This window comes from Salinifilum aidingensis (assembly GCF_054782015.1).
Map to the genome: position 1 here is coordinate 57341 of NZ_BAAGTH010000017.1, position 57671 is coordinate 115011.

The window sequence follows — 57671 nt, forward strand, 5'->3', positions numbered from 1 at the left end:
GCGTCACCGCCTCGCCGTTCGCGCGGACGCGGGCCAGGCGCCACCCGGCCCGCCGGTGAGCCGCCGAGCAGGGCATCGACGTCGAACCGCGGTTGCAGCGCGTGGGGCGTTCCCGGGAACCGGGGCTGAGGCCGACGTCGGTCGCGGTCACATCACCGTGCCGATGTGCCAGGGGACGAACTCCTCCTCGCCGTAGCCGAGCTCCTCGCTCTTGGTCCGCTCGCCGGAGGCCACGCGCAGCACGTGCTGGAACAGCTCCTCGCCGACCTCGTCGACGGTGGCCGCGCCGTCGGTGATCCGCCCGCAGTTGACGTCCATGTCCTCGTGCATGTGCTCGTAGAGCGGGGTGTTCGTGGCCAGCTTCAGGCTCGGCACCGGCGCGCAGCCGAACGCCGAGCCGCGGCCGGTGGTGAAGCAGACGAGGTTGGCGCCGCCGGCGACCATGCCGGTCACCGACACCGGGTCGTAGCCCGGGGTGTCCATGAACACGAAACCCCGCTCGGTGACGGGTTCGCCGTACTCGACGACGTCGCGCATGGTGGTCGTGCCGGCCTTCGCCGCCGCACCCAGCGACTTCTCCAGGATCGTGGTCAGCCCGCCCGCCTTGTTGCCGGGGGAGGGGTTGTTGTCCATCGACCCGCCGTTCTTCGCGGTGTAGTCCTGCCACCAGGCGATGCGGTCGACGAGTTTCTGCGCCACGGCGGAGGAGGCGGCGCGACGCAGCAGCATGTGCTCGGCGCCGTAGATCTCCGGTGTTTCCCCGACGATGCCGGTGCCGCCCTGCTCGACGATCCGGTCGACCGCCGAGCCGAGGGCCGGGTTGGCGGTGATGCCCGAATACGCGTCGGAGCCGCCGCACTCGGCGCCGAGGACGAGTTCCGAGGCGGGCACGGTCTCCCGGCGGGCCTTGTCCGCTTCCGGCAGCATCTCGGTCATCCGGGCCACGCCTTCGCGCACCGTTTTCGTGGTACCGCCGAGCTCCTGGATCGTGCTGGTCACCACGGGCACGTCGTTGCGCATCGGCACGTCCTCGGTGAGCTTGACGATCTGGTTGTCCTCGCAGCCCAGCCCGAGCACGAGGAACCCGGCGAAGTTCGGGTGCGTGAGGTAGCCGCGCATGACGCGGCGCAGCACCTCGATGCCCTCGCCGTCCGGAGCCATGCCGCAGCCGGTCCCGTGGGTGAGGGCCACGATGCCGTCGACGTTGTCGAAGTCGTCGAGCGCGCCGGAGAAGCGCATGCGCTGGGCGATGTTCTTGGCCGCGGTGGCGGAGCAGTTCACGCTGGTGAGCACGCCGAGGAAGTTGCGCGTGCCGACCGTGCCGTCGCTGCGGCGGTAGCCCTGGAAGGTGGCGCGCTGCGCCTCGGGCAGCAGCTGCTCCGGCTGCGCTTCGACGGCGAACTCGTAGTCGCGGCGGAACTCCCGGTATTCGAGGTTGTGCTCGTGGACGTGCTCGCCGCTGGCGATGTCGGTGCTGGCGAATCCGATGATCTGCCCGTAGCGGCGGACCGGGTCGCCGGCCCGCAGGTCCCGGACGGCGATCTTGTGGCCGCGGCCGACCTCGCCGCGCGCGGTGAGGACGTCCTGGCCGACAGCGGCGGGCGCGCCGGGGGAGAGGTCCTCGGCCGCGATGGCGACGTCGTCGACGTCCCGGAGGTGGATGAGGCTGGGCGTGCTCGCGGCGGTCGACATGGCGCTCCCGTGGGATGTGCTGGTCACTGCGGGCCGGGTGCTGCGCGATGCCACGCGGTCCGACAGCGGGCTCCCGGTGCCTGCACAGGCACCGGCACCGGTGCTCGTGCGGGCACCCGCGGGTGTCCGAAATATCGGACGATTGTTGGCATCGTGAGCACGGTAGGTCCGGGCCGAGGCCGTGTCAACGCGGTGTCGTCGCGCGGTCACCGAGCGCCGGCGGGGCGCGGTGGAAGCGGATGCGCGCGAGTCCGATGGGAGGAAGGGGGCGGCGAGGGCCCTGCTGCGCTGGGAGGAAACATTTCTCGCTCAATGTTCAAACCACCCGAAGGGGGGAGGACGCGTCAGGACGGGGCGACGTCGCGGTAGGCCGCGACGAGCTGGTCCTCGGCGAGGTCGAAGTAGTCCTCCAGGGCCCGGGTCGCCTCGGCGGGGCGCCCGGCCAGCAGCAGATCGGCGATGACGCGGTTGCGCTCCAGGAAGGGCTCGTGGAACTCCCGCGGCCTGGACATCACGTGGAAGGCCAGACGCAGTTCCGCCAGCAGCTGCCGCATCGTCTCGTCCACGCGCTCGCTGCCGGCGAGCGCGGCGACAGCTTGGTGGAACCGCATGTTCGCCGTGCCCACGTCCCACCAGCGCTGCTCGGACGCGGCGCGCTGCCCTTCGGAGACCGCCGCGTCCACCGCGGCCGCCCCCTCGGCCGCGGGGTCGGCCGCGCGCAGGGCGCTCGTCTCCAGCATGCGCCGCATCCGGTAGAGGTCGATGACGTCGGCGGCGCTGAGCACGCGGACGAACACCCCGCGGTGGAACTCGTGCACGAGCAGCCGTTCGTGCACCAGCAGTCGGAACGCCTCGCGCAGCGTGTTGCGGGAGACGGCCAGCGCCCGCCCGGCGGTCTCCTCGGACAGGCGCGTGCCGGGGGCGAGCGCCCCTTCGATGATCCGCTGCCGCAGGACGTCGGCCACGCGCTCGGCGGTGCTCGTCCGATCGAGCAGGGCGCGATCGGCGGCGAGCACCTCGCCCCAGTCTCGGGTCTCGTCTCGGGTCTCGCTCCCGGTCATGGCCGACCCCCGTGTCGCTCCGCGATCTTCGTCCCGTGCAGTCTATCCACTGCGACCTATTGCAGGATTGTTGAACAATCCATTAGGTTGCCGCCCAACGTCGCACTGGGTGACGCCATCGAACCTCCTCACCACCGCAGGTGGGGACCGTGTGATCGGAGCGGCATGGGCCAGAACCTCTCCACGCGCACAGCCCGGCGGGCAGGCGGCCGCGGGGCGATGCTCGGCGCGGTCTTCCTCATGGCCACCAGCGCCATCGGCCCCGGATTCCTGACGCAGACGACCGAGTTCACCGTGCAGCTCGGCGCGGCGTTCGCCTTCGCCGTCCTCGTGTCCATCCTCGTCGACATCGCGGTGCAGCTGAACGTCTGGCGCGTCATCGGCGTCTCGGGACTGCGCGCGCAGGACCTCGGCAACCGGGTGCTGCCGGGGCTGGGTTACGCGATGGCCGCGCTCGTCGTCTTCGGCGGCCTCGTGTTCAACATCGGCAACGTCTCCGGCACCGCCCTCGGGCTCGACGCGCTGTTCGGCCTCAACGTCAAGATCGGCGGTGCGGTCTCCGCGCTGATCGCCATCGGCATCTTCCTCAGCCGCCGCGCCGGGGTGGCCATGGACCGCATCGTCGTGGCCCTCGGCGGCGCGATGATCCTGCTGACCCTGTACGTCACCGCCTCCTCCGCCCCGCCGGTCGGCGAGGCGCTGCACCAGTCGGTGCTGCCCGAGCAGGTCGACTTCCTCGCCATCACCACGCTCATCGGTGGCACCGTCGGCGGTTACATCACCTACGCCGGCGCGCACCGCATCGTCGACGCCGGTCTGACCGGCCCCGACCGGGTCACCGAGGTCAGCCGCAGCTCCGTGGTGTCGCTGCTGGTCACCGGCGTGATGCGGATCGTGCTGTTCCTCGCCATCCTCGGCGTCGTCGCCGGCGGGGCCACGCTGACCGGCGGAAACCCCACCGCCGCGGCCTTCGGGCACGCTGCGGGCGAGGCCGGCGCGCGGCTGTTCGGCGTCATCCTCTGGGCCGCCAGCCTCACCTCCGTCGTCGGCGCCTCCTACACCTCCGTGTCGTTCCTCGTGACGTTCTCGCCGAAGCTCTCCGCCGCGCGGAACTGGCTCATCGGCGCGTTCATCGCCGTGTCCGCGGCGGTGTTCCTGCTGCTCGACCAGGCCCCGAAAACGCTGCTCGTGCTGGCCGGGGCGGTCAACGGCCTCATCCTGCCCGTCGGGTTCGGCGTGCTCATGTGGATCGCGCTGCGGCGCACCGACCTGCTCGGCGGTTACCGCTACCCGCGGTGGCTGCTCGTGATCGGCGTGCTGGCCTGGCTGCTGACGGTGTACCTGGGGGCGAACTCGTTGTCCGGAATCGCGGAGCTGTGGAGCTGACATGGACCTCAACGCCGATCTCGCCGAAGGCTTCGGCCGCTGGGAACTGGGCGATGACGACGCCCTGCTGGGCATCGTCACCAGCGCCAACGTGGCCTGCGGCTTCCACGCCGGGGACCCGTCGGTCATCCGCCGCGCGGTCGAGCGCGCCGCCGCCGGGGGCGTCGCCGTCGGCGCGCAGGTCAGCTACCGCGACCTCGCCGGCTTCGGCCGCCGCTTCATCGACATGCCCCCGGCCGAGCTCACCGACGACGTGCTCTACCAGCTCGGCGCGGTCGCCGGCTTCGCCCGCGTGGCCGGAACCGAGCTGCGCTACGTCAAACCGCACGGGGCGCTGTACAACGCGATCGTGCGGCACGCCGAGCAGGCCGCCGCGCTCGTCGACGCCGTGCGCGCGTTCGACCCCGGCCTGGCGGTGCTCGGCCTGCCCGGGTCCGAATGGCTCGACCAGGCCGAACGCGCGGGCCTGCGGGTGCACCGCGAGGCCTTCGCCGACCGCGCCTACACCCCCGAAGGCGCGCTGGTGCCCCGGCGCGAGGAGGGGGCGGTGCTGCACGACCCCGGACGCATCGCCGACCGGTGCGTCCGCCTCGCCCGCGGCGAGCCCATCGAAGCCGTCGACGGCACGGAGATCACCGCGCAGCCCGACTCGATCTGCGTGCACGGCGACAGCCCCGACGCGGTGGCCATCGCCCGCGCGGTGCGGGACCGCCTCGCCGCGGCGGGGGTGCCGCTGCGCCCGTTCGCACCGGAATCCCGGTGAGGCCGCCGATGCGTTTCCTGCCCTGCGCCGACTCCGGGCTGCTCGTGGAGCTCGACGACCTCGACCAGGTGCACGCGCTCTACACCGCGCTCGCAGCCGACCCGCCCGCCGGAGTGACCGACCTGGTGCCCGCCGCGCGCACGCTGCTGCTGCACCTCGACCCGCGCACCGCGGACGCGGCCGCCGTCGAGCGCGCCGTGCGCGCCACCCGGCCCGCAGGCGGGTGGCGGCGCACCGCGGACGTGCTGCAGGTGCCCGTGGTCTACGACGGCGCGGACCTCGCCGAAGTCGCCCGGCTGACCGGGCTGGCCGAGCGCGACGTCGTCGACCGGCACACCGCCACCGAGTGGACCGTCGCCTTCGGCGGCTTCGCCCCCGGGTTCGGCTACCTCGCCGGGCAGGACTGGCGGCTGGCGGTGCCGCGCCGCACCGAGTCCCGCACCCGCGTGCCCGCGGGCGCGGTCGGCCTCGCCGGGGAGTTCAGCGGCATCTACCCGCGCGAATCCCCCGGCGGCTGGCAGCTCATCGGCCGCACCGACCTCCAGGTCTGGTGCGTCGACCGGGACCCGCCCGCGCTGCTGCGGCCGGGCGTGCGCGTGCGGTTCCAGGAGGTCCGATGAGCGAGCTGGAAGTGCTCTCGACCGGTCCGCTGGCCACGGTGCAGGACCTCGGACGGCCCGGGCTGGGCCACATCGGCGTCGGCACCTCCGGCGCCGCCGACCGCGGTGCGTTGCGCCTGGCCAACCGGCTGCTGGCGAACCCGGAGGGCGCGGCGGCCGTCGAGGTCACCCTCGGCGGTTTGGAACTGCTGGCCCGCGGCCCGGTCACGGTGGCGCTGACCGGTGCGCCCTGCCCGCTCAGCGTCGACGGGCGCGGCGCCGCGATGCACGCGGTGCTGCGGCTCGACGCCGGCAGCACCCTGCGGCTCGGCCGGCCCGAGCGCGGCCTGCGCACCTACCTGGCCGTGCGCGGCGGGATCGCGGTCGAGCCGGTGCTCGGCTCGCGCTCCACCGACGTGCTCGCCGGGCTCGGGCCGGAACGGCTCGCCGCGGGCGCGCTGCTGCCGGTCGGGCCGGCCCCGGCCGCGTTCCCGTGCGTGGAGCAGGCGCCGGTGCCCGGACCCGCGGACGGGGTGCTCGAGCTGCGCGCGGTGCCCGGCCCGCGAGCCGACTGGTTCACCGCGGACGCGCTGCGCGTGCTGTTCGGCGCGGAGTACGCGGTCACCGCCGACAGCGACCGGATCGGCATGCGGTTGTCCGGGCCGCAGCTGACCCGCAGCTGCGGCGGGGAGCTGCCCAGCGAAGGCATGGTCGCCGGTGCGCTGCAGGTGCCGCCGTCCGGCACGCCCACGCTGTTCCTGGCCGACCACCCGGTCACGGGCGGATACCCGGTCATCGCCGTCGTGCCCGCGGCCGACGTCGACCGGGCGGCGCAGGCCCGGCCGGGCCAGGCGGTGCGGTTCCGCCGCGCCGGTGGAGGAGCACCGGGGCCGGCCCCGGTGGGGAAGGAGGAGCGATGACGGCGCCGGAGGCGATGACACCGCGGGAGGCGCGGGAAGCGTTCCGCGCGGGCCTGCGCGCGCCCACGGCCGGCTACAGCGCCGGCCGGGCGCAGGCGAACCTGCTGGCCGTGCCGCGCGAGCACGCCTACGACTTCCTGCTGTTCGGGCAGCGCAACCCGCGGTCGTGCCCGATCATCGACGTCACCGAACCGGGCGCGGTCCGGGCGGAGTCCTTCGCCGGGGACCTGCGCACGGACCTGCCCGCCTACCGCGTGTACTCCGACGGGCAGCTGGTCGAGGAGCGCGGCGAGGTCGTCGAGCTGTGGCGGGACGACCTCGTCGCCTTCCTCGTCGGGTGCAGCTTCACCTTCGAGTCCGCGCTGCTCGCCGCCGGCGTCGAGGTGCGGCACCTGCGGGCCGGGTGCAACGTGCCGATGTACCGCACGAACCGCCGCTGCCGGCCCGCCGGCGGCCTCGCCGGGCCCGTGGTGATGTCGATGCGGCCGGTCCCGGCCGAGCAGGTGGCCACCGCGGTGCGGGTCACGGCCCGCTACCCGGCGGTGCACGGCGCCCCGCTGCACGTCGGCGACCCGGAGCAGCTGGGCATCACCGACCTGGACCGGCCCGACTTCGGTGATCCGGTGGAGGTGCGCCCGGGCGAGATCCCGGTGTTCTGGGGCTGCGGCGTCACCCCGCAGGCGGCGGTGATGGACTCGCGGCCGTCCTTCGCGATCGCGCACGCGCCCGGGCACATGGCGATCACCGACGAGGCCGACAGCGCGTTCCTCGTGCCCTGAGCCCGCGCGTGCCCGTGATCGGGTGAATCGCCCGATCTGTGGTGTGCGTGCCCGCTCCGTCCCGTGTTGACTGCCCCGAGATCAGCACGAGGGGTGGCGGAGGTGCGCGTGAGCACGCGAGCGGAGCGGTGGCGCCGGGCGGTGGCCGCGGCGAGCGCGGTACTGGTGGGCACGACGCTGGCGACGGCCTCGGCCGGCGCCCGGGAGGGTCCCGCACCGCAGCCCGGCGCGGTGCCCGAGGTGCAGTGGGGCACCTGCGCCCCGGAGGAGCTGGAACCGGTGCCGCCGGGCGAGCGCGACCGGTACGAGTGCGCGCGGTACCCGGTGCCGCTGGACCACAACGCCCCGGAGCGCGGCAGCGTCGACCTCGCGCTCATGCGGCGGAAGGCCGCCGACCCCGAGCGCCGGATCGGTTCGCTGTTCGTCAACCCCGGAGGACCGGGCGGTTCCGGCTACACGATGCCCACCCAGGCGGGGAAGTGGCTCGACGACCGGGTGCTCGAACGCTTCGACGTCGTCGGCTTCGACCCGCGCGGCATCGACCGCAGCACCCGGCTGCGCTGCTTCACCTCGGCCGAGCAGGCGCACGAGGTCGCCGAGCGCATCACGCCGGTGCCGGTCTCGGACGAGCGCATCGCCGAAACGCTCGGGGCCTACCGCGACCAGGGGCGGCACTGCGAGCGCAACGCGGGCGCGCTGCTGGACCACATGAGCACCGCCGACGTGGCGCGCGACCTCGACCTGCTGCGGGCCGCGGTGGGGGACCGGAAGCTGACCTACGTCGGCTTCTCCTACGGAACGCTGCTCGGCGCGACCTACCTGTCGCTGTTCGGCGAGCGCAGCCGCGCGGTCGTGCTCGACGGCAACGTGGACCCGCAGCTGCGCACCACCAACGGCGTGGAGTACGACCGGCAGCGGGCGCGCGGGTTCGAGATCGCGCTGCAGGCCTTCCTGCGCGAGTGCGACAGCTCCGGGCGGGGCTGCGCCTTCTCCGCGGGTGATCCGCGGGCGAAGTTCGACGCCATCCGCGAGGAGCTGCGGTCCGGCCCGGTCACCCTGCCGAACGGGGTGACGCTCACGCTGAGCACGTTCACGGCGGGCGTCGGCAGCGCGCTGTACGACATCGGCGACCTGGCGCCGCTGGCCGCGGACCTGCAGCTGGTGCACGAGCACCTCACCGGCGCCGCGGTCGGCCAGGCGCAGCAGCTGCGGGTGCTCGACCGCACACCGCACCGGGCGCCGTACGACGGCGGGCCCGCCGTCCCGCAGCGGGAGGAGGACTACGTCGACGACGCCTACTTCGGGGTGAACTGCACGGACAAACCGATCCCGCGGATCCCCGAGCTCGTGCCCGGCATCGCCGCGGCGTGGGAGCACGAGTCGCCGACGTTCGGCCGCTACCAGGCGTTCAGCGACGTGGCCGCCTGCTCGAACTGGCCGCGCACCGCCGACGACGCCCACCGGGGGCCGTGGCACAACAGCGCGGAGAACCCGGCGCTGGTGTTCGGCAACCGCTACGACCCCGCCACGCAGCACGCGTTCGCCGAGCGCATGGCCCACCAGCTCGGGCACGCCGACCTGGTCACCGTGAACAGCTTCGGGCACTGCATCCTCGGGCGGAGCGCGTGCGCCGACCGGATCGCCGCCGACTACCTGATCGAGCTGCGGCGGCCTGCTCCGGGGCAGACGTGCTCCTCCGACGAGCAGCCCTTCGGCGCGGCGTGAGCGGTGCGGGAGGCCCGCCGGGGCGAGGAGCGCGGACGGCGTGAGGAGCCGGAACCGGACGGGGCGAGGAGCGGGGCGGGTGCCCGCTGGCGCGGGGCTCCGGGGCACGTCTCGTCGGACCGCGGCTTCGCTCGCCGTCGCCGCGCCCGGTCGCCGGCATGCTGGGCCGCCGGAGTGCTCGGACACCGGAGTGCTCGGACACCGGCAGTGCCGGGGGAGGTGGGTGAACCCGCACGCGGTCCCCTGCCCGAGGAGAAAGAGCGGGGGACCGCGTCACGTGGGAAGGACCGGTGCGCCGGTCGCCTCTCGGCGTTGTGGCGCGACGCGGCTCCAGCCGAACGGTATTCCGCGAAGGCGATGGGTGAGGCCCGGGGGACACGGGCGCACCGGCCAGTCAGTGCAACACGGAGCCGGCGGACGCGGCATCCCGGTGCGCACGTGACACCGCCCACGTTCGGCGGTGCTCCGGGCGAACGCCTCCGTCCGGTTCCGCGAGCCCCTCGCCGCCCGAGGGGTGGACCGGGGTGCCGCTCCGGTTCGGCGGGCGGGTTTGCGGCGGGAGGGCGCCCCTGCCGGTGAGCCGCCGCGGTGCGGGCGCGGCACCCGGGGCGGCCGGCCCGCCGAAATCCTTCCCGGAGCTCTTCCGAAAATGCTGTTCCGGCCGCGGCGCAGCGTTTTTCTCGGCGGGCCGAAAGAAATGTTTTGCCGCCTCCGGAAAGCATTTTCTCCGGGTGCTGCCGTGCGATGTTTTGCATTCCTCGCAATTGCCTGTACGGTTCGTTCGCGAAAGGATTCGCGTTGCGCTCGCCGTTCGGGAAACGTGCTGCGCCGCAGGTGGTTCGGATTTCCGCGACGCAGCTGCGAGCGGCGGCGGAGGATCGGGGGCGGGTGCGAACGCGGATTCCACCCGCGGTTCGGACGAGGGGGAAACGGGCGATGTTGGCCAGCTTCGCGCTCAGCGCCGGCGCGATTTTCGTCGCAGAACTCGGCGACAAGTCGCAGTTGATGGCGATGACGTTCGCGACCCGCTACCGCGTGTGGCACGTGCTGCTCGGGATCACGCTGGCCACCGCGGTGGTGCACGCGCTGTCGGTGGTGCTCGGGTTCGGCGTCGGTCAGCTCGTGCCGGGGGACTGGGTGACGGTGCTGGCCGGGGTGGCGTTCCTCGGTTTCGCGCTGTGGACGCTGCGGGGGGATCACCTCACCGCGGAGGACCAGCGCCGCGCCCACCGCCCCGCGGTGTCGGCGCTGCTGCTGGTGACCACCGTGTTCCTGCTGGCCGAGCTGGGCGACAAGACGATGCTGGCCACGGTCACGCTGGCCACGCAGCACGACTGGTTCGGCACGTGGCTCGGCTCGACCGCGGGCATGGTGGTCGCCGACGCGCTGGCGGTCGGCGTCGGTCTCGTGCTCGGCAGGAAGCTGCCGGAGCGCGCCGTGCGCTACGGCGCCGCCGCGCTGTTCGTCCTCGCCGGGGCGTGGTTGCTGGTCAGCGGCATCACCGGCCTGGCCGCCGCCTGAGCCTCGCCCACCTGCCCCCGGGGAACATTTCCCGAGAGATGTTCCCCGGGCGCACCGCGGGATCTGCAACATCTGCAACGAGTATGTTTATGTTGCACGAGCGGTCGTTCGCGGTGAGGGGCACGATGTCGAAAACCGTCGACAAAGCGGTGCGCGCGCTGGAGGTCCTGGCCGGAGGGCCGAAGAAGATCTCCGAGCTCGCTCGCGAACTGGACGTGCACAGCTCCACCGCGCTGCGCATGCTGCAGCCCCTCGTCGACTCCGGGATGCTCGCCCGCGGGGCCGACGGCCGCTACCGGCTGGGGCTGCGCCTGGCCGACCTGGGCCAGCAGGTGCTCGAGGACATGGACCTGCGCGCGACCGCCCGGCCGCGGCTCGTGGCCCTCGCCGAGGACGTGCGCGCCACGGTGCACCTGGCGCAGCTCATCGACGAGCAGATCGTCTACGTGGACAAGATCGAGAGCTCCGCGTCGATCCGCACCTGGTCGCGCATCGGCCGGCCGGTGCCGCTGCACACCGCCGCGGCCAGCAAGGCCATCCTGGCGCGCCTGCCGGAGCGGCGCCGGGAGGAGCTGCTCGCCGCGCACAGCTTCACCCGCCACACCGAGAACACCCTCGCCGACGCCGCGGCGCTGCGCGGACACCTGCGCGGGGTCGTGGAACGCGGCTACGCCACCGACGACGCCGAGTTCGAACCGCTGGTGCACTGCGTCGGCGTGGCGGTGCCCGCCAACTCGGGTCAGGTGGCCGCTGCCGTGTCCGTGACCACCGTGCGCGCCCGCCCGGACCCCGCCGAGCAGCACGCGCTGGTCACCAAGCTGCGCGAGACCGCGGCGGCGCTCGGCGCCGAGCTCGGCACGTCCCCGCGCTAGGGGAACCCGCCCCTCCGGGCACGACGGCCGCCGGAACCGAGGAGGAGACCGTGAAGATCACCCAGCTGCGCACGTACCAGGTGCCGCCGCGTTGGCTGTTCCTGCGCATCGACACGGACGAGGGGATCGTCGGATGGGGCGAGCCTGTCGTGGAGGGCCGGGCCGGGACGGTCCGGGCGGCCGTCGACGAGCTGTCCGACTACCTCGTCGGCGCCGACCCGGGACGCGTCGAGGACCACTGGCAGGTGCTGACCAAGGGCGGTTTCTACCGCGGCGGTCCGGTGCTGTCCAGCGCGGTCGCCGGGATCGACCAGGCGTTGTGGGACATCAAGGGCAAGGCGCTCGGCGTGCCCGTGCACGAGCTGCTGGGCGGTCCGGTGCGCGACCGGATGCGCGTGTACTCCTGGGTCGCGGGCGACGAGCCCTCCGCGGCGGTCGAACACGCCGCGCAGCGCGTGGCCGAGGGCTTCTCCGCGGTGAAGATGAACGTCGCCGGGCGGATGCGGCAGCTGGAGACGACGGCGGAGATCCGCGCGGCCGTGGAACGCGCCCGCGCCGTCAAGGACGAGCTCGGCCCGCACGGCGACGTGGCCATCGACTTCCACGGCCGCGTCTCACCGCCGTTGGCGCGGCGGCTGTGCCGCGAGCTTGAACCGGTGCAGCCGCTGTTCGTCGAGGAGCCCGTGCTGCCCGAGCTGTCCGGCGAACTGCCCCGCGTCGTCGACAGCACCACCGTGCCGATCGCCACCGGCGAGCGGCTCTACTCCCGGTGGGACTTCGCCGACGTGCTGCGTTCCGGCATCGCCGTGGCGCAGCCGGACCTGTCGCACGCCGGCGGCGTCTCCGAGTGCCGCCGCATCGCCGCGCAGGCCGAGGTCCACGGCGTCGGCCTCGCCCCGCACTGCCCGCTCGGCCCGATCGCCCTGGCCGCCAGCCTGCAGGTGGACTTCGCCAGCCCGAACGCGCTGATCCAGGAGACGAGCCTGGGCATCCACTACAACCAGGGTTCGGACGTGCTCGACTACCTGGTGGCCACCGCGGTGTTCGACTACTCCGCGGGACACGTCGCGCGCCCGACCGGGCCGGGACTGGGCATCGAGGTCGACGAGGAGGCCGTGGCCGAGGCGGAGAAGCGCGCGCCGCGCTGGCGCAACCCCGTGTGGCGCCACGAGGACGGCTCGTTCGCCGAGTGGTGAGCAGGTGCGGCACCGGCCGCGGAGCGCGGCGTGCCGCGGCCGCGTAACGGCACCGCTCGCCGCTCGTTGCCGACCCGGAGGTGGCCATGACGTGGATGCTGTACGGCGTGACCGGCTACACCGGCCGGCTCGTGCTCGAGGCGGCGCTCGCCCGCGGGCACCGGCCCGTGCTGGCGGGGCGGGACGCGGCCGCGGTCGCCGCGCTGGCCGCGCCGCGCGGCCTCGACTACCGGGTGTTCGACCTGCGCGACCCCGACGCGATCGCCGCGCAGCTGTCCGGTGTGGACGCGGTCGCCCACTGCGCGGGTCCGTTCTCGGCCACCGCCGAGCCGATGGTGCGGGGGTGCCTGCGGGCGGGCGCGCACTACCTGGACATCACCGGTGAGATCGACGTGTTCGAAGCGGTCTACGCCCGCGACGAGGAGGCGCGGCGCGCCGGGGTGGTGCTGCTGCCCGGTGCGGGCATGGACGTGGTGCCCACCGACTGCCTCGGCGCGCTCGTGGCCGAGCAGGTGCCCGGGGCGCGCCGGCTGGACCTGGCCATCCGCACGAGCGGCAGGCTCAGCCCCGGCACGCTGAAGAGCGCGTGGGAGGGCGTGGCCCTCGGCGGCCGCGCCCGACTCGGCGGCGAGCTGCGCACCGTGCCGGTGGGCTGGCGGCGGCGCGACGTGGACTTCCCCTCCGGGAGGGTGCGCGTGGCCTCGCTGCCCTGGGGCGATGTCAGCTCCGCCTACCGCAGCACGGGCATCGGCGAGATCACCACCTACACGCGCTTGCCCGGTGCCGGCGGGCGCGGTGCGGCCCTGCTGCAGCGGCTGGCGGCCACCGGCCCGGTGCAGCGGCTCGGCCGCGCGGCCCTCGGCGCGCTGGTGCGCGGCCCGGACGCCGCGGCCCGGGCCCGCAGCCACCTCGAGGTCTACGCGGAGGCCAGCGCCGCGGACGGAACGGCGGTGGCCGCCACCCTGCGCGGGCCCGATCCGTACGACTTCACCGCGGACTCGCTGGTGCGGCTGCTGCAACGGCTGCTGGCCGGCGCGGCGCCCGCCGGGGCGCACACCCCGGCCACGGCGTTCGGGCACGGCTTCGTCCGCGAGCTGGACGGGGTCACCGTCTCCGACCCCGCGCCCGTGCCCGCGCCGCGCACCTGAGCTCCCGGTCCCGGCTCCGCGCGGCGCCGATGCCCCGGCCGCTCCGGCGCCGCACCGCGCCCGGCACCCGCCGGGATTCGCGAGCCGGGCAGTTGTGATCTCCGTCGCGGCCGGACCGCGCCGCTCCGCGGGCAGGTACCCTCCCCGCGGGTGATGCGCGGCGACGCGCGCGCCGACCCCGCAGCGGTGGAGCAGGCAACCGGCAGTTCGGACACGGAGGACGGTGTGAAACCGAAGAAGGTCGCAGGAATCGTGGTGCTCGTGCTGGTGGGCTACGCGGTGTTCACCAACCCCGTCGGGTCCGCGGACATGGTCGGCGGCGTCGGCGGGTGGCTGCAGGGCTCGGCCGAGTCCGTGATCACGTTCATGCAGAACCTCGCCGGCTGATCTGCTACTCCAGCCCGGTGCGCAGGTCCTCCAGCAGCTCCGGCAGCACCGCCTCCTCCGCCGCGGTGCGCCCCGCGGTGCCCAGCAGCTCGGACAGCTGCGGATCCCACGGGGTCGCCACCGGCTGCCCGGACAGCACGCCGAGGTCGCGGCGCTCGGCCGCGGCCCGGTCGAGCGCGGCGCGGTAGTCGGCGGACCCGAGCCGCCACGGCTGCGCCCCCTCGGCGTGCAGCGCGGCGGCGACGCGCAGGCCGGCCCAGTCGAAGTCGGCGTGCACCCGCACCCGGGCGCCCGCGGTGAACAGGCGGCGCAGCAGCTCCTGCGCGGCGGGCGAGCTGCCGTCGTCCACGGCCACGAGCGGGTGGTGCACCCCGGCGGCGAGCGCGGCTTCGAGCACCCGCGGGTTCTCGCACACCGCCACCGGCGTCCCGGGGGCCACGAGCGGGTCCGGCGCGGCCCGCAGGTCCGCCAGCGTCACGTGCGACGGCGCGCCTGCGCGGGCGCGCGGCGCCGCCATCTCGGCGGACTCCCACGGCAGCGCCCAGCACAGCACCGTGTCGCTCACCCCGTCGGAGGCGACGCGGGCGTGCCCCCAGACCGCCCGGCGCTCCCGCTCGCTCGACGGTGCCGCCAACCCGTGGGCCTCGGCCAGGCCGCGCAGCACCACGCGGCTCAGCGCGGTTCCCTCGTCGAGCAGGTCGGCCGCCCCGGCGCGCGCGGCGAGCTCGGCGCGCCAGGTCCAGCCCCGCCGCGCCGGATCGCCCGCGGTCTCGGCGAGCACCGCGGCGGCCTGCCGGGCCACGGCCTCCTGGTCGTCCTCGGCGACGCGGCCGAACTGGCACACCCAGGTGCACCAGGTCGCGGCCCATGCGGTGTGCTCGAGCCCGTGCGCGGCCAGGGCCCGGCGGAACGCCTCGTACTGGGCGGCGTGGCGCTGCTCGGCCAGGGCCTCGGCGGAGTCGGCCCGCTGCACCGGCGAGTCGTGCAGGATCTCCACGACCTCGCGCAGTCCCAGGCCGAACCTGCTCGCCCGCACCGCTGCGTCCAACTTGGACACGTTGATGCGGGTGCCGTGCCCCCACAGCGGGCGGCCGTAGAGCTCGCCCACCGCTCGGCGCGTCTCGTCGTCCGGCAGCTCCAGCCGGAACGTCGGTGGTGCGGAGGGTGATTCCAGCGCCTCGCGGGCGCGCTGCCACAACCCGCGCAGCGGTGCGATGTCCCATTCGGCCCGCAGGTCCTGCTCGATGCCCATCGCCCCCAGGGTACGGGCCCGCCTCACCAGTCGGAGCGCTCGATCGCCCGCCCGTGCTCCCGGTCTGCGCGGGACGGGCTCGCCCTCTGCCCCGGGAGGAGCCGTTCACCACTCGGAGCGCTCGATCGCCCGCCCGTCCCACGTGGTGTGCGTGCAGGCGATGCCGTGCCCGCTGCGCGGGCGCAGCACGTCGTAGATGTGCATCCGCGGGATCTTCGGCGACACGCCCCAGCCGCTCGGCCAGGTGATCAGCCAGTCCATGTCCAGGTCCACGAGCAGTTCCAGCATCCGCGCCACGGTCGGCTCGTCGAGCCGCTCGAAGGCCTCGTCCAGCAGCACCAGCCGCAGCGGCCGCAGGTCCGCCGCCGAGACGCTCACCGCGTCGTAGAACGCGGCCGCCGCGGCGAACAGCGTCACGTAGGAGATCAGCCGCGTCTCCCCGGAGGACAGCTGCCGCAGCCGCCGCACCCGGGCCGAGCCGTCCGGGGCGGTGTCGCGCACCCGCACGGTGAAGGTGAACCACGACCGGTAGTCCAGCGCCCGCCCCAGGACCTCCGCGTAGCCGCCCGCGGCACTGTCCCGTTCGGACTCGATGAGCTTGGTGAACACGCGGCGCAGCAGGGCGTCCTCGTCCTGCCCGCGCTCCGCGGCCGGGGTGCGGACCGCGTCGATGGCCCGGCGGAGATCGTCGTCCAGCGCCGTCGACGGGCGCCAGTCCAGCTGCACGTGCACGCCCTGGCTGGAGCGGGCGCCCTCCAGGACCTCGTTCATCCGGTGGCACAGCCGCTCCGCCGTGGAGATCTGGCCGCGCAGCCGGTCGGCGAGATCGCGGATGAGGTAGTCGGCGAAGATCGACTGGTAGCGCTCGTTGAGGTAACCGCGCTGCTCGGCGAGGCGCTCGGCGATGCGCAGCGCCGCCTCCGCCACCGGCTGCGGCCCCTCGTCGCCGGTGATCGTCACCGTGAGCACCCCGCCCCGCTCACCGGCGGCGATGTCGTAGCCCCCGCTCAGCGACTGCTGCAGCGCCTGCACCCGGTTGAGCACCGTCGCCTCGGAGGCCGAGCGCCGCGAGGCCGCCAGCAGCGCCTCGACGGCCTGCTCCGGCTCCGGTGCGGCCTGCGGCTCGGCGGTCCCCGCCTCGTCCTGCGGGGTGAACGCCGCCGTCCACAGCCCCGGGGTGCGCAGGGCGGCGCGCAACGACTCGAGCGCCTCCTCCGCCGCCGCCTCGCGGCCCTCGAGCTGGGAGTGCTTGTGCTGCAACTCGGTCTCCCAGCGCGCCGCCGACTCGCGCAGCGCGCTGACCTTCTCCCGCTGCTCGGGCAGGCGCCGCCGCAGCTCGCCGCGCTCGGCCTCCAGCTCGGCGAGCTTGCCGCCGATGTCCTGCGTCTCGTCGGCCAGCGCGGTGGTGAGCTCGGCCAGCCCGGACTCCTGCTCGGCGTGCTCGGCGCAGCGCTGCTCGGCCTGGGTCTCGGCCTCCATCCGGTCGGCCACCGCGGCGTCGTGCCGCAGCAGCAGGTCGTGCAGCTCGGACGCGGTGTGCAGGCAGCGCGAATCGACCGTGGTGCGCAGCGACTCGATCACGGACACCGCTTCGGTGGCCGCGCGGTGCGCCTGCTCCAGCGCGCCCGTCTCGGAGGGCAGGTCCGCCTGCGAGGCCTCCTGCACCAGCTCGGCGTGCTCGGCCTGCCACCGCCGCTCGGCCTGCTCGTGCTCCTGGCGCAGATCGGTCGCCGCCGTCCCGGTCGACTCCACCGCCTCCCGCGCTCCGTCCAGCTTGGCGTGCGCCGTCAGCAGCTCGTCGTCGTCCGGGAAGGACTCGACGTGCTGCTCTAGGCGGGTCACGTGCTCGCTGACCTCGCGGTGCTGCCGCTCCGCCGCGCCGATGTCCTCGCGCAGCCGGGCCAGGTCCTCCTCGAGCTGCGCGATGCGCCGCGTGCGCGCGTCCTGCCGGGCGCCGGCACCGACGAACTCCGCCGCCCCCTTCGGGCAGGCGCCGGAGAGCACCCCGGCGCGCCAACTGCCGTCGGTGCCGAGCACGAGGCCCGCCGCGGCGTCCCCGGCCGAGGAGGCCACGCCCACGCGGGCGAGCAGCTCCGCGACCCGCTCCGCCGGCACGGGACCGTCCCCTCCGGACACCGGTGCGAGCGCGGTGTCCAGCCCCGTCCAGCTGCGCTCGCCCCGCTCGGTGGCGACCAGGTCCGGCCCGCCGTGCAGCGCGCCGTCCGCGGTCACCCACGCGGTCAGCAGCCCGCTGCCGGTCAGCGCGCCCTCCAACCCGGCGCGGGCCGCCGCGTCGAGGTCCGCGCGGAACTCGACCAGCTCGTAGAAGGCCCGGCCCGCGCGCGGGTCCCGCTCGGCCGTGGCCCACCGCGGGCGCTCCGGCGCGCGCTCGGAGCCGGAGCGCAGGTCGGCCAGCTCGTCCTCCCACGTGCGGGCCTGCACGTACAGCTCGGCGATGTGCTGCTCCAACCCCGACACGTGCTGCCGCTGCCGGTTCACCCGCGGGCGGGACCACTCGCGGGCGCGGTCGCGCGCCTGCCGCGCCACCGCGCGGTCGCCCAGCACGTCGTCCACCGCGGGCGGTTCCGGCGCGTCCTCGGCCCCGCCGTCGGGCCACTCGGCGATCCACTTGCGGACCTGCTCGACCCACACGGCCGCCGCCGTGGCCAGGTCCTGCTCGACCTGGTTGCGCCGCCCCACCGCGTCCGTCGCGGTCAGCTGCGCCTGCCGGGCCCGCCGCTGCAGCTCGACGACCCCGTCCCGCTCGCCGTCCAACCGCCGGGCGCGCTCGTGCAGGCTCAGCGCCAGCGCGGCGCGCTCCCGCGCGGCCTCGGCGGCCTGCTGCGTGCCACCGGTGACGGTGCGGAAGGAGGTGGCCAGCGCGTCCGCGTCCGGCCGCGGCGGGTGGAGCCGGTCCACCTCCAGCAGTTCGCCCTCGGCCTCGACCGCGGTGCGCGCAGTCACGCGTTCGGTCTCCGCCTCCGCTGCGGCCACCGCCGGCGGACGCGGTACCAGCTCACCGCCCAGCCCGGCCGCCCGCAGGCAGTGCGCGGCGTGCTCGGCGCGCTCGCCCGCGGCCTCGGCGTCGGTGGCCAGCCGCCGCAGCATGCCCACCACCGACTCGGCCGACCGGTTCTCCTGCGCGCGGTGCTTGCTCGCCGTGTCCAGCGCGGTGATCGCCGCCGCCCGCGCGCTGCCGACGAGGCGCTCCCGGTCGCGGACGCCCTGCAGTTCCCGGTAGGCCGGGTGCGCCTGCAGCGCGTCGATGCTCGACTCCAGCTCGCCGTCGCGCTGCTCGAGCTCGGCGACGGTCCCCTCGGCCGCGGTCCGCTCGCGGCGCTGCTCGGCGCACGTCCGCTCCAGCTCGGCGATCTCGCCGCGCAGCCTGCGCAGCTTCTCCCGGGTGTCGCGCACCCCCTGCGCGCGGTCCTGCAGCACGCCGAGGGCGTAGGAGGAGTAGGTCGTCAGGAACGCGCGCAGCGCCCGGTCCGACTCGGTCAGACCGAGGATGTTCTCCCGGATCGACTCGAGGTCGTCGAACGAGGTGGCCAGCCGCTCCACCAGCGCCGGGTCCAGCGGCGGCAGGGCGTCGGAGAGGATGTTCTCCAGCTGGCCCTCCAGCACCTTCAGCCCCACGTCCGGGTTGCGCAGCGTGCGCTGCAGGTGCAGCAGGTCGCCGTAGCGGGCGGCGGGCATGCCGTAGACGGCGGCCGCCACGCGGGCGCGGAACGCCTGCTCGTCGAGCACGCAGTCCGCGCCGATCACCTCGCGCAGCTGGGCCGCGCTCAACGGCACCCGGTCGGCGGTGACCAGTTGCAGGTCGGATCCCACGCGGAGGGGCGTGATGAACCGCCACGAATCGCTGACCGCCTGCGAGGTCTTCGAGGCCTTCACCCCGACGCCGCAGGTGAGGAACTCCTCCGCGCCGGTCTCGGTGACGCGGCGCAGCTCGACCCAGGCGTAGCCGACCCGGTTCGGACCGCCGGGGTACTCGTCGAGCATGAGCCGCCGCACGCTCACCGTGTCGAAGCCCTTCGACCCGAGCTGGCGCAGGTCCCCGTCGAGGCACAGCGGCAGCAGCAGCTCGAGCGTGCGCGACTTGCCCGAGCCGTTCGTGCCCTGGAAGACCCCGCGGCCGCCGGAGAGGTCGAACGTCGTCTCGGCGTACTGCCAGATGTTCACGATCCCGCCCCGGTGCAGGCGCCACCGGTCCGCCCGGAGGTCCCCGGCGGCCGGTGCCCCCGCGTCGGGGCGCTCGTGGGCGATCGACACCGGATCTGGGCTCACCGTGCCTCCAATCGGTGGAAGCCCCGGCGTTCACGCCGGGGAGGAGTCGATCCCGAGTGGTTCCGGGCGGCCATGCACCCGTACTTACTCAAGATCGCCAGTCGCGCAAAATGATCAGTGTGCGGACGGCGTACAAGTGCCGGGCCTATCCGGACTCCGACCAAGCGGCCCAGTTGGGCCGCACGTTCGGCTGCGTGCGCCTGGTGTGGAACACGACCCTCGAGGCGCGGCACCGCCGCTACCACGTCGAAGGCCGGTCCACCTCGTACAAGGAAACGGACGCGAACCTCGCCGCGTGGAAGAAGACCGAGGACCTGGGGTTCCTGTCCGAGGTCTCCTCGGTGCCGCTGCAGCAGACGCTGCGGCACCAGCACACCGCGTTCGCGCATTTCTTCGCCGGCCGCGCGAAGTACCCGCGGTTCAAGTCCCGCACCGGCAAGCAGTCGGCGCACTACACCCGCAGCGCGTTCACGCTGCGCGGCGGGACGTTGAGGCTGGCGAAGCAGACGGCGCCGTTGCGGTTCGTGTGGTCCTGGCCGGACATCGATCCGGCCGCGTTGGACCCGACGATGGTGGTGGTCTCCCGCGAGCCGGACGGGCGCTGGTACGTGACCTTCGCCGTGGACACCGACGAGCCCGAACCCGCCCCGCGCACGGGCGAGGCGATCGGCGTGGACCTCGGAGTGACGGACTTCGCCACCCTGTCCACCGGCGAGACCATCGCCAACCCGAAGCACCTGGACCGCAAAGCCCGCAACCTCGCCCGCTACCAGCGGATGATGGCCCGCAAACGACGCGGGTCGAACAACCGGCGCAAAGCCAAGAAGAAGGTGGCGCGGGCGCACCGCAAGGTCCGCCACGCCCGCGCGGACTTCCTGCACCGCACCACCACGAACCTGGTGCGCCGCGCCGATGTGATCGCCATCGAGGATCTGAACGTTCAGGGTATGATCGCCTCGGCGAAAGGCACCGTGGAGGCCCCTGGCCGCCACGTGGCCGCGAAGGCGGGGTTGAACCGCAGCGTGTCGGATGCCGCGTTCGCCGAGTTCCGCCGCCAGCTGGAATACAAGGCCGAACGGGCCGGCAAGACCGTGCTCGCGGTGAACCGGTTCTACCCCAGCTCGAAAACGTGCTCCGCGTGTGGGCACCTGCTGAACCAGCTGAAGTTGTCGGTGCGGCACTGGACGTGCCCCGACTGCGGCACCCGGCACGACCGGGATGTCAACGCCGCGAAGAACATCCTGGCCGCTGGTCGAGCGGTAGCCGGGCAGCACCCCGGCCAAGCCTGTGGAGCTGATGCGAGTCCGCAAGGGTCCTCCCTTCGGCAGCCGGCGATGAAGCAGGAACCCTCGGGCGCGAGCCCGAGGGGAATCCCCACCCCTTGAGGGCGAGGAGGAAGTCAACGTTGCGCGTCCTCTTTCCCCGCGGCCAGTTCCGCGGCGTCGAACAAGGGCAGATCGGCCGGTTCCGGCTCGGGCGGTGGTTCGGCCTCGCGCCCGGTCGGCGAGGCGTCCGCCCGCGGCAGCCACCGGTGCGCGGCGGGGCTCAACAACCAGTCCTGCCCGCTCGCGGTGATCAGGCCGAGGCGCCGCAGCAGGGACAGCACGCTGTCGACCAGCCGCTCGTGGTCCTCCGTCGCCTGCCGCGACCACGCCGACGGGTGCTCCTCGACGAGTTCGCGGCAGGTCTCGGACAGCTCCCGCCGGGTGACCGGGTGGCGGCCGTCCCCGCGGGGCTCGCCGGACAGCAGCCGCGGCAGCGCCAGCAGCGCGATGCGGGCGACCGTGCTCGGGCCGGGGAAGACGACGTCGGTGAGGTAGTCCTCCGGGTCGGTGACCACGACGCCTTCCCAGCGGGACTCGGCGACGAGCCCGAAGAACCGCTCCAGCAGGTGCGACTCCCGGCCCAACCGGTTGCGCAGCCACCGCGCCTGCTCGGCGGGCAGGTCGGAGTAGAGCACCGCGGGATCCTCCACCAACCGCCGGCGCACCGCGTGCTCCGGGGAGTCCGCCGGCGGCGCGGCCGCGGTCTCGATCAGCTCCTCCGGCGAGGAGGCCGCGCCGATCGGGCCGACCGCGATCTGGCCCAGCAGGTCCGTGTCGATCGTGATGAGCGCTTCCGAGGAGGACTCGGCCGAGACCGTCCCCTCGGTCTCGGTGATCACGCCCAGCGCGACGAGGTGGCGCAGCGCCGCGGTGAGCACCCGGCGGTCGGCCTGGTCGTCGGTGATCGGCACGCCCGCCTCGGCCGCCGCCGCGCGGATGTCGCTGACCAGCCGCGAGAGCAGCACCTGGCGGCCGATGCCGGTCAGCGCGGCCAGGGCCAGGGCGACGTAGGCGTAGCCGCGCGGGGTCAGCGACGGATCGCCGCGGGTGCCGTCGGCGCCCGCGCCCGCCTTGACCAGCCGCGCGAACCGGCGCTCCACCACCAGCCGGTAGCCGAGCAGCGCGCCGAAGAGCTCCTGCAGCACCGACCGGTGGTGGTACATCAGCGGCAGCAGCTCGCCGTCCGCTCCGCCCGAGCGCACCAGCGGGCGGCGCAGCAGCACGCGCGCGCAGCGCACCACGTTCGCCGCGTCGATGTCGGACAGCTCGGCGAAGCCGGGCACCGGGTCGGTCTCGCCCGCGCTCATGACACCGCCTCCTGCTGCCCCCCGGTTTCGCCGCCCGCAGGGGTCCCGCCGAGCACGTCCAGTTCCGTGTCCGCCAGCGTCAGCGTGCCCGCCCCGCTGCGGACCCGCGTCCGCGCCCCGGGCCGCGGCCGCACCACCACGCGCAGCCGGTGCACCGGGTCGACGGCGGTGCCCGTCTCCTCCGGCGTCTCCCGCTGGGCCATGGCCAGGGTGAGCAGCTCGCACAGCATGCCCAGCGCCTCGGACGACAGCGCGTGCGCCTGCAGGTCCTGCCCCGCCGCGGCCAGCTCCGCCGCCGCGGCACCGCGCCGCTGGTCGGCCTCGCGCGCTTCGGCCAGCAGGGTGTGCTCGGTCATCGGGTCGTCCACCACCCGCGAGGTGCGCCCCCGCGCACCCCGGTCGCCGCGGCCGCGCACGCTGACCGTCACGTCCAGCACCGGGCCGTCCCGCCACGGCACCGACTCGTTGTCGCTGTCGTAGTCCGGCGCGGGCAGCAGGTGCCGCGCCGAGTGCAGGCCGAACGCCGCGGAGGCCAGCTGGTGCGCCTGCTCGGTGCCGGAGTCGGCGAACCACCGCGCCAGGGTGAGCAGCTCCGCGCGCCGCCCCGGCACGATCCCGCCGCCGGAGGTGGCGCGCTTGACCGTCGCCAGCAGCGATCCGATGGCCCGGGCGGTCGCCTCCCGCAGCGCGGCGACCTGGCTGGGCCGTCCGGGCGCGTCGACGAACCAGTCGGTCAGCTCCTGCCAGTCGGCCGCGGTGCGCCCGCGCGCCCGCTCGGTGTCGGCGCCGAACCCCTCCGCCGGGCCCAGCAGCCGCAGCAGCTCGCCGCGCCGGTCCGCCAGCGCGGTCAGCGCCCCGGCGATCGTCTCGGTGTGCCGCAGCACGTCCTCCACCACGCGGTGGATGTAGTCCACGAGCAGGTTGCGGAACCCGGAGATCTCCTCGGGGGCGAGCTGGTGCCGGGTGACCACCTGCCCGAGGTAGGCGTAGAAGTCGCGGACGGTCGCGGCCAGCTCCGCGTGCTGCAGGAACACCGTGGTGACCTGCTCGGCCAGCCGCTCGGTGGCCTGCTCCGCGTCCGCCGGCCCGCGCTGCTCGGCGTCCAGCGCCTCGTCCAGCGTCGCGCGGATCGCGCCCAGCCCGCGGTCGATCGCGGGCAGCAGCTCGCGGGAGATCTCGCGGGCGCCCTCGGGCACGCGCAGCAGCGCGTCCACGTCGCGCTGCACCCGCACGGCCAGCTTGCTCACCTGGTAGCGCACGCTGCCGTGCTGGAACTCGGAGATGCTCGACGCGATCGTCTCGCGGCGCCCCACGACGAGATTGCCCCAGCGCACGAGCTGCCGCAGGCGGTCGAGCACCGTGTCGGTGCCCGATTCACCGGGGGCGATGCGCCCCTCCCGCTCGGCCGCCGCCAGCGCCGCGGCCACTTCGCCGGCCGAGAGGTCCGCCAGCAGCGTCGAGGTGAACAGCCGCATGATCGCCAGGTACGTGCGGTGCTCCGGGGCCTGCAGGTAGGCGAACAGGTGCAGCCGACGCGCGCCGTCGGCGTCCTGTTCCGGGGCGTGCGCGGTGGAGGCGCCGAAGGTGTCCGGTGCGGTCGTGCCCGCCACGCCCGCGCGGAGCACGTCCGCTTCGTGATCCGGGACCGTCACGGTCCGCCACGATAACGGGTGCCGGGTGCACCGCTGCGCACCTGCCCAGGCGTGCGCACGAGCGATCCCCCGGCCGGGTAGCGTGGGCGGCCGGTCGCCGCGCCCGGTGGCCGGCGATCCCACCGACGGAAGGACAGCACGGTGAGCACGGCACGTGCCGTCGGGCTGCTGCTGGGGGCAGCGGCCGACGCCGCCTTCGGGGATCCGCGGCGGGGGCACCCGGTCGCGCTGTTCGGACGCGCGGCGCACGCGCTGGAGCGGCGCGTCCACCGCGACCACCGGGCGGTCGGAGCCGGGTACGTCGCCGTGCTCGCCGGCGGCGGTGCCGCAGCCGGCGCCGCGGCGCAGCACTGGGTCCGCCGGCGGCCGGTGGCGGAGACCGCGCTGACCGCCGCGACCACCTGGGCCGTGCTCGGCGGTTCCTCGCTGGCCGGTGAGGGAGCGGCGATGGCGCGCCTGCTCACCGCCGGGGACGTCCCCGGCGCGCGGGAGCGGCTGGCGCACCTGTGCGGACGCGACGCGGCCCTGCTCGACGAGGAGGGCCTGGCGCGGGCCACGGTCGAATCGCTCGCGGAGAACACCGGCGACGCGGTCGTCTCCCCGCTGCTGTGGGGCGCGGTCGCCGGCGTGCCCGGGCTGATCGGCTACCGGGCGGTGAACACGCTGGACGCGATGGTGGGGCACGTCTCACCGCACTACCGCAACTTCGGCTGGGCCGCTGCGCGCCTGGACGACGCGGTGAACGCGGTGCCCTCCCGGGCCGGCGCGGTGCTCACCGCGGCCTGCGCCCCGCTCGTCGGTGGGTCGGCGGCGGAGGCGCGGCGGACGCGGCGCCGCGACGCGGCCGCGCACCCGAGCCCGAACGCGGGGCAGCTGGAGTCCTCGTTCGCCGGGGCGCTCGGTGTGCGCCTCGGCGGGCGCACCGTCTACCGCAACGCCCCGGCCGGAGGGCCGGCTGCCGACGGCGGGGTTGCCGGCGGTGCTGCTACCGGTGGTGCTGCGGAAGCGGCCGGCAAAGCCTCCGGCGAAGCGGCCGAGCGGGCCGAGCAGCGGCCGGTCATGGGGCAGGGGCGCGCCGCGGGCGCCGCGGACGTCCCCCGCGCGGTGCGGCTCTCCCGCGCCGTCGGCGCGGCCTCGGCGGCGCTGGCCGCAGGGGTGGCGCTGGCGGCAGGAGCACACCGCCGCGGGCGCTGACGGGAGCGCGCCGACGCGGCACGTGCTGACCGCGGGGGTCACCGCAGAGGGGTGCGGGTCACGCTGGTGTGTGCTCGTGCCCGGGCGCGTCCAGACCTCGCTGACGGGCCCAGTCCTGCAGTGCCGCGGTGCGCTCGCGGCTCTGGTCCGGGGTTTGCTTCGCCAGTTGCGACACGCGCTGCGGGGACAGCTCGAGGATCGCGGCGATGTCAGCGCCCGACAAGCCACTGGCCTTCATGTCGGCGACCACCTTGCGGTACGGGTACCTCCGAGCGGCTTCCGCTTGGGCCAGTTCGGCTTCGTAGGTGGCTTCGCGGGCTTGCTGCACCTCTTGCTCGAGCGCGCCGCCCACCTCGAAGGTCACGGTCACGTCGACATCGGTGAGCGGCACGTCGAGCACGGTCGCGGCCAAGTCCCGGGCCATCGTGCGCGCCTCCGCAACGCTGCGTCCCTGGGTCGTCCCCAGCTCGCCGACCTGCACGATCCACCACTCGCCTTCGCGCGTGGCGGTGGCCGCGTACTGGTGTGCACTCACTTGATCCACCCCTTCGGTAGGCACGCGAGTTGCTTCTCGATGCTGTTCACCTGGGCCGAACTCCTCGGCGAACAGACCGCCGTGTGCTTCAGCGCCTTGTTCTGGTCCAACATCGACCCTGCGGACGCTTCCACCTGAACATGGACGCCCAGCTCGACCTCACGACCACCAGCTGGAACGACCTGCAGGCCGTCTCGGCAGGGCTCGCCCGGAGCAACACCTCGTGTCTGCATTGCTGGCAGGAGGTGATGGTGGTGGCGGCGATCAGCGTGCGCGACCTCGATGAGGAGGTGGCTGCCCGCCTGAAGGTGCGAGCCGCCCGCCACGGACGGTCGGTGGAGGCCGAAGTTCGAACGATCCTGACCGGCACCCTCGCTGGTGACGAGGATGACCGGTCCAACCTGGCCCAGCGTTCCGAGAGCGCTTCGCCGACATCGGCGGTGTCGAGCTGGAGATCCCTCCCCGGCGGGACATGCCCCGCGCGGCCGATCTGCCGGAGTAGTCGTGATCGTTGCCGGCCGCGAGAGCGCCGGCCGACCGATCGCCACCGCCGATGCGCAGATCGCGGCGATCTGCGCATCGCGAGAGGCGACGCTCGCCACCCGCAATACCGAGGGCTCCGAAGCCACCGGCATCAGCCTGCTCAACCCGTGGAACCGCTGACCGCGCTGCCCAACGCCAGACACACCGGCCACGACGGCTTCTCGATCAAGACGTTTCAGTAGTCCATCGGTCACTGACACATGATCAGTGCCGTGCTGTGGCCCCTGGAACCTCGGCGCCGCCGATTCCGAAGATCGCTGACGGCCTACGCGAGCTGAGGTTCTGGCCAGTTCACGGTTGTGGTGCGGTCGCAGTAGCTTCGATGGAGTGCTTCGATGAACTGGTCTCGGGCGACTGCTCCGTCGAAGCCGGAGCGCCTCGCGCAGCACCTCTTCGGCGTGCGGCCATTGCTCGGCCTCGCCGAGAAAGGCCGGGCTGGCGTCTCGCCGTGACAGGCGCACGTAGTCGACCGGGAGCTCGATGAGAACTGCACGATGCGGCGATGAGTTTTCCCGGCCCGGCCGGTCTACCGTTCGTCAAGTGATCAGAAAGCGCGAAGCAGGAGGAGCGACATGAGCCAGTTGCTGCGGGTCCAGAACTTCACCGTTTCGAGTGACGGATTCGGAGCCGGCGAGGGCCAGAGCCTTGAGAAGCCGTTCGGCCATGCTGATCCGGGGAACCTGCTCGCCTGGGCCTTTGCCACCGACCACCCACCCATCAACCGCTCCGAACCCGGCAGCCGAGGTCTGGAGGACTACTTCACGCGGGACTACGCTCGCAACATCGGTGCCGAGATCATGGGCCGCAACAAGTTCGGGCCGCAGCGCGGGCCCTGGCAGGACCACGAGTGGCAGGGATGGTGGGGTGACGAGCCCCCGTTCCACACGCCGGTGTTCGTCATGACGCACCACAAGCGCCCGTCGTTCACGCTCTCCGACACCACGTTCCACTTCGTCGACGGCGACCCGGCCGCGGTGCTCGCCCAGGCAAAGGAGGCAGCGCAGGGCCAGGACGTCCGGCTTGGCGGTGGGGCCACGATCATCCGGCAGTTCCTCGAGGCCGACCTCGTCGACACCTTGCATGTGGCGGTCGCGCCGATGAGGCTTGGCTCCGGGGCCCGGCTGTGGGAGTCCCCCGATGAGCTGCTCGACCGGTTCCACCAGGACGTCGTGCCCAGCCCGAGGAGCGGCGTGACGCACCACCTGTTCTGGCGGAAGTGAGGCCGGACCAGCCAGCCGGCGTGGGATCTGTCACCGGCGCCCGCGGCATGCAGGTACGACGTCTTGGTGGTCGTGGCTCATGAAGGTCTCCTCGGTCGTGTGTCCCAGAGTCGTGCACCGAGATATGACAAAACCCCGAAGCACAGCTCCGGGGCACGATGTCTATGTCAATGCGACTCGTCAGCGCCGGAGTGGATCCGGCGTCGCCGTCTGCTGAACGAATCGCATACAGTCAGTCTGCAACATGGCCTGCATGCTGCTGGCGCCACTGTGGCCGAGACGCGCGGGTGTACTCAGGGAACCCCCACCCGGCCGGGGTGGGCGGGACCTGCGACTGTGTGCTGGAACAGCGCTGACCAGGGCTGTCTCGCATGCCTAATGCGATGAAAATCTCAGTGAGGGGTGGCTGACCGGTACCCGGCGATCCCGACCCCGCCTCGACCAAGCCCTGGCCGCCTTCGCCCGTCACCGCTCGGCGCGGTCGGCGCTCACCCCTCCGCCACCGCGCTCGGCTTCGGCTCTCTCGGCTTCGGCCCGCTCCTCCTCGGCGATGGCCTGGGCCACGGCGCGCTTCTTGCTGCGCCGGCGGTTGCTGCCGCTCGCGCGGGGGGCTGGCGCACCGCGCGCGCCGGAAGTGCCGCCGCGGGAACCGCCCGCGCCCGAGCCGCTCCGCTCGCCACCGCGCGCGCTGGATCCGAACGCCCCGGTCGGACCGGCGCGCGATTCGGTGTAGACGAGGTAGCCGATGGCGATGACCGCCATGGCGCCGAAGGCGATCCACTGCAGCGCGTAGGAGAAGAACGGCCCGGACTCCAGGCGCGGCAGCGGCAGCGGCGACAGCACGCCCGGCTGCCCCTCGCCGAGCACGAAGTAGCCCGGCCGCAGGGGCAGGCCGGTGTCCGCGGCCACCGTGCCGGAGTTGATCGCGTACACCCAGCGCTGCCCGTCGTGCTCGAACGCGGGCCGGTTCTCGCTGTCGTGCTCGTTCGCGCGGACCCGCGCGGTCAGCGCGACCTCGCCCCGCGGGGGTGCGGCGTAGTCCGGCGCGCGCGTGCCGTTGACGGGGCGCACGAAGCCGCGGTCGATCAGCAGCACCGTTCCGCCGGTGGTGCGGAAGGGGGTGAGCACTTCGAACGCCGGCTCGCCGTGGACGGTGCGCTGCCAGCCGAGGTGCTCGTGCTCCGGCAGGTACCGGCCGCGGACGGTGACCTGCTGCCACTCGGTCCGCGCGCTCGGCCGCTCGCCGGGGGCGAGGACCTCGCGCAGCGGCTCCGGCGGGGAGTGGAACGACTCGGAGATCGCGTCGTTGCGCTGCTGCCGCTCGTCGTTGCGGCTGAACTGCCAGGGGGCGAGGACCGTGAAGCACAGCGTCGCGAACACCACGACCAGCGCGATCGTGCCGAGCCACCCCGGCCGCAGCAGAAACTTCAGGCGCACGTCCCCACAGTACGGTCGGCGGCCGCGCACCCGGGCGAAGGGGGATCGTTCAGCTGCGCAGCGCCGACCGCGCGGCGGCGACGGTCTGCCGGCCGAAGCCGGCGCCGAAGAGGACCGTGTGCACCAGCAACGGGAACAGCTGGTGCAGGCCGATGCGCTCGCGCCAGCCGTCGGCGAGCGGGCTCACCTGCTCGTAGCCGGCGATGATCCGCTCCAGGTGTGGGCAACCGAACAGGTGCAGCATCGCCAGGTCCGTCTCGCGGTGCCCGCCGTGCGCGGCCGGGTCGATGATCCAGGCCTGCCGCGACCAGTGCACGTTGCCGCTCCACAGGTCGCCGTGCAGCCGGGACGGCGGTTCGGGCGGTCCGGCCAGCTCCGGCAGCTGCGCGCACACCCGCTCGACCGTCTCGCCGTCGGAGCGGCTGAGCGCACCCGTGTCCACCGCGCGACGCAGGTAGGGCTCGACGCGGAACTGGGCGTAGAAGGTGGGCCAGTCGGCGCACGGTTCGTTGCGCATCGGCGCCAGCCCGATCCACGCGTCGGCGGGCCCGCCCGCGGGCGGAGCCCCGTGCGCCGGCGCTCCGGCGGCGTGCAGCCGGGCGAGCCCCCGGCCGAGCTCCTCGGCGGCCTCCGGCGAGGCGGATTCGGCGGGGACGTGCTCGAGCACGAGCCACTCGTCGTCCGCACCGAGCACCCCGGGCACCGGCACCGCGCCGGGCTCGGCGAGCCAGCGCAGCGAGGCGGCCTCGGCCGCGGCCGCGTTCGGCATCGACTGCGGCACGTGCTTGGCGAAGACGGTCCGCCCGTCGTCGAGCTCGGCGGTGAACGCCGCGGCCGTGTCCCCGCCGCCGACCGGGCGCGCCGAGCGCGCGGGGACGCCGGTGAGTTCGGCGATCGTCTCCTCGGGCCGCATGCTCCCCCTTCCGCGCCGCAGGTGACCGCGGGTCCGCGAGCGCTGCCGCGCCTCAGGCGCGGACCCGGTCGAGCAGGCCGGGCATGGCCGTCTCCACCATCTTCAGCACGTCGTCGAAACCGCGCGGGCCACCGTAGTAGGGGTCGGGCACCTCGGCGTCCTCCCCGGCGTCCGGGTCGAACGAGCGCAGCAGGTGCACCCGGGAGGGGTCGCCGACCGCGCGCCGCACCGCGCGCAGGTGGCCGTGGTCCATGGCCAGCAGCAGGTCCGCCGACAGGTGCCGCTCGTCCATCTGCGCGGCCGTGTGCTCCACCGGGTAACCGTGCTCGGCGAGCACCTCCTCCGCGCGCGGGTCGGCGGGTTCGCCCGCGTGCCAGGGTCCGACGCCCGCGCTGGTCACCTCGACGAGGCCGTCCAGGCCCGCCTCGCGCAGGTGCTGGCGGAACACCGCGGCGGCCATCGGGGAGCGGCAGATGTTGCCCGAGCAGATGAACGAGATGTGCACGGCGCCGAGGATACGCAGCCGCCCCGCGCGCTCCGCGCTGTGCCGCCGGAGGGGCCGGTGGTCCCGCGCGGCCGGTAGACTGCCGTGGATGACCAGCGGAGACGACTTGGACCTGTTGCGGCACCACGGCGACGTCGACGCCGCGGCGGGACTCGTCGACTTCGCGGTGAACGTGCGCGTGCCGCAGCCGCCCGAGTGGCTGCGCACCCGGCTCGCCGCGGCGATCGGCCGGCTGGGCGAGTACCCCTCCGCCGCCGCGGACCGCGCGGCGCGCGAGGCCCTGGCGCACCGGCACGGCCGGGACCCGGACGAGGCGCTCGTGCTGGCCGGTGCGGCCGAGGGGTTCACCCTGCTGGCGGCGCTGCGGCCGCGGCTGGCCGCGGTGGTCCACCCCTCGTTCACCGAGCCCGAGGTGGCGCTGCGCACCGCGGGCGTGCCGGTCACCCGCGCGGTGCTGGACGCCGCCGACGGCTACCGGCTGCGCGCCGAGCACGTGCCGGAGGAGGCCGACCTCGTCGTCCTCGGCAACCCCACCAACCCCACCTCGGTGCTGCACCCCGCCGAGGAGGTCCGCCGCCTGCTGCGGCCGGGGCGGACCGTGGTGGTCGACGAGGCGTTCGCCGACACCGTGCCGGGCGAACCGGAGTCGGTGGCGGGCTGCGCGGACTCCGGTCTGCTCGTGCTGCGCAGCCTCACCAAGATGTGGGGCATCCCGGGGTTGCGCGCCGGCTACGCGCTGGGCGCACCGGAGGTGCTCGCCCGCATGCACACCGCCCGTCCACATTGGCCGGTCAGCACGCTCGTGCTCGAGGCGGTGCAGGCCTGCTGCACCGGCGGGGCGGTCGCCGAGGCCGACCGGGCCGCGCGGGAGATCGCCGGCGCGCGGGAGCAGCTGCGGGCCGAACTCGCCGGCATCGCGGGTGTCTCCGTGGTCGGACCGGCCACCTCGTCGTTCCTGCTGGTCCGGGCGGAGAATGGTGCCAAGGTGCGGGCGGCGCTGCGCGAGCGCGGCATCGCCGTGCGGCGCGCCGACACCTTCCCCGGCCTGGACGAGGACCACTTCCGGGTCGCGGTGCGCGGCGCGGCGGACAACGCGTTGTTGACCTCCGCGCTGCGGGACATCCTCGGTCAGTGAAAGGACATCGGATGGCGGTACGGATGCGGGACGTGGTGGCGGCGCTGGAGACCGCCTACCCGCCGCGCCTGGCGGAGGACTGGGACGCCGTGGGCCTGGTGTGCGGCGATCCCGACGCGCCGGTGCGGCGCGTGCTGTTCTGCGTGGACCCGGTCGAGGCCACGGTGGCCGAAGCGGTCGAGTCCGGCGCCGATCTGCTCGTGGCGCACCACCCGCTGCTGCTGCGCGGGGTGCACGGCGTGCCCGCCGACGACCACAAGGGGCGCCTCGTCCACCGGCTGATCCGCCAGGGCGCGGGTCTGTACTGCGCGCACACCAACGCCGACACGGCGCGCCGCGGCGTGTCGGACGCGCTGGCCGAGGCGCTCGGGGTCGTGCCGAGCGCGCCGCTGGCGCCGCACGCCGAGGACTCCGGGACGGGGCTCGGCCGCATCGGACATCTGCCCGAACCGGAACCGTTCGCCGCGTTCGTCGAGCGGGTCGCCGAGCGCCTGCCGGCGACCGCGTGGGGCGTGCGCGGGGGCGGTGACCCCGAGCGCGTCATCAGCACCGTGGCCGTCTGCGGGGGATCGGGCGATGCGCACCTGGCCGCGGCCCACCGCGCGGGCGTGGACGCGTACGTGACCGCGGACCTGCGGCACCACCCCGCCGCCGAGCACCTGGCGCAGGCCGAGCTCCCGGGCACCGAGGTGCCCGCCCTGGTGGACGTGGCCCACTGGGCCAGCGAGTGGCCCTGGTGCGGCCGGGCCGCCGACGACCTGCGCGCGGCCCTGGCCGATAGTGTCGAGGTCCGGGTTTCCGCTCGCCGCACCGATCCGTGGACGGTGCACGCCGGTGCGGTCGCCGCCGATACAGCGAGTACAGGAAGGACGTCCGCGTGAAAGCCGATCCCGCCGTTCAGCGCCGGCTGCTCGACCTCGCCGGGGTGGACGCCGAACTCAACCGGATCACCCATCGGCGCCGAACACTTCCCGAGCTCGAGGAGATCGGCGAAGCAGAAGGGGACCTGCGCGCCAAGCGCGACGACCTCGTCGTGGCGCAGACCTCGCACGGAGACATCGACCGCGAGGTCAAGCGGTTGGAGAGCGAGGTGGAGCAGGTCCGCTCCCGGGAGAGCCGGGACCGCCAGGTCCTGGAGTCCAGCACGTCGGCCAAGCAGGCCGAGGACCTGGAGAGCGAACTGCAGTCGCTCGCGCGGCGGCAGGGCGTGCTCGAGGACGAGCTGCTCGAGGTGATGGAGCGCCGCGAGGCGCTGGAGACCAACGTGTCCAAAGCGGACGAAGCGGTGCGGGCCGCCGAGGAGCGCCTGGCGGACGCCCAGCGGCGCCGCGACGAGGAAGTGGCCGATTTGGACAGCGCGGAGGCCAAGCGCACCGCGGAGCGTCAGTCGATCGTCCAGCAGGTGCCCGAGCAGCTGCTCAACCTCTACGAGCGGATCCGCGGCCAGCGCGGTGTCGGAGTGGGCCGGCTGGAGGGCAGCCGCTGCGGCGCCTGCCGGCTGGAGCTCGACCGCGCCGCCCTCTCCGAGGTGCGCGAGGCCGCGGCCGACGACGTGGTGCGGCACGAGGACTGCGGCGCCATCCTGGTGCGGGCCAAGGGGGACTGATGGGGCGGCGGCTGATCGTCGAGGCCGACGGCGGTTCGCGCGGCAACCCGGGGCTGGCCGGCTGCGGGGCCGTGGTGCGCGACGCCGACACCGGTGAGGTGCTCGCCGAGCGCGCGGAGCAGCTCGGCGTGGCCACGAACAACGTGGCCGAGTACCAGGGGCTCATCGAGGGCCTGCGCGCGGCCCGCGACTGCGATCCGGAGTCGTTGACCGTGCGCATGGACTCCAAGCTCGTCGTCGAGCAGATGGCGGGCCGCTGGCGGGTCAAGCACGAGAACCTGCAGCCGCTGGCCGCCCAGGCCAAGCAGCTCGTCGCCGAGCTGCCGGGGCCGGAGTTCGTCTGGGTGCCGCGGGAGCAGAACAAGCACGCCGACCGGCTGGCCAACGCCGCCATGGACGGCGAGGACATCACCGAGCGGGAGGCGGTGCTCCCGGAGGTGCCCGCGGCACCGGCCACCGCTGCGCCCGCCTCCGAGGGCGCGGCGGCCCGGTCCGCCCCGGAGCAGCGGGCGGGCGACTGGCTCGGGGCCGTCGGTGCGCCGACCCGGTTGCTGCTGCTGCGGCACGGGCAGACGTCGATGTCGGTGGACAAGCGCTACTCGGGGCGCGGGGACGTCGAGCTGACGGAGCTGGGGCGGAGCCAGGCGCGGGCCGCGGCCGAGCGGCTGGCGAAGATGACCGGGGTGGCCGGGCCGGACGGGGACCCCGCGCCGATCGTGGCCTCGCCGCTGGTGCGCACGCGGCAGACCGCCGACGAGGTGGCAGCCGCGACGGGCGGCACCTGCGAGCTCCGCGACGGGTTGGTCGAGACCGACTTCGGCGAGTGGGAAGGCCTCACCTTCGCCGAGACGAGCGAGCGCTACCCCGAGCTGCACGGCCGGTGGCTCGGCGACCCGACGGTGGCCCCGCCGGGCGGGGAGAGCCTGGAGCACGTCGCGGAGCGGGTCTCGGCCGCCTGCGACGACCTGCTGCAGCGCTACGCGGGCCGCACGGTCGTCGTGGTCAGCCACGTCACGCCGATCAAGGCCCTGCTGCGCCGGGCGCTGGACGTCGGTCCCGGCGTGTTCTACCGGCTGCACCTGGACCTGGCCTCGCTGTCGGTCGTGGAGCACTACCCGGACGGCAACGCGTCGGTGCGGTTGGTCAACGACATCTCGCACTGGTCCTGAGCGGGGCCCGCCCCGGCCCGCGGCGCGGGCCGGGGCGGGCGGGCTAGACTGGGCGGACGGGATGAGCCGGCCGGGTGGCCGCGTCGGGCCGCGTCCGCGGACGCGGACCCGTCGAGGAAAGTCCGGACTCCGCAGGGCAGGGTGGTCGCCAACAGCGACCCGGGGCGACCCGCGGGAAAGTGCCACAGAAAACAGACCGCCCGGTCGTGGACCGGGTAAGGGTGAAACGGTGGTGTAAGAGACCACCAGCACCCCGGGTGACCGGGGTGGCTCGGTAAACCCCACCCGGAGCAAGGCCAAGAGGGTGCCGCAGGCACCTGCGCGGACGCTCGAGGGCTGCCCGCCCGATGTCCGCGGGTAGGCCGCTGGAGCCTGCCGGCAACGGCAGGCCGAGATGGATGGCCACCGCCCGGTGCTCGCGCGCGGCGCGGACCGGGCACAGAATCCGGCTTACAGGCCGACTCATCCCGTTCCCCCACCGCCGGTGCGCTCCGCGGCCGGGCCCGTTCTCCCGGGCCGCCGCTCCGGCGCGTCGGTGCCCGTCCCCGACCCCGCTCGGTGCGGTCGGTGTTCCTCCCCCGGACCCCCGGTGCGTCGGGTGGTGCACGCCGAGCTCCCGGCGGAATGGTGTTGGTCTCGCACGAATGACGCAGCGGGAATGTGAAAACGGTTCCGAACCGGGGCGCCGAGCGTGCGATGTCGGGAACGATGCGTCGTTTCGGGCGAAAATCCCCGTTCGCTCGCGGCAGATCGGGTCACATCGCCCCGCGCCCCTCTGGGTGGGAGGCCGCGGCGAACGCTACTCTTGGATCAGTGTCAAGATCACCGGGATCACCCGACATCCGGAACTGCAGACCACTATTTCCGATCACGATGTCATGTTCTACTCGTGTCGCCGCCGGATCACCTCCGGCCGGTGGAGGAGGTCCGATGACGTCGTGCGCACGCAGGGGTAACCGATGACCGCCATGTCGCTCGCCGCACAACTGGACATAGTCGCCCAGCAGACGCAGCTCGACACGGGTGGGTTGCGCAGCTGGATCCTGGACAACCTGCTTCCCCTGCTGCTGCTGGCCGTGGCGCTGCTGCTGCTGTGGCTCGGCGGCGGCAAGGGCGACAACGCGGGCGTCATGCGGCGCGTCGGCGGTGTTTTCGTCGCCCTGGCGATCATCGGGTTGGCGGTCACCGGCGCCGGCGTGGACCTCGGCACGTTCATCGCCGGGCTGTTCAGCACGAGCGGGTGACCGGCAGTGCGGGTGCGCACCGACGACGAGATCTACCGCGTCGACGCCGTCTGGCTCGGCCCGCCGAAGGCCACGTTCCCCTGGCGGGCCCGGTACGTGGCCTGGGGCGTGGGCATCGTCATCTTTCTGCTGGTGCTCGCCATCGAGCGCCGGATGAACATCGGGTTCGGTTTCTTCTCCACCGCCTGGGCGGTGGTCATCACCATCCTGCTCACGCGGGTGATCTGCTCGCGGATCAGCCACGAGCGCCCGCTCGGCGCGGTGATGACGATGTGGCTGCGCGAGCTCACCGCCCCCAGGGAGAAGACGTCGGGCCAGGGAGGAGCGGCCAGTGCTGCACGCATCCGGGTGAACTCGCACCGCCCCCAGTCCAAACAGTCCTCGCGGAGGCGTTCCCGCGCTGCGCGTGCCCAGCGGCAGCAGGTCCAGCGCCAATCGGCCCAGCGCGCGCAGCGCAGGCAGCCGGCCGAGCGGGCGCAGCAGAGCGGGCGCGCGCAGCGCGCCCGGCGGCAGCCCGCCTCGCCGCGCACCCGGAACGCCACCCGCAGCAGACGCGCGCGTAGCAAGGAGGTTCGCGGTGTTCGGTCGGCGAGACCGTGAGCGCGCCGCGCAACAGGCCCCCGGGCAGGCCCCGGGGGCGCAGCGTGGTCCATCCGCCCGCAAGCCCAAGAGCAAGCGCCGGCGGGGCGGGAGCGGTGGGGGCGAGCAGTCCGTCCCGACCTACACGCCCTCGATCGCCGCGCGCTCCATCGACGGGCACATCCTGCGCACCAACCAGGACGTCTTCGCCTGGTACCGGCTCTCGCCGCAGCGGTGGTCGTTCCGCTCCGACGGGCAGCGCCAGGACCTCATCGCCGCGATCGCGGGGCAGTACGCCGAGCTGCAGGGGCGGTGGATGCACCTGCGCGTGACCACCCGGCCGTACCCCATCCGGATGTGGGCCGAGGCGCACGTGCACAACGCGCGCAACGCGCCGCCGGACGTGTCCGGCGCGCTCTCCTTCGACGACTACATGGTCGGCGAGCAGCAGCAGCTCATGGGCCGGTCCATGGCCGAGAAGGAGGTCTACCTCGGCGTGCAGGTGCAGACCCGCAACGTGGTCGACCGCGCGGTGGAGCGCGCGGCGCCGCTGGTGCGCAGGGTCTTCCCCGAGGCCGTCGACGCCGAGCTCGTCGCGCTCGACAGCGAGATCGAGCACCTCGACCAGGTCATCGGCTCGGCCGGCCTGGACGGGCGGCCGGTCACCGCGGAGGAGATCTCCTGGCTGATGCACCGGTCCTGCTCGCTCGGCCTGCCCGCGCCGCGGAACCTCCCGGCCGTGCCCGGCGCTCCGTGGGAGCCGGAGGACCTCGCGTCGTTCACCGACGCCTCCGACATGCACCAGGAGCCGTACGCGCCGACGGTGACCGTGCGCGGCCGGACCGGCTCCAACGCCGGGGTCTCCCGCAACGTCGCCGTGCTCACCCTCGGCCAGTCGCACGGGCTGCAGATCCCGGAGATCGACGACCCGTGGATGCAGCACTCCGACCGGTTGTCCGCCCCGGTCGAGTGGTCCGCGCGGATCTACGTGCGCCGCCCCGAGGACGTCTCCGGCGAGCTGCAGCGGCAGATGAACAAGGTCCGCTCCCAGGTGCGGCACTACACCGAGGAACACGGGCTGGAGCCGCCGACCTCGCTGGCCCGCCAGGCCAGCCGCGTGCTCGAGATCGACGACGAGATGACCTCCGGGTTCACCGCGCTGGCCACGCGGGTGAAGTCGTGGTGGCGCATGGCCGTGTCCGGCCCGACCGAGCGCGACGCGCTGCGCCTGGCCCAGCAGCTGCTCGACCTGTACAAGCCGAAGATCGCCATCGAGCACCCGGAGGCGCAGTACTCGATGGCCCGGGAGTTCGTCCCCGGCGAGCCGCTGGCCAACGGCGCCTACCTGCGGCGCGGCTCGGTCGTGTGGGCGGCCTCGGCCGTTCCGCAGGCCACCGCCGAGGTCGGTGACCGGCGCGGCGTCCTGCTCGGCGAGACGTGCACCGCTACCCGGCGCCCCGTCGCCTGGGACCCGTGGATGTCCCAGGAGGTCCGCGACGCCTCCGGCCTGACGGCCATGGTGGCCGGTTTGGGCGGGGGCAAAAGTTTCCTCGGCGGCGGCCTGGTGTACAAGACGCTGCGGGCGGGGGCGCACTGGACGCTGCTCGACCCGTCGGGGCCGCTGGCCGAGCTGTGCACGCTGCCCGAGCTGCGCCCCTACGCCCGGCCGATCCACCTGCTCAACGCCCAGCCCGGCATCCTCAACCCGTACCGGGTGGTGGCCGAACCGGAGCTGGAGCACTTCGTCGACGAGGAGGACCCGGAGCGCAGCTGGCGGCGCGAGCGGGCGCTGGCGGCGGCGACCCGGCGCCGGCTGGTGCTCGACGTGCTCACCGGGCTGCTGCCGTACGAGGTCGCACGCCTGCCGCAGACGCGGATCGTGCTGCTGCGCGCGGTGCGCGCGGTGGGCGGGCACGCGGACGCCCACCCGGGCATGGTGTTCGAGGCGCTGCGGCGCGACGCCAGCGAGCACCACGAGCACGCGGTCGTCGTGGCCGACTTCCTCGACGAGATGCGCGAGCGGATGTCGCTGCTCATCCCCGAGTCGGACGCGGACCCGTACTCGGAGGGGCGCGACGACCGGCTCACCGTGCTCACCATGGCGGGGCTGACCCTGCCCAAGGACGGCACCGGACGCGACCAGTGGACCGACGCCGAGGCGCTCGGCGTGCAGCTGCTCAACCTCGCCGCCTGGTTGACCCAGCGCACCCTCTACGAACGCCCGAAGAACGAGCGCAAGGGCGTGTGGATCGACGAGGCGTTCTTCCTGTCGGAGGTGCCCACCGGCCGGGTGCTGATGAACCGCTTCGCCCGCGACTCGCGCAAGTGGAACGTCCGGGTGCTGCTGTCCAGCCAGATCCCGGCGGACTTCCTGCGCATCCAGGGTTTCGCCGCGCTGCTGGACTCGGTGTTCATCGGACGCCTCGACGACGAGCAGGCGCAGTCCGACGCCCTGCGGTTGCTGAAGGTGCCGGTCGAGTCCGGCTACGAGCAGGTGGTCTCGGCGCTGGGACGCCGTCCCGGACCGGCGCGCAACAGCACCGAGCGGGACCGCTCGCCGCGGCAGTTCATCTTCGGTGACGGCGCCGGCGGGGTGGAGAAGATCCGCATCGACTTCTCCGGTGAGCACCTGGAGCACATGCGCGACGCGCTGGACACCACACCGGCCGCCGACGACGCGCCGCAGGAGCGGAGCTCACCCGCCCGGGCCGACGGGGCCAACTCCGATCTCGCCGACACCGGCGGGGGCGAGCCCGCGGCCGGGCTCGCCCCCGTGCCGGAGGAGGAGGCGGAGGAGGACCTCGACTCCTTCGACGAGCTGGAGCTGGAGACCGTGGGGATCGGCGGGGACGGCGCCGCGGCGGCGCAGGACGCCGGCGCCGAGTCCCCGTGGCGGCCTTCCCGCGACAACGGCAGCGGCGACCGCCCGACCCGCCGGACGGGCGGCGAGCCGGGTGGGGACGAGACGTGGTGACCCGGCGGCGACGGACGGGGAACGCGCACGAGCACCGCGCCGGCCGGCAGCCGCGCGGTGCGCTGGCCGTGCTCGTGGCCGTGCTCGGCGGGATGCTGCTGTTCGCGGTGCCGGCCGCGGCGCAGGGCTTCGACTGCTCCGAACCGCCGAACCCGGAACGCCCGGGATCGGGCATGGTCGGTGCTCTCGACCCCGCACCGATCGGCACCGGCGAGCCCGGCAGCCCCTACGACGAGGTGGGCTACGCCGGGCTGGTCTGGCACACCTACGACCTGGGCTGCGGGCCGCAGGGCGTGACGAGCCCGCACGCGGTGGTCGACACGTGGCTGGGCAACGAGCTGTTCAACATCGCCAAGAACATCGTCGGCGCCACCAACGGGCTGCACTACGCGCTGCTGGACGGCGAGCTGCTCGACCCGCTCGACGAGCTCATCGCGACCGGCACCGTCGCGCTGTACGACAGCGTGTTCTCCCCGTGGTTCGGCCTCGTCGCGGTGGTGCTGGCGGTGGTGCTGTTCCGCTACATCTGGCAGGGGGACCTGGCCACGATCGGCCGGCGCACCATGTGGGGGCTGGCCGCGCTGTGGTTCGCCTCGGCGACGTACCTGACGCCGCTGGTGTACACGCACGTGCTCGACGACGTGGTGGTCACCGGGACCTCCACGGTGCAGGCCGGCTTCCTGCGCGAGGTCGGGGTGGACCAGACCCACGCGCTGCCGACGCTGCTGCACGACCAGGTGATCTACACCAACTGGCTGCGCGGGGAGTTCGGCTCGCCGGACTCCCCGCAGGCCGAAGAGCTCGGCCGCGACCTGCTGCGCGCGCAGACCTGGACCAAGCAGGAGGCCGCCGCCGGGGAGGACTCCGGTTCGCCGGAGTCGAAGAAGCAGCAGTTCGAGCAGGTCGTGGACCGCTCCGGCAGTGCGCGCGGCTACATCCAGGGCGTCGACGGCAGCCGGGTGGGCGCCGGGACCCTGGCGATGCTGCAGAGCTTCGCCTACGCGGCGTTCCAGCTGCTGGCGAAGGCGGCGATCCTGCTCGCGCAGGTGCTGCTGCGCGTGCTCATCCTGGCCGGTCCGCTCATCGGCCTCGTGTCGATCGTGTACCACCAGGTGCTGCGCGGCGTCGGCAAGATCGCGGGGGCGGCCGTGCTCAACGTCGTGCTCATCTCCGCGATGGCCGGGCTGCACACGCTGATCCTGACGTGGATCTTCCAGCCGGTGCGCAGTTTTTCGGCGCTGACGCAGATCATGCTGGCCGGGCTGGTCACGCTCGTGTTCCTCATGGTGTGCAAGCCCGTGCGCCGCATGGGCCAGATGGTGGAGCTGTCCGTCGGCGGGATGGGCAACGCCGTGCCGCGCGTGCCGCCCAGCCTGTTCTCCCGCTTCCGCGGCCGCGGCGGCAGCGGCGGGGACCGGTCCGAGGAGGGCGGCGGCGACTTCTGGGACCAGCTGCGCGGCGACGGCGCGTCGACGGCCGCTGCGGGCGACAACCGCACCGGTCGGCCCGAGGCCTCGCACCCCTCGGTGACGGCCACCGCGGTGCGGCTGGACCAGGACCGCTCGGGCGCCGCGGACGAGTCCGGCGGCACGGGCCCCGCTGGCACGAGCACCGCCGGCGGGCGGCGCCCCGGTGCGGGAGCGCTGCCGGAAGCCGGTTCGACCAGTCGGATCGTCGATACCGTCCCGGTGGCGGATGCCCAGTGGGACAACATCGACGATGATCCCGTACTGGTTCCGTCGCGCGTGGACGGGGAGTCGCGCACCGCCCGTCCCGCACCGGCGCGTGAACCCGGGAGTTCCGACCGCACCAGCGCCGACCGCGAAGTCGTCGCGGGACGCCCGGTCAACGTCGTCTACCGGCCGTCCCGGGGCTTGGAGGTCGCCGACGGTGCCGACCACCGCTCTCGAGGAGGCGCGTGATGCCGATCCGCACGCACCGGGGCCGGGCGGCCGTGTACCGCAGGCTGTGGGGCTGGCCGCTGCGCTCGCCCCGGCACCTGGCGATCGCGGTGCTCGTGGTGGCCGTGGTGGGCACGGGCGTCGGCCTCCTCCTGCCGGAGCCACCGCCGAGCCCGAGCTCGAGCGCTGAGCGCTCCGCGCAGCGCCGAGCGGAGGTGCCCGCGCCGAGTCCGGAGGAGGACCTCGCGTCGAAGTCCCCGCCGAGCCTGTCCGTGCCGACCCGGTCCCCGCGCCCGGCCCCGGCGGACCCGGCGGGTGTGGACGCCGTGCGCTCCTGGGGGAAGCGCTGGGTGGACTACCGCGGCGGGGACCAGGCGCAGTGGCTCGACGGGCTGCGCCCGTACACCACCGACGAGTTCATCACGGTCATGGAGTCGGTGAACCCGGCCAACGCGGGCAACGCGATCACGGGGGCGCCGAAACCGATGGAGTCGACGCGCACCTCGATGGTCGTGCGCCTGCCCACGGACGTGGGCGTCCTGCGCGTCACCGCGGTGCGCACGCAGGACGGCTGGCGCGTCGCCAACTACACCGGGGAAGGCTGAGATGCGGAAACTCGCCCTGGTCCTGGTGCTCGCCGTCGGGTTCGGCGGGCTCGTCGGAGCCGGTGCGCTGACCGCGCTGCTCGCCGGCGGGCTGGGCGGCGGTCGCGGGGAGGACCGGTGGTCCAGCTGCAACAGCTCCCTCGGCCCGTGGGGCAGCGGCGCCGGGAGCGGCGAGCAGCAGGCAGCCGCGCTCGACCGCGAGTCCCGCGGCATCGCCCAGCGGATCATCGAGATCGGCAAGCAGCGCAACCTCCCGCCGCGGGCCTGGCAGATCGCCATCCAGGCCGGCAAGACCGAGTCCAACCTGGCGAACCTGACCTACGGCGACCGCGACTCGCTGGGGATCTTCCAGATGCGCCCGTCCATGGGCTGGGGGACGGTGCAGCAGGTCACCGACGTCGAGTACCAGGTCAACAAGTTCTACGACGTGCTGCAGGAGGTCTCCGGCTGGCAGGAGATGCGCCCCGGCGCGGCCGCCCAGCGGGTGGAGCGCTCGGCGTTCCCGATGCGCTACCACGAGTGGGAGCCGCTGGCCGCGCACCTGGTCAGCGTCGAGGGCGAGGTGCAGGGCGTCAGCGGCTGCGAGGACCTGCCCGATTCCGGGGCGATGGTCCAGCAGGTCATCAGCTACGCCGAGGACCAGCTCGGCAAGCCGTACGAGTGGGGCGCGGCCGGGCCCGCGGCGTTCGACTGCTCCGGGCTGACCCAGCAGGCCTGGCGCGCGGCGGGGGTGACCATCCCGAAGTACTCGCAGTCGCAGTACTTCGAGGGCGGCGAGCGGGTGCCGCTGTCCGAGGCGCGCCCCGGCGACCTCGTGTTCTGGGGCAAGGAGCGGGCTCCGAGCGGGATCCACCACGTGGCCCTGTACCTCGGCGACAACGAGGTGCTGCACGCCCCGCAGCCGGGGGAGGACGTCGAGCGCACGCAGCTGTGGGACGGCGGGGAGCTGCTGCCGCACGTGGTGCGCCCCGCGGGTGGCGCGCCGCAGCAGGGCGCGGGATTGCCCCCGGCGGGCGCGGACAGGTGAGAATGACGACGGGGCGCCTGATCACCCGCGCCTGAGCCGCACATCCGGGAGAGGTCGATCATGTTCACGCCGGACCCGATCCAGCGGCCCAGCGGCCCGCGCGCTTCGAGCACACCGCTCGGGGACTACCTGGCCGGGGCCGAGCAGGGCGTCGACGCCGAGTACGCCGTCCTGCCCCGCTCCTTGGCGGAGTCCATGCCCCTGCCGTGGCAGCAGCAGATGCGCAACCTGCTCGCCGAGTTCCACCAGGCCTACGGGCACGTCCCGTGGCCGACGTACCGGGTGGTGCCGTCGCGGTACGAGCGCGTCGCCGATCTCGACGACGACCAGCTCGCGGAGATCGGGTGCACCGTGGAGGTCGCCGACGACGGCGAGCTCGAGTACCGGATGCGCGACGGCGAGCGCATCGAGGACCCGGAGACCCACCGGGTGCTCGTCTCCTGCCTGGACCCGGTGGCCCGGCCGGACGAGGAAGGCCCCACCCCGGCCGCCGCACCACCGGCCTGGTGAGCACGCGCACGCGTTCGAGCGATTCGCACACCGAAGCGTGACATGTGCGCCGACGCGTGCGAGGCTGGCGCCATGCCGCACGGGCGCTGGTACTACTGCCTTCGGCACGAGCAGGTGGAGCCGAAGGCCGGCTGTCGCGCATCCGACAGACTCGGCCCGTACCCCGACCCGGACACGGCCTCGCGCGCGCTGGAGATCGCCCGGGAGCGGACGCAAGCCGCCGACGAGGCCGACCAGCGCTTGAACGAGGAGGAGTGAGCTCCCGTGGCAGCGGCGCGGGGACCTTTCGACGGGACCGGGGTCGCTGCTGACGCGCCGGGCGCGCGCTTCGCGGCGGAGTACGTGCCGCCGCGCGCCCGCGCACCGCGGGACTTCTCCGCGGTCCGCGGCGAACTCGGATTGAGCGCGGAGTTCCCCGCGCCGGCGCTGGGCGAGGCCGAACGGGCCGCCGCGTCCTCCCCGGGCGGCGCTCGGCGCTGCGACGCCACCGACCTCCCGCTCGTCACCGTGGACCCGCCCGGCGCCCGGGACCTCGACCAGGCGGTGCTGCTCGAACGCCGCGGCCGGGGCGGTTTCCGCGTGCACTACGCGATCGCCGACGTGGCCGCGTTCGTGCGTCCCGGCGGCGCGCTCGACCGGGAGACGCGCCGCCGCGGGCAGACGCTGTACCTGCCCGACGGCAACATCCCGCTGCACCCGCGGGTGCTGTCCGAGGACGCGGGCAGCCTGCTGCCGAACCGCGTGCGCCCGGTCGTGCTGTGGCGCATCGACCTGGCCGAGGACGGCGCGGTCGAGGACTTCGACGCGCGGCGCGCCCTGGTGCGCTCCACCGCGATGCTGGACTACCGGGGTGTGCAGCGCTCCCTGCGGGCCGGTCGCCCGCACCCCGCGGTGGCGCTGCTGCCCGAGGTGGGGCGGTTGCGGCGGCGGCAGGCGATGCTGCGCGGGGCCATCGAGCTCGGGCTGCCGGAGCAGCAGGTGGAGCCGGACGGCACGGGCGGGTGGCGCCCGGCGCTGCGGCCGCGCACCGAGGTCGAGGAGTGGAACGCGGAGATCTCCCTGCTCACCGGGATGTGCGCGGCCGAGCTCATGCTCTCCGCCGAGGTGGGGGTGCTGCGGACCGTGCCGGAGCCCGATGCGGACACGGTCGCCGCGCTGCGCCGGTCGGCCTGGGAGCTCGGCGTCGACTGGCCGGAGCACGTGCCGGTGGCGACCGCACTGGCCGAACTGGACACCGCGCGGCCCGAAGCGCTGGCCGTGCACGTGGCCGCCACGCGCCTGCTGCGCGGCGCCGGCTACACCGCGTTCGACGAGGAACTGCCGCGCAAGGCCACGCACGCGGGCATCGGCGCGGCCTACGCGCACGTCACCGCCCCGCTGCGGCGCCTCGTGGACCGCTACAGCGCGGAGGTGTGCCTGGCGGTGCTCGCGGGCAGGCCCGTGCCGTCGTGGGCCCGGGAGGCGCTCGGCGACCTGCCCTCGGCGATGGGCAGTTCGGACCGCGTGGCCACCCGGGTGGAGCGGGCGTGCATCGCCCAGGCGCAGGCCTGGTCACTGGCGGGACGCGTGGGCGACGCCTTCCCGGCGACGGTGCTGCGCGTGCCGAACGGCGAGGCGGGGGAGGTGTTCGTCACCGATCCGCCGGTCATCGCCCGCTGCACCGGCTCGGGGCTGTCCGAGGGGCAGCACGTGCGGGTGCGGTTGGCGGCGGCGGACCCCGCGGAGCGCGACGTCGCCTTCGAACTGGCCTGAGCTGGCCACCGCCTGCGCCCCCGGTCGCTGGTGCGCCCGATCAGCTGGTGCGCCCGATCAGCTGAACGTGTGATGACCGGCACGTCCCGTGCCGGTGGCGCCACGCCTAGCGGCCGGTGATCGTTGGGGAACGACGTCGTCTTCCGGTCGAAAGGGGTTCGCGTGGCTGGCGTGCGGGACATGACCATCGGGGTGCTCGGGGGAACGGGTCCCCAGGGCAAGGGACTCGCCATCCGGTGGGCGCAGGCGGGGATGCGGGTGCTCATCGGCTCCCGCAAGGCCGAGCGGGCGGCCGAGGTCGCCGAGGGCATCGCCGAGCAGAGCGGTGGCGGCGTCGCCGGCCGGGACAACGCTGCCTGCGCCGCGGAGTCCGACCTCGTCGTGGCCGCGCTGCCGTGGGAGGCGCACCGGGACACCCTGAGCGCGCTGGCGCCGCAGCTGGCCGGCAAGATCGTCGTCGACTGCGTCAACCCGCTCGGCTTCGACGAGAAGGGCCCGTACGCCCTCGAGGTGGCGGAGGGCAGCGCCGCGCAGCAGGCGGAGCAGCTCCTGCCGGACTCGCGCGTGACCGCCGCGTTCCACCACGTCTCCGCGGTGACGCTGGCGGACCTGGACGTGCCGCACGTGGACCTGGACGTGCTCGTGCTCGGCGACGACCGGGAGGCCACCGACGTGGTCCGCGAACTCGCCGCCGTCATCCCCGGCGTGCGCGGCATCTACGGCGGTCGCTTGCGCAACGCCCACCAGGTGGAGGCGTTCACGGCGAACATCATCGCGATCAACCGCCGCTACAAGGCGCACGCCGGGGTGCGCGTCACCGACGTCTGAACCGCTACATCTCGGCGCGGCGACCCCCGTCGACGGTCCAGGCGGCACCGGTCACGAACGCCGCCCTCGGCGAGAGCAGGAACGCTGCGACGTCGCCGAGCTCCTCGGGCGCGCCCGAGCGGCGCAGCGGTGTGGCCTGCTCCGCGTCGGTCTGCGACCGGGGGTTGGCCGCGGCCAGCGAGCGGGCCCGCTCGGTGTCGAACCGGCCGGGAAGCACCGCGTTCACCCGCACCCCGCGCGGGCCCACCTCCTCGGCGAGGTCCTTGACGAAGCCCTGCGCGGCGGGGCGGGCCACGTTGGAGCTGGCCAGACCCGGCAGCGGTTCCGCGCCGGAGGTGGAGGTCAGCACGACGATCGCGCCGCCCTCGCCGAGTTCGGCCGCCACCGCGCGGGCGGTGCGGATCGGTGCGATCGCGGCGATCTCCAGCCCGGCGCGCAGGGTCTCGTCGTCCAGCGCGCTCGGGGTGCCCGGCGGGGGACCGCCGTGGCTGACGAACAGCCCGTCGAGCCGGCCGAAGCGCTCGCGCGCGGCAGCGATCAGTTCCCGGGGCGTGCCGGCCGCGGTGAGGTCCGCGGCCACACCCGCCGCCCGGTCGCCGAGCCGGTCCGCGGCGGCATCGGTGTTCTCCTGCGAGGAGGCGGAGAGGACGACGTTGGCGCCTTCCCGCACCAGGCTGCGGGCCGCGGCGAAGCCGAGGCCCTTGCTGGCGCCGGTGACGATGTAGCAGCGTCCGGCGAGTTCGAGATCCATGGTCGGCGAGCCTAAACCGGTCGTGCCGGCGGCATCGCCCGCGGGTACCGGGCGCAGCGGCGGTCGAGCGCGGGCAGCGCGTCGTCCGCGCGGTCTACCCTGGCCGCATGAGTGCGCAATCCGCTCGCGAGATCTCCCCCGGTGGCGAGTGGGTGCGCCAGGGCAACCGGTTCACCGCCCGCATCACCGCCGACGGTTCCTCCGGGTGGCCGGTACGGCCCGGGCGCTACCACCTCGTGGTGAGCCTGGCCTGCCCGTGGGCGCACCGCTCGCTCATCGTGCGCCGCCTGCTCGGGTTGGAACCGGTGCTCTCGCTGGGCGTCGTCGACCCGCTGCGGGACGAGCGCGGCTGGCGGTTCACCCTCGACCCGGAGGGGCGCGACCCGGTGACGGGGATGGCGTTCCTGTCCGAGGCGTACCTGGCCGGCGATCCCGAGTACGCGGGGCGCGTGACCGTCCCGGCCGTGGTGGACACCGCCTCGGGGCGCGTGGTCACCAACGACTTCCCGCAGCTGACGCTGGATCTGAGCACCCAGTGGCGCGCGCACCACCGGCCGGGCGCGCCGGAGCTGTACCCGGCCGCGCTGCGCGAGGAGATCGACGCGATCAACGACGTGGTCTACACCGACGTCAACAACGGGGTGTACCGGTGCGGGTTCGCCACGTCGCAGCGCGCGTACGAACGCGCCCACGAGCGCCTGTTCACCCGCCTGGACGCGTTGGCGCAGCGGCTGCGGGACCGCCGCTACCTGGTCGGGGACACGATCACCGAGGCCGACGTCCGCCTGTTCACCACGCTCGTCCGGTTCGACGCCGTCTACCACGGCCACTTCAAGTGCAACCGCAGCAAGCTCAGCGAGATACCGGTGCTGCGGGAGTACGCGCGGGACCTGTTCCAGACCCCCGGTTTCGGCGACACCGTCGACTTCGCGCACATCAAGCAGCACTACTACCGCACCCACCCGGGGCTGAACCCGAGCGGCATCGTCCCGGTCGGACCGGAGGAGTCCGGTTGGCACGCCGAGCACGGGCGGGAGCGCCTCGGCGGGCGACCGTTCGGTGACGGCACCCCGCCCGCCCCGACGACCCCGCTGGCCGGGTGAGGCCCTGCGCGCCCTGCCCAGCGCCTCACCCGAACGAGGGGTTTGAACATTGCGCGCGAAATGTTCAAACCCCAGCGCACGGGCTTGGTCAGGGCAGTACCCGCTCGTTGGCGCGGGGCGCTCAGCCGGTGAAGCTGTGCTCCTCGGCCGGGAAGTCCTGGCCGCGCACGTCGGAGGCGAACTCCTGAGCGGCGCGGGAGAGCTCCTGGCCCAGCTCGGCGTAGCGCTTGACGAACCGCGCCGTGCGCCCGGTGTTCATCCCCGCCATGTCGGTCCACACCAGCACCTGCCCGTCGCAGTGCGGACCGGCGCCGATGCCCACGGTCGGCACGTGCAGCTCGGCGGTCACCCGCTTGGCCGTGTCCGCGGGAACCATCTCCAGCACCACGGCGAAAGCACCGGCCTCCTGCACCGCCCGCGCGTCGGCGAGCAGCGCCTCCGCGGCCTCCCCGCGTCCCTGCACCCGGTAGCCGCCGAGGCCGTGCTCGCTCTGCGGGGTGAACCCGAGGTGCGCCATCACCGGGATGCCGGCCGCCGTCAGCGCTTCGATCTGCGGGGCGTAGCGCTGCCCGCCCTCGAGCTTGACGGCGTGCGCCCGGCCCTCCTTCATGAACCGCACGGCCGTGTGCAGCGCCTGCCCCGGCGAGGCCTGGTAGGAGCCGAACGGCAGGTCCGCCACCACGAGCGCGCGTTCGACCGAGCGGGTGACCGCGCGCGTGAGCGGCAGCATCTCGTCCACGTCCACCGGCAGCGAGGACTCGTAGCCGTAGACGTTGTTCGCCGCCGAATCGCCCACGAGCAGCACGGGGATCCCCGCCTCGTCGAAGATCCGCGCGGTGTACATGTCGTAGGAGGTGAGCATCGGCCACGGCTGGCCGCGCTCCTTGAACTGCTGCAGGTGGTGCACGCGCACCCGCGCCGGTGTCCGGGTGGTGCCGTGCGGAGCGGTTTCCGCCGGGTTCCCGGTCGGAGCCGCGTGAGCCGCTGTATCAGTCATGTGAACCGCCCTCGTCCTCGAGGCCCTGCACGGGTCCCCGGGTCATGCGACGTCTGGTACGGCCCCAGCGTGGCACGACGAGGGCCCCGGTGGGCACGGCTCCGGGCAACATCACACCGAGCAGCGCTGCCCGCGCGACAAGGACCCCGCGCGACAAGGACGGCGCCGCGGTGCGCGGGCCGGCGAGCGCACCCGCACCGCGGCGCCGCGGTGCTCCGCCCATCCGGGGGTGCCGGAGAGCCGCATACCGGCCCCGGCACGAGCGGGACCGGCACGGGACGGGTCACCCGGGCCGGACCTCCCGCCACCGGTTCGTCAGCGGCAGCCGCCGGTCGCGGCCGAAGGCCTTGAACGTGATCTTCGTGCCCGGCGGGTACTGGCGCCGCTTGAACTCGGCCCCGTCGACCATCCGCAGCACCCGCTCCACCAGGTCCGCGTCGAATCCCTCCGCGATGAGGTCGGCGTAACCGCGGTCGCCCTCCACGTAGCCGTCCAGCACCGCGTCGAGCACGTCGTAGGGCGGCAGCGAGTCCTGGTCGGTCTGCCCCGGTCGCAGCTCGGCCGAGGGCTCCTTGGTGATCGAGCTCTCCGGGATCGGCGGCACCTGGCCGTGCTTCTCCGCCTGCGCGTTGCGCCACCGCGCCAGTTGCCACACCAGCGTCTTCGGTACGTCCTTGATCGGCGCGAACCCGCCGACCGCGTCGCCGTAGAGCGTCGAGTAGCCCACGGCCAGCTCCGTCTTGTTGCCCGGCGCCAGCACGAGGTGGCCGTGCTGGTTGGACAGCGCCATGAGCAGCATCCCGCGGCACCGCGCCTGGACGTTCTCCTCGGCCAGCCCCGTCAGCCCCAGCTTCTGCACGTACGCGTCGACCACGTCGGCCACCGCGCGCACCTCGAACGAGCAGCCCAGCCTCCGCGCCAGCTCGGCAGCGTCCGAGCGGGAGTGCTCGGAGGAGTAGTGCGCGGGCATCGACACCCCGTGCACCGCGTGCGGGCCCAGCGCGTCGACGGCCAGCGCCGCGCTCGTCGCCGAGTCGATACCGCCGGAGAAGCCGAACACCACCGACCGGAAACCGTTCTTGTGCACGTAGTCGCGCAGCCCGGTCACGAGCGCGGACCACACCTCCTCCGCGAAGTCGAGCGGTTCGGGCGCCTCCGGCAGCCGCCGCGGTTCGTACCGCGGCACCGGAGCGGGCTCGAGCGTGTACCGCTGGACGTCGAAGGCCGGCGGCCGGGTGGTGAACGCCAGGCCCCGCGACTCGGTCCGGACCTCCTCGGGCACGGTCGTGGCGGTGTTCCCCCCGGCCGGCAGGTCGAGATCGGCCACGAGCAGCGCCTCGGTGAACCGCGGACCGCGGGCGAGCACCTCCCCGTCCGGTGCGGCGATCATCGAATCGCCGTCGAACACGAGCTCGTCCTGCGCGCCGACCATGTTGACGTAGGCCATCGGCGCGCCCGCCTCCGCGGAGCGCGCCTGCACCAGCGGCGCGCGCCGGTCGTCCTTGGAGCGCTCGTACGGCGAGCCGTTCAGGCACAGCACGAGGTCCGCGCCCACGTGCCCCAGGGCGCTGACCGGGCCGCTGTTCTGCCAGATGTCCTCGCAGATCACGACCCCGACGTCCAGGCCGTGCGCGCGCACGATCGGCAGGTCCAGGCCGGGCGCGAAGTACCGGGCCTCGTCGAACACCCCGTAGTTCGGCAGGTGGTGCTTGTTGTAGGTGGCCACCACCTCGCCGCCGTGCAGGAACGACGCCGAGTTCCGCAGCCCTTCGTCGTCGCGCCCCAGGTGCCCCACCACGACGAGCACGTCGCCGCATCCGGCGGTGCGCAGCCGCTCGGCCAGGTGCTCCAGCTCGGCCAGGTTGGCGGCGGCGAACGACCGGCGCAGCGCGAGGTCCTCCACCGGGTAGCCGCACAGCGTCATCTCCGGGAAGGCGACGACGTGCGCTCCGTCCTCGGCGGCCTTGCGGGTCCAGTCCACGACGGACGCGCTGTTGCCCGCGATGTCGCCGACGGTGGTGTTGATCTGGGCGAGTCCGAGACGCAACTGCGGCATGGGCACATCATCGCGCACCGGGCGCTCCGCCGTCCCGGCGGCCGGGTGGACTCCCGGGGTGGGAGCACCCGCACCGGCATGTCAGGATCCGGTGGTGCTCCGCGTACTCACGGTTCTCGCGACGGCGCTGCTCACGGTCACCACGGCGGCGTGCGCGCCGCGGCAACCGGACCTGCCGCGCACCGAGCGCAACGGTCCGGTCGGACCCGTGCCGCAGGGCCTGGAGCGGTTCTACGGCCAGTCGCTGCGGTGGGAGGCCTGCCCGCAGTACGCCGGCACGGCCCAGGACCGGCGGGCCTACGCCGAGCCGGGTCTGGAGTGCGCCCGCCTGACCGTCCCGCTCGACTACTCCCGCCCGGACGGCGAAACCGTGCAGCTCGGACTGCTGCGGAGCCCCGCCACCGGCGGGCAGGACGAGCGCATCGGCTCGCTCGTGATGAACCCGGGCGGTCCCGGGGCTTCCGGGATGAGCGCGGCGGCCGGCATGGCCGGCGCGGTGTCCGGTTCCGAGCTGGGGGAGCGCTTCGACTTCGTCGGGTTCGACCCGCGCGGGGTGGGCGCGTCCCGGCCCGCGGTGCAGTGCCTGACCGACGAGGAGCGCGACGCCGAACGGCTCGACTCCGACGCCGACTCCTCACCCCGGGGCGTGGCCCGGACCGAGCAGGAGGAGCGCGCCTACGCCCGCAAGTGCGCCGAGCGCAGCGGCCGCGACCTGCTGGCCAACATCGGCTCGTCCGACGTGGCCAAGGACCTCGACGTGCTGCGCTCCGCGCTCGGCGACGAGAAGCTCAACTACCTCGGCTTCTCCTACGGCACGCGCATCGGCTCCGAGTACGCCGAGCAGTTCCCCGGCAACGTGCGCACGATGCTGCTCGACGGCGCGATCGACCCGGAGCAGTCCACCACCGAGTCGCTGGTGGGGCAGGGCGACGGGTTCCAGCGCGCCTTCGAGGACTTCGCGCGCTGGTGCGCCGAGCGGGGCGAGTGCGCCCTCGGTGACGACCCCTCCCGGGCCGTGGAGGAGTTCCAGCGCCTCACCCGCCCGCTGGTGGACCGGCCGGTGCCGGTCGGCGACCGCGCGCTGTCCTACGACGACGCGACCACCGCGGTGATCCAGGCGCTGTACGCGCCGGACATGTGGGAGCGGCTCAACGAGGGCCTGGCGCAGCTGCGCCGGGGCCAGGGCCGCGTGCTGCTGGCGCTGGCGGACATGTACTACGGCCGTGCCCCGGACGGGTCCTACTCGAACACCATCGACGCGTTCGACGCGGTGCACTGCGTCGACGACGAACGGCTCCGCACCAGGCAGCAAGCGCGCGAAGCGGACCGGCGCTACCGCGAGGTCGCGCCGTTCCTCGACGACGGGCGCGGGGCGAACCCCGCGCGCGACATGTGCTCGTTCTGGCCCGTCCCGCCGAGCGGCGACACCGAGCAGCCGCAGGTGCGCGGCCTGCCGCCGACGCTGGTCGTGTCCACCACCGGCGACCCGGCCACGCCCTACCAGGCCGGCGTCCGGCTCGCCCGGGCGTTGCACGGGCGGCTGCTGACCTACGAGGGGACCCAGCACACCGCCTTCCTGCAGGGCGATTCCTGCGTCGACGAGGCCGGCGTCCGCTACCTCGTCGACCGCGAACTGCCGGAGGAGGGCGCGCGCTGCGGCTGACCGCGGCCGGACGACCGCGGCCGGCACGTCCGCGACCGGGCGGAGCACCGGAGCGGGCGGAGCACCGGAGCGGGCGGAAGCACCGCCGCGGTCACCGGACGGTGCGCGGTGGTGACCCGCCGGTTACGCATCAGCCCCGGTGAACTCGTAGGCTGCCGGGCATGAACCGCCAGCAGGAGTTCGTGCTCCGCACCTTGGAGGAACGCGACATCCGCTTCGTGCGCCTGTGGTTTACCGACGTCCTCGGCATCCTCAAGTCGGTGGCGATCTCGCCGGCCGAGCTCGAGGGCGCCTTCGCCGAGGGCATCGGATTCGACGGCTCGGCCATCGAAGGGTTCGCGCGGATCTTCGAGTCGGACATGGTCGCAAAGCCGGACCCCACGACCTTCCAGGTGCTGCCCTGGGAGACCCCGGAGGGGGAGCACTACTCGGCCCGGATGTTCTGCGACATCCACATGCCGGACGGATCGCCGTGCTGGGCGGACCCGCGGCACGTGCTGCGCCGCACCCTCGCCCGGGCCACCGAGTCCGGGTTCACCTGCTACGTCCACCCGGAGATCGAGTTCTTCCTGCTCAAGGACCTGCCCTCGGACGGCAGCGAACCCACCCCGGCCGACTCCGGCGGCTACTTCGAGCAGGCCAGCCACGACGCGGCGCCGCACTTCCGCCGCAACGCCATCGAGACGCTCGAGGCGATGGGCATCTCCGTGGAGTTCAGCCACCACGAGGCCGCCGCGGGGCAGCAGGAGATCGACCTGCGCTACGCCGATGCGCTGACCATGGCCGACAACGTGATGACGTTCCGGTACGTGGTCAAGGAGGTCGCCATGACCCAGGGGGTGCGGGCGTCCTTCATGCCGAAGCCGTTCAGCGAGCGCCCCGGCTCCGGGATGCACACGCACGTCAGCCTGTTCGAGGGCGACCGCAACGCCTTCTACCACCCGGAGGACCCCTACGAGCTGTCCGACACGGGCCGCGCCTTCGTCGCCGGCATCCTGCACCACGCGCGCGAGATCAGCGCCGTCACCAACCAGTGGGTGAACTCGTACAAGCGGCTCGTCGTCGGAGGCGAAGCACCCACCGCCGTGTGCTGGGGCCACGCCAACCGCTCCGCGCTGGTGCGGGTGCCGATGTACTCGCCCGGCAAGTCCTCCTCGCGGCGCGTCGAGGTCCGCAACGTCGACTCCGCCTGCAACCCCTACCTGGCCTACGCGGTCACCCTGGCCGCCGGGCTCAACGGGGTGGAGAAGGGCTACGAGCTCCCCCCGGCCACCGAGGACGACGTGTGGGCGCTGACGGAGGGCGAACGCAAGGCCGCCGGGTACGACAACCTGCCGCAGAACCTCAACGAGGCGCTGCGCGACATGGAGTCCTCCGAACTGGTCGCCGAGACCCTCGGTGAGCACGTGTTCGACTTCTTCCTGCGGAACAAGCGCGAGGAGTGGGACGCCTACCGCAGCCACGTCACCCCGTACGAGCTGCGGACGCTCATGCCCGTGCTCTGAACCGCCGCGCGTGCCGCGGGCGCTCCGGGGGCGGGGCGCGCGGATCACGCGGTCTCGGCGGCGGTACGTTGCGTGCGTGAGCGATGCCGACCACGCCGCCGAATCCACCGTCGACGCGAGCGGGTCCGCGCCGGGCGCGGGGCAACCCGATCACCGCAGCGCACCGCGCGGGAACACCGGCGGCGCCTCACGGGAGCTCATCGGCTGCACCCTCGCCCGCCGCGACCAGCTGCCGGCCGCCCGCGTGCTGCGCGAGTCGTTCCTGCAGCACCACCCGGCAGCGCGCTTCGCGCTGCTGGTCGTCGACCGCCCGGATCTCGTCGACCCGGACGAACCGGATGCCGTCGACGTGACCGAGCTGGGCCTCTCGGCGGTGGAGTTCGCCCGCTTGGCGACGGCCTGCACCGCGGAGCAGCTGCGCGCCGTGCTGCGCCCCCGCCTGCTGCGCCGGCTGCTCGGCGCGGCCGCGACCGTGGTGTGCTGCGAACCCGAGGTGCGGGTGCTGCACCCGTTCGACGACGTGCTCGCGGCCGAGGACCGCCCGGTGCGCCTCGTGCCGCGAGTGCTGCGCCCCCTGGTCGCCGACGGCCTGCGCCCCGGCCCCGACGACCTCGCCGAGGCCGGGATGTTCGACCCGCACCTGCTCGTCGCCGCCCCGGGCGCCGAGCGCGCGCTCGAGGAGTGGCAGGCGCAGCTCGACAGCGATCCGGCGGGCGCCGCGCCCCGCGTGGACGGGCTCGCGGTGCTCGCCGACCACGCCGTGCTCCGCGACCCCGGGCTCGGGCTGTCCGCCTTCAACGCCGCGCAGCGGCAGCTCGCCCGCGGGGAGGAGAACTGCACGGTCGACGGCGCACCGCTGCGCAGCGTGCACTTCACCGGGTTCCAGCCGGAACGGCCGTGGCTGCTGTCCGCGGCGTTCGCCGACAACCCGCGCGTGCTGCTGTCCGAGCACCCGCTGCTGGCGGAGCTGTGCGCGCACTACCGCAACGCGCTCGTCCGCCACGGTTACACCGCCGCCGCCCCGCACCCCTACGACCACCTGCCGGACGGCACCCCGCTGCCGGAACCGCTGCGGCGCGACTACCTGCACGCCTGGCGCGGGCAGGGCGATCCGCCGCCGAGCCCGTTCGCCCCGGCGTCCGGGGAGGAGGACCCCGCCGCGGAGTTCCTGCGCTGGGCCGCCGAACCCGCCGACGACCGGCAGCGCGACGCGGGCGGCTCGCGCTGGACCGCCGCCGTGTGGGCGGCGGACCCGGTGCTGCGGCGCGACTTCCCCGACCCGTTCGGCGCCGACGCCGCCGCGTTCCACGAGTGGTGCCTCGGCACCGGGCACGCCACCGGCCGCGTCCCCGGCGGGACCGTCCGCGCCCCGGCCGGGCGGCAGGCCACGCTGCTCGACCAGCTCGGCGTGTCCGTGCTCGGCGCGGGACCGCTCGCCGAGTTGCTGGCCGAGACCGCGCGGGCCTCCGGACTGCCCACGTCCGACACGCCCTGCTACCCGGTCGTGCTGCGCTGCCGCGCCGACGCGCCGGTGCCCGCCGGCCGGCACGTCGTCGACGTGGCGCTGGCCTCCGAGCACCCGACCGCCGGAGCCGCCGAGGCCTGGTACCTCTCCGAGCAGGCGCGGATCACCGCGCGCGGCACCAGCGGACCGGCCTCGCGCGTGCTGCCGGTCCCGGTTCCGCTGCGCGAGCCGATCGGCCTGGCCGCGCGCAAGGGCGAGCGCGCGCGGTGGGAGCTCTCCGACGAGTTCGTCGTCGCCGCGGCGGTCGACCACGCCACCGAGCACGCGGACAACGCGCTCGGCCTGGTGAACGCGTTCCTGTCCGCCTTCGACGACGAGCCGGACGCGCGCCTGCTGCTGCTCGTCGCCGGCGCCGCTCGCCACCCGGAGGCCGCGGAGCGCCTGCGGCTGGCCACGGCGTCCGAACCGCGGGTGCTGCTCACCGAACACCCCGAGGCGGACGCGGTGCCGTACGAGGCGGAGACCACGCTCGCCGCGGCCGACTGCGTCCTCGCCCTGCCGCGGGCCGAAGCGGACCGGCACGTGCCCGGTCTGGTGCGCCTCGTCGCGCGTGGAGTTCCGGTGATCGCCGCGGACGCCGGAGGCCTCGGGGCGGTGCTCGGTTCCGCGGGGGCCTGGCTCGTGCCGTGCTCGGCGGGCGGTGCCCCCGAGCCGGAGCGGGTGGTCGAGCTGCTGCGCGCCGCGGCAGCGGACCGGGAGGAGCTCGCCGAGTCCGGCCTGCGGGCGCGCGAGCACGCGCGCTCGCAGCACGCCCCCGCCGATGTGGGCGCGCGCCTGCGGGAACGCGTGGAGCAGGCCTACCGCAGCTGGCGCAGCACGTGGTCGGAGGGGAGCTCGGGCGAGCGCACCGCTCAGGACCCGCTGCGGCCGCTGCTGGTCGCGCGCCACGCGCTGCACCGCGCACCGGACGTCGCCGAGGGCGCGCGCGGTGCGATGACACCGGCGCTGCGGAAAGCGGTGCTGAAGGTGCTCGGCCACTACGACGAGCACCTGCGGGACGTGCTGCGCTCCCTCGTCGACGGGGTCGAGGGGACCGCGGCGGAGCTGCTGCGCAGGCAGGAGCGGGCGGACGGCACCGACCCGGAGGTCCTGCGGGTGGAGCTCGCGCGGTTGGCGCGGCAGCAGGAGCAGCTCGCCGAGCAGGTGCTGCACGCCGACGACGCGGCGGTGCGCACCCGCACCGAACTCGCCGAGCAGCAGCGCCGGTTGCGCGCGGTGGAGCAGCAGGGCACCGAGGACGAGCGGTGGGACGCCGTGGCGCAGCGCCTGGACGGGCTCACCGGCGCCCTCGAACGCGTGGTGGACCGGGTGGACGCCCTCGAACAGCGGCAGACCCGCGAGCAGGAGTGGGAACCGGGGGTGCGCGCGGCCTCGCTGGACGCGGCGAACGCGCTGCGGCGGGCGGAGATGGTGCAGCGCGTCGTGCTGCGGGACCACGAGCGGGCCGCCGAGGACGAGGCCGCGAGCGGCGCGGGGACGACCCCGGTGCTGTGCGATGCCGGTGTGCTGCGCCTGCCCGCGGACGACACGTTCCTGCTGCCGTGGCTGTCCCAGCACGCGACCTGGGACACCGAGGTGTCGGGGCTGCTCGACGCGCTGGTCGAGCCGGGGAGCGCGTTCCTCGACGTCGGGGCCTACGTCGGCTACCAGACGGTGCGGATGCTCAACGCGCACGAGCTCGGCGCCGCCGTGGCGGTGGAGCCGAGCGCCCGCGCCGCGGATCTGGCGCACCGCAACGTCGCCGAGAACGTGCCGAAGCGGATGCGGGAGCGGTTCGCGCTGCTCGCGGGCGCGGCTTGGGACGGGCCCGCCGAGCTCATCGGGTGGCCGGGGGCCGTGGGCGGTCTCGACGTGCAGCAGGAAGCGGACGGGGCCCCGGCCGACGTCGCGGAGCAGGTGCGGGCGCTGCCGCTGGACGCGGCGTGGGCGGCGCGTCCGGAGCTGGTCGGTGCGCGGGACCTGCGGATCTCCGCGGTGCACGTGGACGTGGCCGCGCAACTGCACCGGGTTCTGGCGGGCATGGCAGAGCTGCTGACCGAGCACCGTCCCTCGGTGGTGTGTTCTTTCGCACCCGACGGGGTCGCGCGGGATGGCGCCGATCCGGTCGCGGTGTTGCACGGGATCGCCGAGCACGGCTACGAGCTCGTGCCCGTGGGGCGCGAGGTGGCTGTGGGCGCCGATGACCTGCTCGCAGCGGTGCGCAGTTCGGGAGCGCACACGGTGAAGCTGTGGCTGCGCCCCGAGTGATGCGGCCCCGAGTGGTGCGCCGCTCGGGTGAGCAAGCCGCTGATCAGGGGCTTTGACAACTACCCGCGGTGTGCTATGTTGGTCGCTGTCGCTTTGCGCAGTCGGCCGAGGGGACTTTCCCCGGTCCGGACGACATCGGGAGCGCCCGCGGTTGAGCGACCCCCTTCGCAACCGGCGAGGTGGGGTTCGGTAGGCTGGATGGAGCGCACACCGAGTCGGGGCGTGCGGGTGAACACCGAGTAAGGTAGAGCGATGTTGCAGCCTCCGGGTTGCAG

General features: G+C 74.2%; 45 protein-coding genes, 1 other RNA gene and 2 pseudogenes. 35 read left to right on the forward strand and 13 right to left on the reverse strand.

Features of this window, described 5'->3' with window-relative positions; translation table 11 throughout:
• Nucleotides 1–147: 147 nt before the first annotated feature.
• A complete protein-coding gene (locus ACYVJE_RS20165) occupies nt 148–1692 on the reverse strand; it encodes a UxaA family hydrolase (RefSeq protein ID WP_461145682.1) in 1545 nt (514 codons plus the stop codon).
• 344 nt (nt 1693–2036) lie between these two features.
• The gene (locus tag ACYVJE_RS20170; RefSeq protein WP_461145683.1) at nt 2037–2753 is read right to left on the reverse strand and encodes a GntR family transcriptional regulator; all 717 of its coding nucleotides are present in this window, start codon (nt 2751–2753) and stop codon (nt 2037–2039) included.
• A gap of 165 nt (nt 2754–2918) precedes the next feature.
• Here ACYVJE_RS20170 and ACYVJE_RS20175 point away from each other — a divergent pair, with 165 nt between their 5' ends.
• From ACYVJE_RS20175 to ACYVJE_RS20225, 11 genes are all read left to right on the forward strand, one after another.
• Nucleotides 2919–4139 carry an NRAMP family divalent metal transporter gene (locus ACYVJE_RS20175; protein WP_461145684.1) on the forward strand — a complete coding sequence of 407 codons (1221 nt, stop codon included), beginning with the start codon at nt 2919–2921 and terminating at the stop codon, nt 4137–4139.
• Between the two features lies 1 nt (nt 4140).
• Nucleotides 4141–4902, forward strand: coding sequence for a LamB/YcsF family protein (locus tag ACYVJE_RS20180; protein WP_461145685.1), 762 nt, complete (start codon nt 4141–4143; stop codon nt 4900–4902).
• 8 nt (nt 4903–4910) lie between these two features.
• Entirely contained in the window at nt 4911–5522 is a 612-nt protein-coding gene (locus ACYVJE_RS20185; RefSeq protein ID WP_461145686.1) for a 5-oxoprolinase subunit B family protein, read from the forward strand.
• Entirely contained in the window at nt 5519–6421 is a 903-nt protein-coding gene (locus ACYVJE_RS20190; protein WP_461145687.1) for a 5-oxoprolinase subunit C family protein, read from the forward strand. The genes ACYVJE_RS20185 and ACYVJE_RS20190 overlap by 4 nt, the downstream gene beginning before the upstream one ends.
• Nucleotides 6422–6435: 14 nt before the next feature.
• Nucleotides 6436–7200, forward strand: coding sequence for a putative hydro-lyase (locus ACYVJE_RS20195; RefSeq protein ID WP_461145718.1), 765 nt, complete (start codon nt 6436–6438; stop codon nt 7198–7200).
• A 108-nt stretch (nt 7201–7308) separates the two neighbouring features.
• Nucleotides 7309–8925 carry an alpha/beta hydrolase gene (locus ACYVJE_RS20200; RefSeq protein ID WP_461145688.1) on the forward strand — a complete coding sequence of 539 codons (1617 nt, stop codon included), beginning with the start codon at nt 7309–7311 and terminating at the stop codon, nt 8923–8925.
• 936 nt (nt 8926–9861) lie between these two features.
• A complete protein-coding gene (locus ACYVJE_RS20205; protein WP_461145689.1) occupies nt 9862–10446 on the forward strand; it encodes a TMEM165/GDT1 family protein in 585 nt (194 codons plus the stop codon).
• Between the two features lie 125 nt (nt 10447–10571).
• Nucleotides 10572–11318, forward strand: a complete 747-nt coding sequence (locus ACYVJE_RS20210; RefSeq protein ID WP_461145690.1) for an IclR family transcriptional regulator — start codon at nt 10572–10574, stop codon at nt 11316–11318.
• A gap of 50 nt (nt 11319–11368) precedes the next feature.
• Nucleotides 11369–12514 (forward strand): galactonate dehydratase, encoded by a 1146-nt coding sequence (dgoD, locus tag ACYVJE_RS20215; protein ID WP_461145691.1) that lies wholly within the window; start codon nt 11369–11371, stop codon nt 12512–12514.
• A gap of 86 nt (nt 12515–12600) precedes the next feature.
• Nucleotides 12601–13662: a saccharopine dehydrogenase family protein gene (locus ACYVJE_RS20220; RefSeq protein WP_461145692.1), complete on the forward strand. Its 1062-nt coding sequence runs from the start codon at nt 12601–12603 to the stop codon at nt 13660–13662.
• 150 nt (nt 13663–13812) lie between these two features.
• Nucleotides 13813–14049, forward strand: a complete 237-nt coding sequence (locus ACYVJE_RS20225) for a hypothetical protein (protein ID WP_461145693.1) — start codon at nt 13813–13815, stop codon at nt 14047–14049.
• 4 nt (nt 14050–14053) lie between these two features.
• Here ACYVJE_RS20225 and ACYVJE_RS20230 read toward each other — a convergent pair whose 3' ends face one another.
• Nucleotides 14054–15301, reverse strand: coding sequence for a DUF2399 domain-containing protein (locus ACYVJE_RS20230; protein WP_461145694.1), 1248 nt, complete (start codon nt 15299–15301; stop codon nt 14054–14056).
• A 105-nt stretch (nt 15302–15406) separates the two neighbouring features.
• Nucleotides 15407–19588: a TIGR02680 family protein gene (locus ACYVJE_RS20235; RefSeq protein WP_461145695.1), complete on the reverse strand. Its 4182-nt coding sequence runs from the start codon at nt 19586–19588 to the stop codon at nt 15407–15409.
• Between the two features lie 110 nt (nt 19589–19698).
• Between ACYVJE_RS20235 and ACYVJE_RS20240 the strand changes: the two genes are divergently transcribed.
• Complete coding sequence (locus ACYVJE_RS20240) at nt 19699–20973, forward strand: RNA-guided endonuclease InsQ/TnpB family protein (protein WP_461145696.1); 1275 nt, start codon at nt 19699–19701, stop codon at nt 20971–20973.
• Nucleotides 20974–20987: 14 nt separating this feature from the next.
• On the opposite strand, the gene ACYVJE_RS20245 is transcribed toward ACYVJE_RS20240, so the two are convergent.
• Nucleotides 20988–22220 (reverse strand): TIGR02678 family protein, encoded by a 1233-nt coding sequence (locus ACYVJE_RS20245; protein WP_461145697.1) that lies wholly within the window; start codon nt 22218–22220, stop codon nt 20988–20990.
• A complete protein-coding gene (locus ACYVJE_RS20250) occupies nt 22217–23872 on the reverse strand; it encodes a TIGR02677 family protein (protein ID WP_461145698.1) in 1656 nt (551 codons plus the stop codon). Before ACYVJE_RS20250 ends, ACYVJE_RS20245 begins: the two co-directional genes overlap by 4 nt.
• Before the next feature lie 141 nt (nt 23873–24013).
• Here ACYVJE_RS20250 and ACYVJE_RS20255 point away from each other — a divergent pair, with 141 nt between their 5' ends.
• A complete protein-coding gene (locus ACYVJE_RS20255; RefSeq protein ID WP_461145699.1) occupies nt 24014–25066 on the forward strand; it encodes a cobalamin biosynthesis protein in 1053 nt (350 codons plus the stop codon).
• Between the two features lie 58 nt (nt 25067–25124).
• Here the strand turns inward: ACYVJE_RS20255 and ACYVJE_RS20260 are convergent, their stop codons facing one another.
• Nucleotides 25125–25601 (reverse strand): hypothetical protein, encoded by a 477-nt coding sequence (locus ACYVJE_RS20260; RefSeq protein WP_461145700.1) that lies wholly within the window; start codon nt 25599–25601, stop codon nt 25125–25127.
• A gap of 248 nt (nt 25602–25849) precedes the next feature.
• On the opposite strand from ACYVJE_RS20260, the pseudogene ACYVJE_RS20265 reads away from it, so the two are divergent.
• The 3 genes and pseudogenes from ACYVJE_RS20265 to ACYVJE_RS20275 form a co-directional block, all read left to right on the forward strand.
• Nucleotides 25850–25915 (forward strand): annotated as a pseudogene (locus ACYVJE_RS20265) (hypothetical protein); the annotation flags it as partial.
• 190 nt (nt 25916–26105) lie between these two features.
• Entirely contained in the window at nt 26106–26264 is a 159-nt protein-coding gene (locus ACYVJE_RS20270; RefSeq protein WP_461145720.1) for a PIN domain-containing protein, read from the forward strand.
• A 452-nt stretch (nt 26265–26716) separates the two neighbouring features.
• Complete coding sequence (locus ACYVJE_RS20275) at nt 26717–27364, forward strand: dihydrofolate reductase family protein (RefSeq protein ID WP_461145701.1); 648 nt, start codon at nt 26717–26719, stop codon at nt 27362–27364.
• 465 nt (nt 27365–27829) lie between these two features.
• Here ACYVJE_RS20275 and ACYVJE_RS20280 read toward each other — a convergent pair whose 3' ends face one another.
• The 3 genes from ACYVJE_RS20280 to ACYVJE_RS20290 are packed head-to-tail and all read right to left on the reverse strand — an operon-like array spanning nt 27830 to nt 30174.
• Complete coding sequence (locus tag ACYVJE_RS20280; RefSeq protein ID WP_461145702.1) at nt 27830–28801, reverse strand: SURF1 family cytochrome oxidase biogenesis protein; 972 nt, start codon at nt 28799–28801, stop codon at nt 27830–27832.
• Between the two features lie 49 nt (nt 28802–28850).
• The gene (locus ACYVJE_RS20285; protein WP_459158915.1) at nt 28851–29714 is read right to left on the reverse strand and encodes a fructosamine kinase family protein; all 864 of its coding nucleotides are present in this window, start codon (nt 29712–29714) and stop codon (nt 28851–28853) included.
• 52 nt (nt 29715–29766) lie between these two features.
• Nucleotides 29767–30174 carry a low molecular weight protein-tyrosine-phosphatase gene (locus ACYVJE_RS20290; RefSeq protein WP_461145719.1) on the reverse strand — a complete coding sequence of 136 codons (408 nt, stop codon included), beginning with the start codon at nt 30172–30174 and terminating at the stop codon, nt 29767–29769.
• 133 nt (nt 30175–30307) lie between these two features.
• On the opposite strand from ACYVJE_RS20290, the gene cobC reads away from it, so the two are divergent.
• From cobC to npdG, 15 genes and pseudogenes are all read left to right on the forward strand, one after another.
• Nucleotides 30308–31354, forward strand: coding sequence for an Rv2231c family pyridoxal phosphate-dependent protein CobC (cobC, locus tag ACYVJE_RS20295; RefSeq protein WP_461145703.1), 1047 nt, complete (start codon nt 30308–30310; stop codon nt 31352–31354).
• Nucleotides 31355–31365: 11 nt separating this feature from the next.
• The gene (locus ACYVJE_RS20300) at nt 31366–32235 is read left to right on the forward strand and encodes a Nif3-like dinuclear metal center hexameric protein (protein WP_461145704.1); all 870 of its coding nucleotides are present in this window, start codon (nt 31366–31368) and stop codon (nt 32233–32235) included.
• On the forward strand, nt 32232–32960 hold the full coding sequence (locus tag ACYVJE_RS20305; protein ID WP_459158918.1) for a zinc ribbon domain-containing protein: 729 nt from the start codon (nt 32232–32234) through the stop codon (nt 32958–32960). The genes ACYVJE_RS20300 and ACYVJE_RS20305 overlap by 4 nt, the downstream gene beginning before the upstream one ends.
• Nucleotides 32960–34129, forward strand: coding sequence for a bifunctional RNase H/acid phosphatase (locus ACYVJE_RS20310; RefSeq protein ID WP_459158919.1), 1170 nt, complete (start codon nt 32960–32962; stop codon nt 34127–34129). Before ACYVJE_RS20305 ends, ACYVJE_RS20310 begins: the two co-directional genes overlap by 1 nt.
• 62 nt (nt 34130–34191) lie before the next feature.
• Nucleotides 34192–34598, forward strand: an RNA gene (rnpB, locus tag ACYVJE_RS20315) — RNase P RNA component class A.
• 490 nt (nt 34599–35088) lie between these two features.
• On the forward strand, nt 35089–35373 hold the full coding sequence (locus ACYVJE_RS20320; protein ID WP_459158920.1) for a hypothetical protein: 285 nt from the start codon (nt 35089–35091) through the stop codon (nt 35371–35373).
• Nucleotides 35374–35379: 6 nt separating this feature from the next.
• Nucleotides 35380–35740 (forward strand): annotated as a pseudogene (locus ACYVJE_RS20325) (hypothetical protein); the annotation flags it as partial.
• Between the two features lie 210 nt (nt 35741–35950).
• A complete protein-coding gene (locus tag ACYVJE_RS20330) occupies nt 35951–38926 on the forward strand; it encodes an ATP-binding protein (protein ID WP_459158921.1) in 2976 nt (991 codons plus the stop codon).
• On the forward strand, nt 38923–40848 hold the full coding sequence (locus ACYVJE_RS20335; RefSeq protein WP_461145705.1) for a hypothetical protein: 1926 nt from the start codon (nt 38923–38925) through the stop codon (nt 40846–40848). The genes ACYVJE_RS20330 and ACYVJE_RS20335 overlap by 4 nt, the downstream gene beginning before the upstream one ends.
• On the forward strand, nt 40848–41432 hold the full coding sequence (locus ACYVJE_RS20340; protein WP_461145706.1) for a hypothetical protein: 585 nt from the start codon (nt 40848–40850) through the stop codon (nt 41430–41432). The genes ACYVJE_RS20335 and ACYVJE_RS20340 overlap by 1 nt, the downstream gene beginning before the upstream one ends.
• A gap of 1 nt (nt 41433) precedes the next feature.
• A complete protein-coding gene (locus ACYVJE_RS20345) occupies nt 41434–42459 on the forward strand; it encodes a C40 family peptidase (RefSeq protein ID WP_461145707.1) in 1026 nt (341 codons plus the stop codon).
• Between the two features lie 60 nt (nt 42460–42519).
• Nucleotides 42520–42969: a hypothetical protein gene (locus ACYVJE_RS20350; protein ID WP_461145708.1), complete on the forward strand. Its 450-nt coding sequence runs from the start codon at nt 42520–42522 to the stop codon at nt 42967–42969.
• A gap of 72 nt (nt 42970–43041) precedes the next feature.
• Complete coding sequence (locus ACYVJE_RS20355; RefSeq protein ID WP_461145709.1) at nt 43042–43227, forward strand: hypothetical protein; 186 nt, start codon at nt 43042–43044, stop codon at nt 43225–43227.
• A gap of 6 nt (nt 43228–43233) precedes the next feature.
• Nucleotides 43234–44721, forward strand: a complete 1488-nt coding sequence (locus tag ACYVJE_RS20360) for an RNB domain-containing ribonuclease (protein ID WP_461145710.1) — start codon at nt 43234–43236, stop codon at nt 44719–44721.
• Nucleotides 44722–44883: 162 nt separating this feature from the next.
• A complete protein-coding gene (npdG, locus tag ACYVJE_RS20365; protein WP_461145711.1) occupies nt 44884–45549 on the forward strand; it encodes an NADPH-dependent F420 reductase in 666 nt (221 codons plus the stop codon).
• Between the two features lie 4 nt (nt 45550–45553).
• On the opposite strand, the gene ACYVJE_RS20370 is transcribed toward npdG, so the two are convergent.
• The gene (locus ACYVJE_RS20370; protein WP_461145712.1) at nt 45554–46300 is read right to left on the reverse strand and encodes an SDR family oxidoreductase; all 747 of its coding nucleotides are present in this window, start codon (nt 46298–46300) and stop codon (nt 45554–45556) included.
• 107 nt (nt 46301–46407) lie between these two features.
• Here ACYVJE_RS20370 and ACYVJE_RS20375 point away from each other — a divergent pair, with 107 nt between their 5' ends.
• The gene (locus tag ACYVJE_RS20375; RefSeq protein ID WP_461145713.1) at nt 46408–47403 is read left to right on the forward strand and encodes a glutathione S-transferase family protein; all 996 of its coding nucleotides are present in this window, start codon (nt 46408–46410) and stop codon (nt 47401–47403) included.
• Between the two features lie 121 nt (nt 47404–47524).
• On the opposite strand, the gene panB is transcribed toward ACYVJE_RS20375, so the two are convergent.
• Together panB and ACYVJE_RS20385 are read right to left on the reverse strand one after the other, a co-directional pair.
• A complete protein-coding gene (gene panB, locus ACYVJE_RS20380) occupies nt 47525–48400 on the reverse strand; it encodes a 3-methyl-2-oxobutanoate hydroxymethyltransferase (protein ID WP_461145714.1) in 876 nt (291 codons plus the stop codon).
• 283 nt (nt 48401–48683) lie between these two features.
• On the reverse strand, nt 48684–50456 hold the full coding sequence (locus ACYVJE_RS20385; RefSeq protein ID WP_459158932.1) for an NAD+ synthase: 1773 nt from the start codon (nt 50454–50456) through the stop codon (nt 48684–48686).
• A gap of 94 nt (nt 50457–50550) precedes the next feature.
• Here ACYVJE_RS20385 and ACYVJE_RS20390 point away from each other — a divergent pair, with 94 nt between their 5' ends.
• The 3 genes from ACYVJE_RS20390 (at nt 50551) to ACYVJE_RS20400 (ending at nt 57396) form a co-directional block, all read left to right on the forward strand.
• Entirely contained in the window at nt 50551–52119 is a 1569-nt protein-coding gene (locus ACYVJE_RS20390; protein WP_461145715.1) for an alpha/beta hydrolase, read from the forward strand.
• 161 nt (nt 52120–52280) lie between these two features.
• Nucleotides 52281–53624, forward strand: coding sequence for a type I glutamate--ammonia ligase (gene glnA / locus ACYVJE_RS20395; protein ID WP_459158934.1), 1344 nt, complete (start codon nt 52281–52283; stop codon nt 53622–53624).
• Between the two features lie 76 nt (nt 53625–53700).
• A complete protein-coding gene (locus ACYVJE_RS20400; RefSeq protein WP_461145716.1) occupies nt 53701–57396 on the forward strand; it encodes an FkbM family methyltransferase in 3696 nt (1231 codons plus the stop codon).
• Nucleotides 57397–57671: the final 275 nt, after the last annotated feature.

Bases quoted from the DNA above. Each gene is read 5' to 3' on its own strand.
- ACYVJE_RS20165 (WP_461145682.1), bottom strand. From the start codon at position 1,692: ATGTCGACCGCCGCGAGCACGCCCAGCCTCATCCACCTCCGGGACGTC.
- ACYVJE_RS20170 (WP_461145683.1), bottom strand. From the start codon at position 2,753: ATGACCGGGAGCGAGACCCGAGACGAGACCCGAGACTGGGGCGAGGTG.
- ACYVJE_RS20175 (WP_461145684.1), top strand. From the start codon at position 2,919: ATGGGCCAGAACCTCTCCACGCGCACAGCCCGGCGGGCAGGCGGCCGC.
- ACYVJE_RS20180 (WP_461145685.1), top strand. From the start codon at position 4,141: ATGGACCTCAACGCCGATCTCGCCGAAGGCTTCGGCCGCTGGGAACTG.
- ACYVJE_RS20185 (WP_461145686.1), top strand. From the start codon at position 4,911: ATGCGTTTCCTGCCCTGCGCCGACTCCGGGCTGCTCGTGGAGCTCGAC.
- ACYVJE_RS20190 (WP_461145687.1), top strand. From the start codon at position 5,519: ATGAGCGAGCTGGAAGTGCTCTCGACCGGTCCGCTGGCCACGGTGCAG.
- ACYVJE_RS20195 (WP_461145718.1), top strand. From the start codon at position 6,436: ATGACACCGCGGGAGGCGCGGGAAGCGTTCCGCGCGGGCCTGCGCGCG.
- ACYVJE_RS20205 (WP_461145689.1), top strand. From the start codon at position 9,862: ATGTTGGCCAGCTTCGCGCTCAGCGCCGGCGCGATTTTCGTCGCAGAA.
- ACYVJE_RS20210 (WP_461145690.1), top strand. From the start codon at position 10,572: ATGTCGAAAACCGTCGACAAAGCGGTGCGCGCGCTGGAGGTCCTGGCC.
- ACYVJE_RS20220 (WP_461145692.1), top strand. From the start codon at position 12,601: ATGACGTGGATGCTGTACGGCGTGACCGGCTACACCGGCCGGCTCGTG.
- ACYVJE_RS20230 (WP_461145694.1), bottom strand. From the start codon at position 15,301: ATGGGCATCGAGCAGGACCTGCGGGCCGAATGGGACATCGCACCGCTG.
- ACYVJE_RS20240 (WP_461145696.1), top strand. From the start codon at position 19,699: ATGATCAGTGTGCGGACGGCGTACAAGTGCCGGGCCTATCCGGACTCC.
- ACYVJE_RS20245 (WP_461145697.1), bottom strand. From the start codon at position 22,220: ATGAGCGCGGGCGAGACCGACCCGGTGCCCGGCTTCGCCGAGCTGTCC.
- ACYVJE_RS20275 (WP_461145701.1), top strand. From the start codon at position 26,717: ATGAGCCAGTTGCTGCGGGTCCAGAACTTCACCGTTTCGAGTGACGGA.
- ACYVJE_RS20285 (WP_459158915.1), bottom strand. From the start codon at position 29,714: ATGCGGCCCGAGGAGACGATCGCCGAACTCACCGGCGTCCCCGCGCGC.
- ACYVJE_RS20290 (WP_461145719.1), bottom strand. From the start codon at position 30,174: ATGGCCGCCGCGGTGTTCCGCCAGCACCTGCGCGAGGCGGGCCTGGAC.
- cobC (WP_461145703.1), top strand. From the start codon at position 30,308: ATGACCAGCGGAGACGACTTGGACCTGTTGCGGCACCACGGCGACGTC.
- ACYVJE_RS20300 (WP_461145704.1), top strand. From the start codon at position 31,366: ATGGCGGTACGGATGCGGGACGTGGTGGCGGCGCTGGAGACCGCCTAC.
- ACYVJE_RS20310 (WP_459158919.1), top strand. From the start codon at position 32,960: ATGGGGCGGCGGCTGATCGTCGAGGCCGACGGCGGTTCGCGCGGCAAC.
- ACYVJE_RS20320 (WP_459158920.1), top strand. From the start codon at position 35,089: ATGACCGCCATGTCGCTCGCCGCACAACTGGACATAGTCGCCCAGCAG.
- ACYVJE_RS20340 (WP_461145706.1), top strand. From the start codon at position 40,848: ATGCCGATCCGCACGCACCGGGGCCGGGCGGCCGTGTACCGCAGGCTG.
- ACYVJE_RS20345 (WP_461145707.1), top strand. From the start codon at position 41,434: ATGCGGAAACTCGCCCTGGTCCTGGTGCTCGCCGTCGGGTTCGGCGGG.
- ACYVJE_RS20350 (WP_461145708.1), top strand. From the start codon at position 42,520: ATGTTCACGCCGGACCCGATCCAGCGGCCCAGCGGCCCGCGCGCTTCG.
- ACYVJE_RS20355 (WP_461145709.1), top strand. From the start codon at position 43,042: ATGCCGCACGGGCGCTGGTACTACTGCCTTCGGCACGAGCAGGTGGAG.
- ACYVJE_RS20370 (WP_461145712.1), bottom strand. From the start codon at position 46,300: ATGGATCTCGAACTCGCCGGACGCTGCTACATCGTCACCGGCGCCAGC.
- ACYVJE_RS20375 (WP_461145713.1), top strand. From the start codon at position 46,408: ATGAGTGCGCAATCCGCTCGCGAGATCTCCCCCGGTGGCGAGTGGGTG.
- panB (WP_461145714.1), bottom strand. From the start codon at position 48,400: ATGACTGATACAGCGGCTCACGCGGCTCCGACCGGGAACCCGGCGGAA.
- ACYVJE_RS20385 (WP_459158932.1), bottom strand. From the start codon at position 50,456: ATGCCGCAGTTGCGTCTCGGACTCGCCCAGATCAACACCACCGTCGGC.
- glnA (WP_459158934.1), top strand. From the start codon at position 52,281: ATGAACCGCCAGCAGGAGTTCGTGCTCCGCACCTTGGAGGAACGCGAC.